Source organism: Paenalicyclobacillus ferrooxydans (assembly GCF_001399675.1).
GTDB lineage: Bacteria > Bacillota > Bacilli > Alicyclobacillales > Alicyclobacillaceae > Alicyclobacillus_B > Alicyclobacillus_B ferrooxydans.
In genome coordinates, this window is record NZ_LJCO01000030.1 from 115344 (window position 1) to 173014 (window position 57671).

Annotated in this window: 56 protein-coding genes, 5 tRNA genes, 1 other RNA gene and 2 pseudogenes (2 of these 64 cut by a window edge); 51 read left to right on the forward strand and 13 right to left on the reverse strand. The window is 52.0% G+C overall.

What is annotated here, in order from left to right; all coding sequences use genetic code 11:
* Nucleotides 1-1875, forward strand: partial view of an ATP-binding protein gene (locus tag AN477_RS06310; RefSeq protein ID WP_157061840.1) — the 3' portion only. The gene continues 252 nt to the left of window position 1, outside the view; the window shows 1875 of its 2127 coding nt (coding positions 253-2127); its start codon lies off the left edge, out of view; the stop codon is at nt 1873-1875.
* On the opposite strand, the gene AN477_RS06315 is transcribed toward AN477_RS06310, so the two are convergent.
* Nucleotides 1869-2351 (reverse strand): glutathione peroxidase, encoded by a 483-nt coding sequence (locus AN477_RS06315; protein WP_054968321.1) that lies wholly within the window; start codon nt 2349-2351, stop codon nt 1869-1871. The two genes, AN477_RS06310 and AN477_RS06315, sit on opposite strands and share 7 nt — an antisense overlap.
* Before the next feature lie 100 nt (nt 2352-2451).
* Between AN477_RS06315 and AN477_RS25835 the strand changes: the two genes are divergently transcribed.
* From AN477_RS25835 to AN477_RS06335, 5 genes are read left to right on the forward strand one after another with little or no spacing between them, the layout of a single operon-like run.
* On the forward strand, nt 2452-2607 hold the full coding sequence (locus tag AN477_RS25835; RefSeq protein WP_157061845.1) for a sigma factor-like helix-turn-helix DNA-binding protein: 156 nt from the start codon (nt 2452-2454) through the stop codon (nt 2605-2607).
* Nucleotides 2585-2815 (forward strand): hypothetical protein, encoded by a 231-nt coding sequence (locus AN477_RS06320; protein ID WP_054968322.1) that lies wholly within the window; start codon nt 2585-2587, stop codon nt 2813-2815. The genes AN477_RS25835 and AN477_RS06320 overlap by 23 nt, the downstream gene beginning before the upstream one ends.
* A gap of 5 nt (nt 2816-2820) precedes the next feature.
* Nucleotides 2821-4086 (forward strand): metallophosphoesterase family protein, encoded by a 1266-nt coding sequence (locus AN477_RS06325; RefSeq protein ID WP_054968323.1) that lies wholly within the window; start codon nt 2821-2823, stop codon nt 4084-4086.
* A complete protein-coding gene (locus tag AN477_RS06330; RefSeq protein ID WP_054968324.1) occupies nt 4083-7880 on the forward strand; it encodes an AAA family ATPase in 3798 nt (1265 codons plus the stop codon). The genes AN477_RS06325 and AN477_RS06330 overlap by 4 nt, the downstream gene beginning before the upstream one ends.
* Nucleotides 7877-9148, forward strand: a complete 1272-nt coding sequence (locus AN477_RS06335) for an acetyl-CoA hydrolase/transferase family protein (protein WP_054968325.1) — start codon at nt 7877-7879, stop codon at nt 9146-9148. Before AN477_RS06330 ends, AN477_RS06335 begins: the two co-directional genes overlap by 4 nt.
* Nucleotides 9149-9338: 190 nt before the next feature.
* Here the strand turns inward: AN477_RS06335 and AN477_RS06340 are convergent, their stop codons facing one another.
* Together AN477_RS06340 and AN477_RS06345 are read right to left on the reverse strand one after the other, a co-directional pair.
* Entirely contained in the window at nt 9339-9764 is a 426-nt protein-coding gene (locus AN477_RS06340; RefSeq protein ID WP_054968326.1) for an SCP2 sterol-binding domain-containing protein, read from the reverse strand.
* 37 nt (nt 9765-9801) lie between these two features.
* Nucleotides 9802-10968 (reverse strand): iron-containing alcohol dehydrogenase, encoded by a 1167-nt coding sequence (locus AN477_RS06345; protein WP_054968327.1) that lies wholly within the window; start codon nt 10966-10968, stop codon nt 9802-9804.
* Nucleotides 10969-11246: 278 nt separating this feature from the next.
* On the opposite strand from AN477_RS06345, the gene AN477_RS06350 reads away from it, so the two are divergent.
* The 6 genes from AN477_RS06350 to AN477_RS06375 all read left to right on the forward strand — a co-directional run bounded on the left by AN477_RS06350 (nt 11247) and on the right by AN477_RS06375 (nt 16843).
* Nucleotides 11247-12434 carry an alpha/beta hydrolase family protein gene (locus AN477_RS06350; RefSeq protein ID WP_054968328.1) on the forward strand — a complete coding sequence of 396 codons (1188 nt, stop codon included), beginning with the start codon at nt 11247-11249 and terminating at the stop codon, nt 12432-12434.
* A 28-nt stretch (nt 12435-12462) separates the two neighbouring features.
* The gene (locus AN477_RS06355) at nt 12463-13251 is read left to right on the forward strand and encodes a 3-hydroxybutyrate dehydrogenase (RefSeq protein ID WP_054968329.1); all 789 of its coding nucleotides are present in this window, start codon (nt 12463-12465) and stop codon (nt 13249-13251) included.
* Between the two features lie 211 nt (nt 13252-13462).
* Nucleotides 13463-14500 carry a type IV pilus twitching motility protein PilT gene (locus AN477_RS06360; RefSeq protein WP_054968330.1) on the forward strand — a complete coding sequence of 346 codons (1038 nt, stop codon included), beginning with the start codon at nt 13463-13465 and terminating at the stop codon, nt 14498-14500.
* Nucleotides 14501-14691: 191 nt separating this feature from the next.
* Nucleotides 14692-15117, forward strand: a complete 426-nt coding sequence (locus AN477_RS06365; RefSeq protein WP_054968331.1) for a hypothetical protein — start codon at nt 14692-14694, stop codon at nt 15115-15117.
* The gene (locus AN477_RS06370; protein ID WP_083486018.1) at nt 15114-16106 is read left to right on the forward strand and encodes an FAD:protein FMN transferase; all 993 of its coding nucleotides are present in this window, start codon (nt 15114-15116) and stop codon (nt 16104-16106) included. Before AN477_RS06365 ends, AN477_RS06370 begins: the two co-directional genes overlap by 4 nt.
* On the forward strand, nt 16070-16843 hold the full coding sequence (locus AN477_RS06375; protein WP_054968333.1) for a ferric reductase-like transmembrane domain-containing protein: 774 nt from the start codon (nt 16070-16072) through the stop codon (nt 16841-16843). The genes AN477_RS06370 and AN477_RS06375 overlap by 37 nt, the downstream gene beginning before the upstream one ends.
* A 6-nt stretch (nt 16844-16849) precedes the next feature.
* Here the strand turns inward: AN477_RS06375 and AN477_RS06380 are convergent, their stop codons facing one another.
* Both AN477_RS06380 and AN477_RS06385 read right to left on the reverse strand, forming a co-directional pair.
* Nucleotides 16850-17605 carry a polysaccharide deacetylase family protein gene (locus tag AN477_RS06380; RefSeq protein WP_169787853.1) on the reverse strand — a complete coding sequence of 252 codons (756 nt, stop codon included), beginning with the start codon at nt 17603-17605 and terminating at the stop codon, nt 16850-16852.
* Between the two features lie 191 nt (nt 17606-17796).
* Nucleotides 17797-18123: a thioredoxin family protein gene (locus AN477_RS06385; protein WP_054968334.1), complete on the reverse strand. Its 327-nt coding sequence runs from the start codon at nt 18121-18123 to the stop codon at nt 17797-17799.
* Nucleotides 18124-18327: 204 nt separating this feature from the next.
* On the opposite strand from AN477_RS06385, the gene AN477_RS06390 reads away from it, so the two are divergent.
* Nucleotides 18328-19020 (forward strand): glycerophosphodiester phosphodiesterase, encoded by a 693-nt coding sequence (locus AN477_RS06390; protein ID WP_083486020.1) that lies wholly within the window; start codon nt 18328-18330, stop codon nt 19018-19020.
* A 73-nt stretch (nt 19021-19093) separates the two neighbouring features.
* On the opposite strand, the gene AN477_RS06395 is transcribed toward AN477_RS06390, so the two are convergent.
* Complete coding sequence (locus AN477_RS06395) at nt 19094-20299, reverse strand: class I SAM-dependent rRNA methyltransferase (protein WP_054968335.1); 1206 nt, start codon at nt 20297-20299, stop codon at nt 19094-19096.
* A gap of 211 nt (nt 20300-20510) precedes the next feature.
* Between AN477_RS06395 and AN477_RS06400 the strand changes: the two genes are divergently transcribed.
* The 4 genes and pseudogenes from AN477_RS06400 (at nt 20511) to fdhF (ending at nt 23688) form a co-directional block, all read left to right on the forward strand.
* A complete protein-coding gene (locus AN477_RS06400) occupies nt 20511-20981 on the forward strand; it encodes a DUF2231 domain-containing protein (protein WP_245631739.1) in 471 nt (156 codons plus the stop codon).
* A gap of 87 nt (nt 20982-21068) precedes the next feature.
* Nucleotides 21069-21431, forward strand: a complete 363-nt coding sequence (locus AN477_RS06405) for a cupin domain-containing protein (RefSeq protein ID WP_054968336.1) — start codon at nt 21069-21071, stop codon at nt 21429-21431.
* 184 nt (nt 21432-21615) lie between these two features.
* Nucleotides 21616-21792, forward strand: a pseudogene (locus tag AN477_RS25755) (hypothetical protein); the annotation flags it as partial.
* 6 nt (nt 21793-21798) lie between these two features.
* The gene (gene fdhF / locus AN477_RS25760; RefSeq protein WP_342668547.1) at nt 21799-23688 is read left to right on the forward strand and encodes a formate dehydrogenase subunit alpha; all 1890 of its coding nucleotides are present in this window, start codon (nt 21799-21801) and stop codon (nt 23686-23688) included.
* 17 nt (nt 23689-23705) lie between these two features.
* Here the strand turns inward: fdhF and AN477_RS06420 are convergent, their stop codons facing one another.
* Nucleotides 23706-25157, reverse strand: coding sequence for a D-alanyl-D-alanine carboxypeptidase family protein (locus AN477_RS06420; RefSeq protein ID WP_054968339.1), 1452 nt, complete (start codon nt 25155-25157; stop codon nt 23706-23708).
* A gap of 250 nt (nt 25158-25407) precedes the next feature.
* Between AN477_RS06420 and AN477_RS06425 the strand changes: the two genes are divergently transcribed.
* A complete protein-coding gene (locus tag AN477_RS06425) occupies nt 25408-26364 on the forward strand; it encodes an NAD(P)/FAD-dependent oxidoreductase (protein ID WP_054968340.1) in 957 nt (318 codons plus the stop codon).
* A gap of 2 nt (nt 26365-26366) precedes the next feature.
* Here AN477_RS06425 and AN477_RS06430 read toward each other — a convergent pair whose 3' ends face one another.
* Nucleotides 26367-27551 (reverse strand): MalY/PatB family protein, encoded by a 1185-nt coding sequence (locus AN477_RS06430; RefSeq protein ID WP_054968341.1) that lies wholly within the window; start codon nt 27549-27551, stop codon nt 26367-26369.
* Between the two features lie 309 nt (nt 27552-27860).
* On the opposite strand from AN477_RS06430, the gene AN477_RS06435 reads away from it, so the two are divergent.
* The 9 genes from AN477_RS06435 to AN477_RS06475 all read left to right on the forward strand — a co-directional run bounded on the left by AN477_RS06435 (nt 27861) and on the right by AN477_RS06475 (nt 32917).
* Entirely contained in the window at nt 27861-28052 is a 192-nt protein-coding gene (locus AN477_RS06435) for a hypothetical protein (RefSeq protein WP_054968342.1), read from the forward strand.
* 13 nt (nt 28053-28065) lie between these two features.
* Entirely contained in the window at nt 28066-28395 is a 330-nt protein-coding gene (locus AN477_RS06440; protein WP_054968343.1) for a hypothetical protein, read from the forward strand.
* 118 nt (nt 28396-28513) lie between these two features.
* Nucleotides 28514-28589: transfer RNA gene (locus tag AN477_RS06445), tRNA-Met, on the forward strand.
* Between the two features lie 3 nt (nt 28590-28592).
* Nucleotides 28593-28669, forward strand: a tRNA-Asp gene (locus tag AN477_RS06450).
* A 58-nt stretch (nt 28670-28727) separates the two neighbouring features.
* Nucleotides 28728-28803, forward strand: a tRNA-Lys gene (locus tag AN477_RS06455).
* A 4-nt stretch (nt 28804-28807) separates the two neighbouring features.
* Nucleotides 28808-28883: transfer RNA gene (locus tag AN477_RS06460), tRNA-Met, on the forward strand.
* Between the two features lie 210 nt (nt 28884-29093).
* Nucleotides 29094-29375, forward strand: coding sequence for a hypothetical protein (locus AN477_RS06465; protein ID WP_054968344.1), 282 nt, complete (start codon nt 29094-29096; stop codon nt 29373-29375).
* Nucleotides 29376-29537: 162 nt separating this feature from the next.
* The gene (gene panD / locus AN477_RS06470; RefSeq protein WP_054968345.1) at nt 29538-29909 is read left to right on the forward strand and encodes an aspartate 1-decarboxylase; all 372 of its coding nucleotides are present in this window, start codon (nt 29538-29540) and stop codon (nt 29907-29909) included.
* A 179-nt stretch (nt 29910-30088) separates the two neighbouring features.
* Nucleotides 30089-32917, forward strand: a complete 2829-nt coding sequence (locus tag AN477_RS06475; protein WP_169787854.1) for a UPF0182 family protein — start codon at nt 30089-30091, stop codon at nt 32915-32917.
* Between the two features lie 101 nt (nt 32918-33018).
* Here the strand turns inward: AN477_RS06475 and asnB are convergent, their stop codons facing one another.
* Nucleotides 33019-34866 (reverse strand): asparagine synthase (glutamine-hydrolyzing), encoded by a 1848-nt coding sequence (asnB, locus tag AN477_RS06480; protein ID WP_054968347.1) that lies wholly within the window; start codon nt 34864-34866, stop codon nt 33019-33021.
* A gap of 251 nt (nt 34867-35117) precedes the next feature.
* On the opposite strand from asnB, the gene AN477_RS06485 reads away from it, so the two are divergent.
* The 9 genes from AN477_RS06485 to AN477_RS06520 all read left to right on the forward strand — a co-directional run bounded on the left by AN477_RS06485 (nt 35118) and on the right by AN477_RS06520 (nt 40780).
* Nucleotides 35118-35558, forward strand: coding sequence for a nucleoside deaminase (locus AN477_RS06485; RefSeq protein ID WP_054968348.1), 441 nt, complete (start codon nt 35118-35120; stop codon nt 35556-35558).
* A gap of 4 nt (nt 35559-35562) precedes the next feature.
* Nucleotides 35563-35652, forward strand: a tRNA-Ser gene (locus tag AN477_RS06490).
* A gap of 27 nt (nt 35653-35679) precedes the next feature.
* An RNA gene (ffs, locus tag AN477_RS23680) (signal recognition particle sRNA small type) lies at nt 35680-35779 on the forward strand.
* A gap of 273 nt (nt 35780-36052) precedes the next feature.
* A complete protein-coding gene (locus tag AN477_RS06495) occupies nt 36053-37153 on the forward strand; it encodes a two-component system sensor histidine kinase NtrB (RefSeq protein WP_054968349.1) in 1101 nt (366 codons plus the stop codon).
* A gap of 66 nt (nt 37154-37219) precedes the next feature.
* Complete coding sequence (gene dnaX, locus AN477_RS06500; RefSeq protein WP_054968350.1) at nt 37220-39019, forward strand: DNA polymerase III subunit gamma/tau; 1800 nt, start codon at nt 37220-37222, stop codon at nt 39017-39019.
* Between the two features lie 15 nt (nt 39020-39034).
* Entirely contained in the window at nt 39035-39331 is a 297-nt protein-coding gene (locus tag AN477_RS06505; protein WP_054968405.1) for a YbaB/EbfC family nucleoid-associated protein, read from the forward strand.
* Between the two features lie 3 nt (nt 39332-39334).
* The gene (gene recR, locus AN477_RS06510) at nt 39335-39937 is read left to right on the forward strand and encodes a recombination mediator RecR (protein WP_054968351.1); all 603 of its coding nucleotides are present in this window, start codon (nt 39335-39337) and stop codon (nt 39935-39937) included.
* 82 nt (nt 39938-40019) lie between these two features.
* Complete coding sequence (locus AN477_RS06515; RefSeq protein WP_054968352.1) at nt 40020-40388, forward strand: DUF2508 family protein; 369 nt, start codon at nt 40020-40022, stop codon at nt 40386-40388.
* 122 nt (nt 40389-40510) lie between these two features.
* Nucleotides 40511-40780, forward strand: a complete 270-nt coding sequence (locus AN477_RS06520; protein WP_054968353.1) for a pro-sigmaK processing inhibitor BofA family protein — start codon at nt 40511-40513, stop codon at nt 40778-40780.
* A 10-nt stretch (nt 40781-40790) separates the two neighbouring features.
* On the opposite strand, the gene AN477_RS06525 is transcribed toward AN477_RS06520, so the two are convergent.
* The gene (locus AN477_RS06525; protein WP_054968354.1) at nt 40791-42419 is read right to left on the reverse strand and encodes a putative polysaccharide biosynthesis protein; all 1629 of its coding nucleotides are present in this window, start codon (nt 42417-42419) and stop codon (nt 40791-40793) included.
* A gap of 155 nt (nt 42420-42574) precedes the next feature.
* Between AN477_RS06525 and AN477_RS06530 the strand changes: the two genes are divergently transcribed.
* Together AN477_RS06530 and AN477_RS23685 are read left to right on the forward strand one after the other, a co-directional pair.
* Nucleotides 42575-43180 carry a manganese efflux pump gene (locus AN477_RS06530; RefSeq protein WP_054968355.1) on the forward strand — a complete coding sequence of 202 codons (606 nt, stop codon included), beginning with the start codon at nt 42575-42577 and terminating at the stop codon, nt 43178-43180.
* A gap of 143 nt (nt 43181-43323) precedes the next feature.
* Complete coding sequence (locus AN477_RS23685; protein ID WP_245631743.1) at nt 43324-43479, forward strand: sigma factor G inhibitor Gin; 156 nt, start codon at nt 43324-43326, stop codon at nt 43477-43479.
* Nucleotides 43480-43532: 53 nt separating this feature from the next.
* On the opposite strand, the gene AN477_RS06535 is transcribed toward AN477_RS23685, so the two are convergent.
* Nucleotides 43533-44969 carry an NAD-dependent malic enzyme gene (locus tag AN477_RS06535; RefSeq protein WP_054968356.1) on the reverse strand — a complete coding sequence of 479 codons (1437 nt, stop codon included), beginning with the start codon at nt 44967-44969 and terminating at the stop codon, nt 43533-43535.
* A gap of 99 nt (nt 44970-45068) precedes the next feature.
* Here AN477_RS06535 and AN477_RS06540 point away from each other — a divergent pair, with 99 nt between their 5' ends.
* The 7 genes and pseudogenes from AN477_RS06540 (at nt 45069) to rsmI (ending at nt 50557) form a co-directional block, all read left to right on the forward strand.
* On the forward strand, nt 45069-46538 hold the full coding sequence (locus AN477_RS06540; protein ID WP_054968357.1) for an aminotransferase class I/II-fold pyridoxal phosphate-dependent enzyme: 1470 nt from the start codon (nt 45069-45071) through the stop codon (nt 46536-46538).
* Nucleotides 46539-46579: 41 nt separating this feature from the next.
* Entirely contained in the window at nt 46580-47221 is a 642-nt protein-coding gene (gene tmk, locus AN477_RS06545) for a dTMP kinase (RefSeq protein ID WP_054968358.1), read from the forward strand.
* Between the two features lie 32 nt (nt 47222-47253).
* On the forward strand, nt 47254-47583 hold the full coding sequence (locus AN477_RS06550) for a cyclic-di-AMP receptor (RefSeq protein WP_054968406.1): 330 nt from the start codon (nt 47254-47256) through the stop codon (nt 47581-47583).
* 4 nt (nt 47584-47587) lie between these two features.
* Nucleotides 47588-48535, forward strand: a complete 948-nt coding sequence (locus AN477_RS06555) for a DNA polymerase III subunit delta' C-terminal domain-containing protein (RefSeq protein WP_054968359.1) — start codon at nt 47588-47590, stop codon at nt 48533-48535.
* Nucleotides 48528-49166: pseudogene (locus AN477_RS06560) on the forward strand (PSP1 domain-containing protein); the annotation flags it as partial. The gene AN477_RS06555 and the pseudogene AN477_RS06560, both read left to right, overlap by 8 nt.
* A gap of 48 nt (nt 49167-49214) precedes the next feature.
* Nucleotides 49215-49517 carry an initiation-control protein YabA gene (locus tag AN477_RS06565; protein ID WP_054968361.1) on the forward strand — a complete coding sequence of 101 codons (303 nt, stop codon included), beginning with the start codon at nt 49215-49217 and terminating at the stop codon, nt 49515-49517.
* A 155-nt stretch (nt 49518-49672) separates the two neighbouring features.
* Complete coding sequence (gene rsmI, locus AN477_RS06570) at nt 49673-50557, forward strand: 16S rRNA (cytidine(1402)-2'-O)-methyltransferase (protein ID WP_245631744.1); 885 nt, start codon at nt 49673-49675, stop codon at nt 50555-50557.
* 67 nt (nt 50558-50624) lie between these two features.
* Here the strand turns inward: rsmI and AN477_RS06575 are convergent, their stop codons facing one another.
* The gene (locus AN477_RS06575) at nt 50625-50864 is read right to left on the reverse strand and encodes an AbrB/MazE/SpoVT family DNA-binding domain-containing protein (RefSeq protein WP_054968362.1); all 240 of its coding nucleotides are present in this window, start codon (nt 50862-50864) and stop codon (nt 50625-50627) included.
* 633 nt (nt 50865-51497) lie between these two features.
* Here AN477_RS06575 and metG point away from each other — a divergent pair.
* The 5 genes from metG to AN477_RS06600 all read left to right on the forward strand — a co-directional run bounded on the left by metG (nt 51498) and on the right by AN477_RS06600 (nt 56541).
* The gene (gene metG / locus AN477_RS06580; RefSeq protein WP_054968408.1) at nt 51498-53537 is read left to right on the forward strand and encodes a methionine--tRNA ligase; all 2040 of its coding nucleotides are present in this window, start codon (nt 51498-51500) and stop codon (nt 53535-53537) included.
* Nucleotides 53538-53554: 17 nt separating this feature from the next.
* Nucleotides 53555-54331, forward strand: coding sequence for a TatD family hydrolase (locus tag AN477_RS06585; RefSeq protein WP_054968363.1), 777 nt, complete (start codon nt 53555-53557; stop codon nt 54329-54331).
* Nucleotides 54328-55053, forward strand: a complete 726-nt coding sequence (locus AN477_RS06590) for a ribonuclease M5 (protein WP_083486026.1) — start codon at nt 54328-54330, stop codon at nt 55051-55053. The genes AN477_RS06585 and AN477_RS06590 overlap by 4 nt, the downstream gene beginning before the upstream one ends.
* Entirely contained in the window at nt 55004-55939 is a 936-nt protein-coding gene (gene rsmA / locus AN477_RS06595; RefSeq protein ID WP_083486027.1) for a 16S rRNA (adenine(1518)-N(6)/adenine(1519)-N(6))-dimethyltransferase RsmA, read from the forward strand. The genes AN477_RS06590 and rsmA overlap by 50 nt, the downstream gene beginning before the upstream one ends.
* 113 nt (nt 55940-56052) lie before the next feature.
* Nucleotides 56053-56541, forward strand: coding sequence for a ribonuclease H-like YkuK family protein (locus AN477_RS06600; protein WP_054968365.1), 489 nt, complete (start codon nt 56053-56055; stop codon nt 56539-56541).
* Here the strand turns inward: AN477_RS06600 and AN477_RS06605 are convergent.
* Nucleotides 56523-57389: a glycosyltransferase family protein gene (locus tag AN477_RS06605; RefSeq protein ID WP_054968366.1), complete on the reverse strand. Its 867-nt coding sequence runs from the start codon at nt 57387-57389 to the stop codon at nt 56523-56525. The genes AN477_RS06600 and AN477_RS06605 overlap by 19 nt on opposite strands.
* Nucleotides 57390-57602: 213 nt before the next feature.
* Here AN477_RS06605 and yabG point away from each other — a divergent pair, with 213 nt between their 5' ends.
* Nucleotides 57603-57671 carry the 5' end (the start) of a sporulation peptidase YabG gene (gene yabG / locus AN477_RS06610; RefSeq protein ID WP_211265968.1) on the forward strand. Its footprint extends 774 nt past the window's final position, so the window shows 69 of its 843 coding nt (coding positions 1-69); it begins with the start codon at nt 57603-57605; the stop codon falls past the right edge of the window.

A 57671-nucleotide genomic window follows, 5' to 3' on the forward strand; every position in this document is an offset into this window, starting at 1 on the left:
GCAGTTTTCTTGTTAGGACAAATACTCCTTGGGAGTGTGCTGGGCGGCAACGAAAATCTCACGTTGTCCATGCTGATTTATACAGGCCTCGCCATTTTAATGTCAGGCTGGTTTCGACGCCAGCAACCACGAAGGAGGATGCTGGCAGCCATTTTGTTTTCCGTGGTCTTAGTTACAATCAGGCTGCTCATCGCTCCGTATCACAGCATAGCTCGACCGGTAACAGTGGGTTATACAGGCTTTTACAATGGTTGGGCCGACCTCGAAAACATTGGGGTACACGCTATGTGGCTGTTTCTCTGTGTGGTTGCGGTGGAGTCGGTTCTGAAGGAGGCACGGAAACGCCGCAAGTTGGAACGCCTCAATTCAATTTTTGCACAGGCACAAGAGATCGGAAAAATGGGGTCGTGGGAATGGATTCTTCAAAGCGGGCGTTTCATCCCATCAAAGCAATTGAAACAGCTGTTTTGGCCGATTTCGTTTGACGACCTGACATTGGAAAAGTTTCTTTACACATACGTTCATGAGGATGACCGGGCCGCTCTGCGACTGTGGGCAGAAAACCTTCGGAAAGGTCCATCTCCGAACGGCCTGAATTATCGGGTCTGCCTCCCGGACGGCTCGGAACGGGTGATGCATGTCCGGGGCTTGGCGCTTCCATATCAGTCGGGTTCTGCGTTGAGATACGTAGGCACAACCCAGGACGTCACAGAGATACGGAATATGGAACGCCGCATGAATGAGGGCATACAGCGTGCGAAATCCATTGTTGAACGAAATGCGATGGGTATCTGTGAGTTTGACTTGGATGGAGTGTTTCTCGATGTGAACCCAGCTTTCGAGTTGTTGTCTGGCTATCGCAAAGAAGAATTGATTGGCACGCCAGGCTTGGTCATTCGTGATGAAGGGCAAGCACTGGTTGTCCATAAAGCACTTGAGGCTGCACGCCTCGGGCACATACTTCCATCCATGGAGGTTGTTCTGGTGGACAAGCATGGGGCCAAAATCCCCGTCACCACAACGAACGTCCCCATCGTTGTCGATGGTAGGCCAGTTGGCTTTTACGTGATGGTTCGAGATTTGCGTGAAGAGATTGCAGCAGAAGAGTTGGTTCGCCAATCGGAGAAGCTCGCTGTGGCAGGCCAACTGGCTGCAAGTGTTGCACACGAAATCCGCAACCCGCTGACAGCCATCAAGGGCTTTATGCAGTTAATGCCTAAGGTCGATGTGACAACCCTGATTCGTTATAAGGAGATCATTGACGCAGAATTGGCCAATATCGAACGAATTTCTTCTGAGTTATTGATGCTTGCAAAACCTCAGGCGGATGCCTGGGGCGTCTACGACTTGAACCGCATCCTAGAAAGTACAGTGGTCTTAATGGAGCCGCAGGCACTTATGCAGAGTGTTGTTCTAACGCTTGAATCAGAACCAATAGAGGGCCTTGTTTACTGTATTGAAGGCCAACTGAAACAGGTGTGTACCAACATGGTCAAGAATGCGCTAGAGGCAACACCTGACGGTGGGTCTATCTCACTTCGATTGGAGCGCAAGGCCACGGAATACGCGATTTATATCCGTGACACAGGGAAAGGCATTCCAAAAGACGTCATTCCTCGTCTCGGAGAACCATTCTACACGACCAAGGATAAGGGGACGGGGTTGGGACTCATGGTGTGTCACAGGATTGTCGACCGACATCATGGACGTATTCAATACGATTCGTCACCGGAGGGAACGCTGGTCAGCATTTTCTTGCCAAAGTTGGACTCCGCTGCATGCGACCCATCTGCGGCACCAGAGCAAAACGGGTCGCTAGCGGAAGGCATGGAAAGCCAAGGGATATCAGTTGGCAGAGTGGCACTTTATCACTGAGGAAGCAAGGCTTCTACACGCTCCCGAATGGCTTCTGGTGCAGTACTCGGCGCAAACCGCTCGATAACCTCACCATTTTTATTAACAAGGAACTTTGTAAAATTCCACTTTATTGCCTCAGTGCCAAGGACGCCTCTTGCTGACTGCGTAAGGTATTTGTACAGAGGGTGTGCATTCGGACCGTTGACATCAATCTTGGCGAATACAGGAAACGTGACTTGATAGTTGGTTTGACAGAACTGTTGAATCTCTTCGTTGGTCCCAGGTTCTTGGTGGGCGAATTGGTTACACGGAAAGCCAAGGACAGAGAACCCTTGTTGGTGGTACGCCTCATGCAGCTCTTGCAACCCTTTGTACTGCGGGGTAAAGCCGCACTTGCTTGCCGTGTTCACAATGAGCAGAACCTGCCCGCGGTACGCCTCAAGCGATTGTTCCTCACCAGATGCTGTTGGTACGTTAAACTCGTAAACGCTCACTGGATGCTCTCCTTTCGATTTCAGCCGTAGATGAAGTCACCTTGTTGTACCATCAGTTTCTCGAAAACCAACTGAAAGGTCAAATAAATTTTGGCGTGATCTGCTTCACACATCTCCCACCGAGATTGCAGAGGAGCTCGGTATCTCAAGAAGTGCCGTTGATAATCGGTTATGGCGCGGGCGTCGATGGCTGCGGGAACGACTGCTTGACCTGGAGAAGGGAGGCGGCACCTTTGGAAGTGGAACAACGCGATGAGGACCTGGAACGTGCACTTGCGGGGTTGAACGAGGACTTGCAGGCGGAACTGTTCCAACTAGTTTCAGATAGAACGGCTATGGAACGCCCGGTTTCGGGAACTCTTTGTAGAATCTGGATAACCATACGATCAGTACCGGCAGGTGAAACTCACCTTGTTCGCGAAGTCTTGAGAAACAACATTCGTGAACGAAGAGTCATGAGGTGAGAATCGTGTTTAAATTCATTCACGCTGCCGATCTGCATCTGGACAGCCCCCTTCGCGGTCTGTCAGCGCTGGCTGACGCTCCCACAGAGGAGATTCGAACGGCAACACGCAAGGCACTGCAGAACCTCGTCGACCTCTGCATCGCCGAGCGGGTTGCCTTTGTATTAATTGCTGGTGACGTTTATGACGGGGACTGGGAAGATTACACGACTGGCCTCTTTTTTACGAAGAGCATGGCGCGTTTGCGCGAACACGGGATCCGCGTCTTTCTCATTCGCGGCAATCACGACGCACAAAGTCAGATCTCGAGGCGCCTCACCCTCCCGGACAATGTCAAAGAGTTCCGTACGGATATGCCAGAGACCGTCATTCTGGACGATCTCGCTGTCGCAATTCACGGGCAGGGCTTTGCCACGCGGGCGGTGACGGAGAACTTAGCTGCGGGGTATCCGCCTGCAGAGCCGTGGATGTTTAATATTGGCCTGTTGCACACGGCGGCTGAAGGGCAGGAAGGTCACGAACCATATGCACCTTGTCGAGTGGATGAACTGGTGCAAAAGGGCTACCAATACTGGGCACTCGGACACATCCATAAACGGCAGCTATTGCACGAAGACCCCTACATTCTGTTCCCGGGCAACATTCAGGGACGGCACATCCGGGAAGAGGGAGAGAAAGGTTGCACGGTTGTGACAGTCGACGGGCTGGCCGTCAGTCTGGAGCATCGCAACCTCGACGTCCTGCGTTGGTATACCTGCACTGTGGACCTCTCTGAAGTGTCGAACTCGGATGACTTTGCAGTTGCAGTTCAAAGCGCTGTCGGCGAAATCGCCGATGCCAACCTGGACTGCCGCCTGGCACTCAGGGTCATCTGTGAAGGGGAAACGGAGATCCACGGTGAGATTTTGGAAGACCCCGAGCGGTACATTCATGAAATTCAGAATGCGGCAGCGGTTGTGGGCGGCGAACGCGTATGGATCGAAAAGGTCAAGTTTGACACCTCCCATCAGAAGACGGGACACGGCACTCTTGCTGCAGATCCACACGGTCTTGGCAGTCTGCTCTTGCGTACGCTCGAATCCGCCAAGCAAGACGACGTCTTTATCGCCGACTTCCTTCGCCATACAAAGGTCCTGCAAGGAAATCTTCGCGATTACCTGCAGACGGCTGATGCGACAAAAGTAGAGTCCGCAGCCGACCTCGATACACTTCTTGGCGATGCAGAAGACCTGTTGCTCACGATCTTGGCTAAGGGAGGGATTCGTCAATGAGGATCCGCAGACTAGGCATTCAAAATGTCCTGCACTTTGACGAGTTTGAACTCGACTTCGGAAGAGCACAAGCAGGTCTACATATTGTCTATGGCCCGAATGAAGCCGGTAAGAGCACCATTCTGCGTGTTTTGGTGGACCTGTTGTTTGGCGGCAAGATTGATGACGCATTTAAGGACAGTTACGGCAGTAAATCCAGGATTGCCGGCGTCCTCGAAGCGGGACATGATGGCTCTGCAGACGAGGTGGCAGCCGGAGACGCATCAACCGCGTGGGATGCAGGCAGCGAAGAGGCAGGAGGACCTAGGACGGGGACGAGTACAGCGGCGGGTGAATCACGAGGTACCGGTGGGACCTCTGGTTCAGCACTGCCGGTGTCACCTCGTGAGCTTGCCATCGTGCGAAAAAAGCGTTACAGCAACCTCGTCCTCAGCGATGATGCACAAGGAGACATCCCAGAAGAGGTCGTCCTCTCGCTCCTTGGCGGACTGGATAAAGAGCGGTATACGCTTCTCTTTGGCTTCAATCACGACCGACTGCGAATCGGTGGAGACAGTCTTCTCGAATCTGGCGGTCATGCAGGGATATCCCTGTTTGAGGCAGGCGGCGGTATTCAGTTTCTGCAGAACGTGTTCACTGAGCTGTCATCCCGGACGGATGCTCTGCTCGATACAGGCTTCCGATCGAACTCTAAGAAAGCCCTCAATGCTGCATGGCGTGCCTACAAGGACCTGAAAGACGGGGCACGTCGAAACAGCCTTCGGGGTGAAGACTGGCACCGTTTGAAAAACGAGATCGCCGTCAAAGAGGTCCTGCTCGAAAGCCTGCAAAGAGAGCTAAAAGAGTTTGAGACGCGTGGCAATCAGTTACGACGCATTTCGCGTACCCGTCATTTTGTTGCGAACCTGAACGATGCCAAACTGCGACTCGACGCCATGATGGATGCAGTCGAACTCACACCGGAGATGGATGGACGGATTCAGAGCGATGTTGCAGGGCTCGAACAAGCGGACAAACAGATTCATGAAAAAACGCAGGATCTGAAGACTGCCACAGAGTCGCTGGAGTCCATTGATGTGGACTCGGCGTTGCTCGATGCCTCCGGGGCGATTAACAGCCTCAATCGAAGGATTGAGCAGTATCTTGAGGCCGCTAAAACAGTGCCCCGGTTACAGCAACAAATTGAAGCGGAAGAGTCGAAGGCTCGGGAGATGGCCCGCGATCTGGCCCCATCCGTAGACTTTGGCGATGTGGACAAGCTATGGATTCCTGCGAAAGATGACCTCGAGATTCGTCAACTTGCCATCTTGTGGACAGAACTTGCTCGCGAACTGAAGCAAGCCAGTGATAACGTTGTGAAATTGGATCAGGACATCAGGCACCGCGAGGAGGAACTGGGGAAACTCGCGCAAAGCCCTGATTTGAGTCCGTTGCGCCAAGTTCTTGACGAAGTACAGCGCTCTGGTGACCTCGAATCGACTTTGGTTCAACTTGAGCGAGATATGAAGGGGAAACGAGAAGCTGCAACACGGCAACTGCAGAGTCAGAGCATCTGGAACGGACAACTTGAGGGTTTAGCTCGCATGCCTGTTCCGCTCGGAGAAACCGTAGCTCAATTCGCAGACAAATTTTTGGCTTCGGAACAACAGATTGCCGACTCCCGGCGTGAGATAAACAAGCGGTACGCGGAACTGGAAAACATCAATGACCAGATTGCCGTACTTGAACTTTCAGGACGCGTTCCGGTCGAAGCCGATCTTGTTGCAGCTCGACTGCACAGGGATAACGGCTGGCGGCTTATTCGCACGTCGTGGTTGGGGGAAACAGATGATGACGCCAGAGGGAAGTCGTCCCTCGCCGATGCAGTGCAATCCTACGCAGCCGGAAAGGCCTTGCCCGAGGCCTTTGAGGATGCCGTCAGTGAAGCAGACAGTGTCGCTGATTGGATGCGGCGCGAATCAGACAGGTCTGCCCGCTTATCACAGTTTCAACTGCAGAGGGAACGAACAGAAAATGTGCTGTCACGGCTCAACAGTGAACTCGAAAAATTGACGCAGGAACACGAATCTTTACAGTCTGCATGGGTGAACGAGTGGAGCACCAGTGGCGTTACGCCGAAGTCTCCTGTTGAGATGAAGGGTTGGTTGGCGGATTACTATCGGCCGCTCATTAAAGAGATTGGCGAGATTCAGGGTTTGGAACGCCGTATCGGCGAACTCACCGTGTTGCGGGACTCTTTGATGGCGCAACTTGGAGATGCGCTCAAAGCCACTCGCCAGATGCCTGTTATGGTATCTCTGGCGGAAACGGGACAGGCATCTCAGGCGGAGCCCAAAGGCACTCCTGAAGAAGCCCACGGCGCATCTCGAACGTTCGATTCTTTGCGCTCCCTGATATCGGCCGCAACTCGGTGGATCGGCAAGGTCGACAGTGAGGAGAAGCTGCGTGAAGCACTCCTTGTGCAATATAAAGAACTCAGAGCGAATCGAGATAAAGAGGCTGCGTTAGGGCGGCTGAAGAAAGAAGACTTCGCCGGAGCCAAGGAACGGTGGACACAGTTCACTGCTGCGTACCCTTTTCTGCCGGAGAACCTGCAGGTGGTTACAGGATACTTGGACAAGCTGCGTGAATTGTTTGGACTGACTCGGGAGATTGGCAGACTCGAAGACGCCATGGCGAGTGCAAATGCCGTCTGTACGTCTTTTGAGCAAGACACTACCTCCTTGGCACAGCGGATTGGACGAGATATCGAAGACGGCATCTCATACAGTGGATTTGTTGAAAATCTCACGGCAGCGATGACGGAGGCTGGCCAAGAGGACCGGGAACGCCGCTTGTTGTTGCAACAGGTCAGCAAACTACATGGAGAACTCGAACGACGAAAGTCAGACAAAGCAGCTCTTGAAGCGGTCGTTGCTGGGTACAAGGAGAAATACCATTGCCTGGATCATGAGGCTCTGCGGGTTCTTGTTATGAGGTCGGAGGAGAAGAAAAAGCTACGTGCAGAGATTGACCAGATTGAGAGCAGTTTACGCAGAGTTGGCGATGGTATGGGTGCCGCCGAACTGGTCGCGGAAGTTGAACATGGTCCTGGCATAGATGCCCTGCCATCTTTGGAGCAAGAGTTGGCTGCATCTCATGAGGCGAAGAAAAAGACCTGCGATCTTGAAACCAGGGCCCTTTGGGAGTTGAACCAGCAATTTTTCGCGATGAACGAAGACAAGTCGGACGCTGCGGACTCCGCTCAACAGGCTGAATTCCAGCTGGCTGAAGTTGACCGTTATTGGAACGAATACTTACGCTTTGAACTCGCTCGGCGCCTGCTTGGACGGGCCATTGAAGAGTTTCGGGAGCAGAATGAGTCGACTGTGATTGAGCGCGCCAGTGAGTTGTTCCGCCATCTGACACTCGGTCATTACACGGAACTTGTCGTTGAATACGACGGATCAGAGCCAGTGTTGGAGGCCATCACCGCGATCGGTGAACGTCGGCGGGTTCATCAGATGAGTGATGGTACACGCGATCAGCTCTACCTTGCCCTGCGACTCGCCTTCGTGGAGCAGCACGTGGACAATGCCAGCCCGGTTCCACTCATTATGGACGACATCCTGGTCCACTTCGACGACGCCCGCACACAGGCGACGCTTGAAGTTCTCAACCAGCTGGCGCAAAAAACGCAGATTCTCTACTTCACGCACCACCAGTCCATTGTGGAAGCAGCTGCGGCTATGGCTGATGCAGGAAGCAGCGTGTTGGTGCACACTTTGGTCGGAAGTGGAGGCTTACCAGCATGAAGCGAGTGAGCATGGAAGAAGCAATGCAATCCATTTCGTCAGGGATGCGGGTATGGGTGCAAGGGATGGCCAATACGCCTCACGGACTGCTGGCTGAGTTTGCAAAGCGGTGCAATAACCTGACGGATGTGTCCCTTTTTCACCTTCATCTGGAAGGCCCAACACCTTGGATAACCGAATCACTCCGACACCGGGTGCGGGACATCTCTCTATTTATTGGGCCAAACGTCAGGCAAGCTGTGAACGATGGACGGGCTTCATATCTTCCATTGTTCCTTTCTGAAGTCCCCTGGTTTATCCGACAGACTGAGTTTCGACCACATGTTGCACTCATTAACGTGAGCGCGCCTGACAGACACGGGTACGTGAGCCTTGGACCGACGATCGAGGCCACACTGGCTGCCATCGAGCAAGCTGACATTGTGATTGCACAGATCAACCCATCGGTTCCGCGGGTCATGGGAGATGCGCTCTTATCGATCGATGCAATTACTTACGGTGTCGATTGGAATGAACCACTCGCTGCTTCAGAACCGCGGGCGTCCGATCCGCTCACAGACTCGATTGGCCGCTATGTCTCGGAACTGATTCCGGACCGAGCGACACTGCAACTCGGCATCGGGAAAATCCCGGACGCCGTACTCAGCCAACTGATTCATCACCGTGACCTTGGCGTGCACAGCGAGATGATTTCTGACGGAGTGCGCATTCTCGCTGAAAAAGGGGTTGTGACAGGTCATTACAAAGTGACCGATCCTGGCCAAATTGTTGCCGCCTTCGCACTGGGACAACAAGCGATGTACGACTTTATGGATGATAATCCGGCTGTATCGATTCGAGCCGTAGACTATACAAATAACACGGCCGTCATTCGCCGCAATCCAAGGATGATGTCGGTCAATTCAGCTGTGGAAGTGGATTTGACCGGGCAGGTCGTCGCGGAGTGTATCGGATCGCAAATGTTATCCGGCGTTGGCGGCCAAATGGACTTTGTTCGCGGAGCGAGTCTGGCACCGGATGGGAAATCAATTATTGCCCTGCCGTCACAGACGAGGTCTGGTAAGTCGAGGATTGTCTCCGTCTTAACGCCGGGTGCATCCGTGACCACGACGCGAAACCACGTACAGTATGTAGTGACGGAGTATGGCGTGGCAGAGCTGCATGGGCGTACTTTAGAAGAGCGGGCTCGACAGCTCATCTCGGTGGCGCACCCAGACAACCGGGAAGAATTGACCCAGGCCGCCAAGCGCATGCTGCCGGGGTTCTAGGATTCTAGCGTGGTTCTGTTTCAGCGAGCCCTTGCGGATATCGATGGGGATACATGCGTCCTCTGGCACACAATGAGGGAGCTGGATATACTCGCAGCTCCCTCATTCCTCGGTATGTTCCTTCACTCTACCTTCGCAACATGGGTCTGCTCACGGGAGTCGACTGACCCCCTCAGTTCATCCGGCTCCGCTAGACTTGAAGTAAGTCAGATCTGCCGATCTGCTCGAGGTAGGCCTGGTATTTTGCATACGCAGGGGTGATGGCTGGAAGGAGCTTCATAATCTTTGGAATCGGCCCCTTTGCAACCATTTGACGGCGAGAGAGTGCCATCAAAAGATTCAGTTTGCCAAGCCAAAACTGATTCGCCACGTCTGCCTTCATGGACAGCGAGACATCTGGTTGTTTATCTGTCTCGCCTTCGATCACGGTAAAGTATTGTCCATCTGCGATATTAGTCGTATCGATGGTGATTTGAGAGTCTGGATCAGTATACGTGAACTGAATCACCAGTTTCGATTTTTGAATTTCGGGTCCCATTTGGTCATCTGTTGCTGCTTCGCGAAAGAATGTGCCGAGGACGTTGTACACATCTTCTGAACTCGAAAACTTTGCCATGTTTGCGCCTCCAGTCTTTTGCGGATGAATCAGAGAATCATTCGAAGACGTTTTGCACCATCTGGGCCAGTTCATCCACGTCTACATATTTCGGGTTATAAATCATGGTTCCGTCCTCCGATGCACGTTCGACAATCAGTGGCAGCATATCCGCGGTTACTCTGGCACCGGCCAGCGTGAGCGGAAGCCCAGCTGATGTAAGCACGTCTCGACGGAACTCATCGATCGCCTGAATGACAGCCTCCTGACCGTCACCGCCGAACCCACTGAGACGGCCTATCTCTGTGATACGCGTCCCTTCCACTTCCGCATTACATCGCAGCCCCTCCGTCAGCATCAGGGCATTGGCCAAACCGTGAGGGACACCGGCAACGCCGCCGAGCGCGTGTGCAACGGCGTGCACAACACCAACCATACTGTGCTGGAATGCAATGCCAGCCATCGTACTCGCGGTCTGAAGAGAAGCCCGAGCTGACTGTGTTACCTCGCTAGCGGGGTCACCGAGGGCCGTCTGCAGATTCTGACGAATGAGCGTGGCAGCTGTCACGGCCCACGCGTCACTGAACGGATTGTGGAGCACATCGATGTACGCCTCGAGGGCGTGTGTAAGAGCATCCATCGCGGTCATTGCGAGCAACCCGTTTGGTAGAGACGATGTCACGGCGGGATCGAGCAGTGCGATGGTTGGTGCGAGCGATTTGTCCACGAAGGTCAACTTTCGGTGATCTGTCCGGTCTGCAATGACAGCCACAGAAGTCACTTCTGAACCAGTCCCGACAGTGGTTGGTATGGCAATCAGAGGCAGCAAGGAAGAAGTAAGGATTTCGGCCCCCTGGTAGTCAAGCAGGTCTCCACCATGTGTAAGTAGAATATTCGCTGCCTTCGCGGTGTCAATGACACTTCCGCCTCCGAGTGCAATGAGCAAATTACAGTTTGCAGCCTGAAACAGATCTGCCACACGTGTCACTGTGTCAACGTCGCTGTCCTGTGGAACCTCAGAGAAGATGCTGACTAACTCGATACCTGCTTCTCCGAGCGACTGGGAAAGCTGCTCGACGAATCCGAGCGATACAATGACCTTATCCGTCACGAGTCCTGCGCGGCTGTGACGAAAGACTTCCAGTTCCGGCCCGCACTGTGTCAGCAGACCACGCTCGCCGCTGACAATGCGAGTTTGAATGTGATGTTGATAGACCTCAAGCACCAGTGTTCACCGCCTATTCTGCGTACTAGGGAATGCGCTTTCACGTATCGCTCTCAAACCACTACAATCTGATTCTATCGGAACGAAATGACGGAGAACAGAGAGACTTTGTCTGTGCTCTGTGAGATTGATTGTGTGGCATAATTATCATGTAAGCACTTTCGCTTAGACTACCGGGTCACGTCAGTTGGGTCTATCGGTCAAATCAGTTACGGTGAAGACAGTGAGTCAGACAGCGGTTCTGATGAAAGTTTTGTTGATAGGGGAGGCGGATACAAGTGGAACCGACCAGTGAATTGCTCCAGGTTGCCGACCTGACGACTGCCACGAATGGTGCTCATCCTGACGCCGAAGCACTCGTGTCCCTTGCTCCAAAAGTGACAAAACAAGTCCCTGGGACGGTGTGGACAGGCAAGGTGGGCAACGCCAATGCTATCGTCCGCATGCCTCATCCAGATCTGTGGAATGGAAAGTTGATGGTTGGCGGGTCACCCGCCGTCCGCTCTGAATACGCCCTCGACCTTCTGTTGTCTGATATTGTCCTGCAGCAGGGGTACGCCTTTGCCGCTTGTGATAAGGCGACTCCGGGATTAGTGTTACGCGACCCTGCACGAAGCATGGAGGAGTGGACCAATTCCTACGGCCAATTGCAAGAGAAGGCGCTCTCCTTGCTGTCGGAAAGCTATCACCGTCTGCCAGAACGCATCTATATCTCCGGCGTCAGTAACGGAGGTTACATTACAAGACGGATGCTTGAACTCCATCCCGACTGGTACGATGGCGGGGTAGAGTGGGAGGGTGTCTTATGGCACCCGGAGACGAGGCATTTGCTCACCCTGCTGCCGGTCTGCGTTGAAGACTATCCTGTATACGCGAACTGGAGAGGCGACAGAACCAACCAAGAACGAAGCCGGGCCTTCGAGCGGCTTCAGGATGCAGGACTACACCCTGATTCTGCGCCTTACTGGGGAACCTATTTTATGACCTACTGGGTTGTTTCTCTGTGGCTGTACGGCAGGAACCTTGATCCCGAGTGGGAACCTTTTGCGCGTGACTGGTCGAACGAATGGCTGCGCGATCCGTCCCCCCTTTGCGGGTACCCTTGGGAGGAACGGCGAGAGATCCTTGCCAAACGGATCGCACCGATTTCGAATACTGGAAAACTGGAGAAACCGCTCTTGTCTGTGGCTGGAAACTGGGACTGTCTGGTCCCCTTCCGTCACAATGCAAAGGCATACGAAGAGATGGTCTTAGAAGCGGGCTCTGGTCAGTGGCACCGTCTATATGAAATTGAAGCTGGCAACCATGTAGACGGACTGCTTCGCGACAACCGGGGTGAACAGCAGCCAGTGCTCCCTTATTACGAGGCTGCGTTGCACCATTTGGAACAATGGGTAGAGGGCGGGAAGCTGCCACCAGAATCAGGGCTCTATCATTCTGTGACACAATTTACACCGAGGATTTGATGACTATAAAGGATTAGGAGTGAGTGGGATGAATAAGCTTTCGCTTGAAGGTAAAGTGGCTGTGGTGACAGGAGCAGCGAGTGGCATTGGGTATGCAGTTGCGGCAGGTATGGCAAGGGCAGGCGCCCGAGTCACATTGTCCGATCTTCGTTCTGACGCCGCGGAAAACGCGGCACAGGTGCTCACCTCAGAAGGGCTAGCAGCAGCTGCATACGCGGCAGATGCGGGCAGTGAGCATGACATCCAGCAGTTGCTGAACAACACACTCGAAACGGAAGGGCGTATTGATATTTTTGTCAATAACGCAGGCATGCAGTATGTGTCGAACATCGAAGACTTTCCGGTTGAAAAGTTTCAGCAGATCGTACAGTTGATGTTGGTTGGGCCTTTTATCAGTACGAAGTACGTCTTCCCTGTGATGAAGCGGCAACAGTTTGGGCGGATTATTAACATCGCATCCATCAACGGACTGATTGGGTTTGCAGGAAAGGCCGCGTACAACTCAGCGAAGCACGGCTTGATTGGCCTCACTAAGGTTGCTGCGCTCGAAGGCGCAACAGACGGGATTACGGTGAATGCGTTATGTCCAGGTTACGTGGATACTCCTCTGGTCAGAAACCAGTTGGGGGACCTCGCGAAAACCAGGGGCATTCCACTGGAAAAGGTCCTTGAGGAAGTCATTTATCCTTTGGTTCCACAACGGAGGTTGCTCGACCCGGAAGAGATTGCTGACTATGCCGTGTTTTTAGCGTCAGACAAAGGACGCTCGATAACCGGTCAGGCAGTCGTCATCGACGGAGGTTACGTGGCACAGTAAGCAAACAATCACCGCCTAAATCATTGCTGAAATTTGGCCCGATTCATCCAGTAGGAAAAAAAGCGATCGGAAGACAGTTGTGTACAGGAGTGTTTCCAGCCACTATCAATACCGAGGACCTCGACTCTCACAGCGAGTGAACACTGTCGAGCCGCCTTCACTGCTTCTATGACAGTGTTTTGAGTAGGTTTGTAGGACGGTGACAGTGAGTATGGAGACGCTGGACCTGCTTTACACAGCCTGTTTGCAAGGAGCATCAGATGTACACCTGACAGCAGGGGCCCCACCGATGTTTCGGATCGATGGCCGTCTTACGCGCGTGAGTGAACATGTACTCACCGAGCGAGATACGGAGCAGGTTCTGCGAACAATCCTGACGGATTCTCAGTTCATGCTCCTAGAACAATCAGGCGATCTCGATACTGCCTATGAGCTCGCCGGGGTCTCGCGTTTTCGTGTGAATGCGTACCGTGAGCGGGGACACTACGGAATCGCGATTCGTATCATTCCGACGGCGGTTCCCCGCTTTGAGGACCTTGGTCTCCCCACGATACTCAGAGACTTTGCAAGGCGACAAAACGGCCTTGTGCTCGTCACCGGATCGACAGGGGATGGCAAGTCTACAACCCTCGCTGCCCTCATCGATGTTATCAACCGCACCGAATCTCGTCATGTCGTGACTCTGGAAGACCCAATTGAATACTTGCATACACATCGCCAATCCATCATCAATCAACGTGAGGTTGGCCACGATACAATTTCGTTTGCACAAGGTCTGCGGGCGGCACTGCGTCAAGATCCCGATGTTATTTTAATCGGTGAACTGCGCGATTTGGAGACGATGCAGATTGCCATTACGGCTGCGGAAACAGGACATCTGGTCTTTGCAACCTTGCACACGAACACTGCAGCACAGACGATTGATCGCATCATTGACGTGTTTCCCGAAGTACAACAGCACAAGATTCGCCAACAACTTGCATCCGTCTTGGTGGGGATTTGCTGTCAGAAGTTGTTGCCCCATCCATCAGGCCGCGGGCGCGTTGTCGCCTGTGAGATACTTTTAAATACGCCTGCAGTAGGTAATTTGATTCGCATGGAGAAGATTCATCAGTTGCAGACCGTGATGCAAACAGGACGCGCTGAGGGCATGCAAACGATGGAGATGCATGTCAAGGAACTCATGATAAGTGGTCAAATTCGCAACGAAGATTATCACCGTTTATACTCCCCGGCAGCCTTTCGATAACCTCGATCAAACAGTCACTTCGTCATAAATTCAGCATGAACGGACCACACAATCTCAACATCGGATTGAAAACTCTTCAATAGTTAATGTCTAGACTGACTCTCATAGAGGAAAAAAGCCTGATTCAGGTGTCGGGACGCACAAAAATGGACTTTGATATAGACCTTGATATAAAGGGGGGGTGGCGTGACGTGGAGGTTAGTGACGAGAATCGTGTCAAAAAGCAGCAGGCGCAGGCGAGACGCAATCAGCGTCGCTTGTGGTGGGTCTCTGCATTGTCCTGGAGCACACTGGCCCTTGCCATCACCGGCTTTATTACAGCTTGGAATCAAGTGAGTCACAGCACGCCGCAAAGTGCCGTGTCTGCTTTCAGTCCGACTGGCAGCGGGTCAGTTGGCAGCGTTACGGGCAACGGCGGGACATCGATCAACGGGTACGGCGAAGGCAGTGGAGATGACGGATTTGGCGGGGGGGGGAGCAACTACGGCGGTGGTTACGGAAGTGGTGCAGGCAGCGGGTTGTTTGGAGGGGCCAGCGGATCGGGTGGAACGAGTGGATTCGGATCTGCTGGTCCGAGTCAGAGTGGCAGCGGCCTGTTTGGAAGTGGTGCATCATGATGGTCAAACAAACAGATCGGCTCGCCAGGGAACAATTTCGAGCAATGGGGACAAACGTTGAAGTCGCACTTGTTACTGAAGCGCATCACCGACAAATCGATGTCACAGACGCCCTTCGAGCGGTGAAAGAGCAGATTCTGACCCTCGAACAAAAACTGTCCAGGTTTCATCCGGACAGCGAGGTGTCCCGAATCAATCAACAACCCGGCCGCTTTGTCCCGGTTTCTGAAGCAGTCATTTGCGTGGTCGAGCTTGCGCTCGAATCCTATCGCGTGAGCAACGGTTTGTTCTGTCCTTGGGTTGGCGGAATTATGGAAGGACTCGGTTACAACGTCTCCTTTGAACAGATCGGCAAAGGCTCCCCGTTGCTGTCGCGAACCGTGAAGACAGCGATACCCCCGTCGAAGTGGGTGTTTTTTTCCAATGAACGTCCGCCGTTGCACGTTCAGCGGTCGTCTGGCCTCGTCTCAGTTGACCCGGGTTTTTGCCTCGATCTGGGCGGCATAGCCAAGGGCTGGATCGTCGAGCAGACCGTCAATGAGTTGGTTTCCAGAGGTTTTCACAACTTCGTAGTGAGTGCTGGAGGTGACATGGTCTGCCGAGGCAGTCACCCGGATGGACCTTGGACTGTTGGGATCGAAAATCCATGGGATGACCGGGAACACCTGTTCACACTTGATGTGGAGAACCTGGCTCTGGCCACAAGCGGTACGTACCGGCGCAGGTGGCACAGTCAAGAGGGGGAAGTACACCACCTGATTGACCCGAGAACAGGCCGGCCCTCCACATCAGATATCGTTTCATGCTCTATGCTTTCGACACGCCTCACTGGCGCGGAAGTCCTGGCTAAAACGGTGTTGCTGCTGGGGCAGGAACAAGGTGAGAGATGGGTCCGCGACTACCCACATCGAGGATTTGTACTCATCACCCGGGACAAGGAGGTAGTGCACGCATGGAACTCGTCCACGAACGCCAAGTCCCTGCCATGACTGTGAGTGCCTTGTTTCTGTTTCTTGTCATCACAGGTTCATACGGTTATACCCATCTGTTTTTTTCGAACCAACCCAGTATCAATCAGTTCTATTGGATGATGGACCGATCCGCTGGGCTTGTCGCCTATGAACTGCTCGCTTTTAGCGTGGTCCTTGGCTTAACCACTGCGAGTTCAATGTGGGACCGCCTGCGTCTGCGCCGCGTTGTCACACAGTTGCACCAGTTTTCCGCCCTTCTTACAGCTTGCTTCGTCGGGCTGCACTTATGGGGATTGCATCTGGATCAGATGATCTCGTTCCCGTGGCCAAAATTGCTCATTCCCCTGGCGTCTGACTACAGACCTTTTCCAACTGCACTCGGTGTGCTTACGTTGTACGGTCTAATTGCACTGATTGCCTCTTCCATGCTTCGGGAGCGAGTTGGCGTAAAGGCATGGCGAACGATTCACTTCGCCTATGTTCCAATGTTCATACTCGTCACATTTCACGGCATGTTGTCTGGTACGGATTCGACCCAGCCGTGGGCCATCTGGTTTTACGCAGTACCTTTTTTCTTGTTTATCGTACTGATGTACGTAAGAGTTGGGAAATACAAAGCAACACTGAACGGAAAGAGCAGACCCAAGCTACACCGGACAGTGGTGCCAAATTCGGTCAGGATCGACAGGATTCAGTCTGAAGATGTACAAACAAACAAAGACCGCGAAGCCGCACGAGACACGGCTTTTCCTTAAACGTTTTTACCGGTCAAAGGCAGGGTACGTTTGTCCCAGTCGGAGAAGTTCCGATACAGTAACCATCTTGTATCCTCGACGCGCAAGCTCGGGAATAATCCCGCTTAGTGCGGCAATCGTCTGGCTCCGGTTACCTCCTTGGTCATGAAACAGCAAAATATCCCCGCTCTTGACTTCTTTCAAGACCCTCGACACGATCCTGTCGGTTCCAGGGTTACTCCAATCTCTTGAGTCGACACTCCACAGTACAATCTTGTAGTTGTTTTTGCTCGACGCGATAAGGATGCTCTTATCAAAGCGCCCTCGAGGAGGTCGAAACAAGTGCGCTGCTTCATGACCTGTGACGGTTACCATTGCAGCCTGTTCTTGCAGAAGCTCGGACTCAACGCGTGAAGCGGGCACGCGTACGAGTAGTTCGTGGGAATAGGAGTGATTAGCCACTTCATCGCCGTCTTTAAGTTCTTCGCGTATCAAATTGGGATAGCGCTGAATGCGCGAGCCTATGACGAAAAAGGTTGCGCTCGCATGATGTTCTCGAAGCAGTTTTAGGATTTGCGGTGTGAACGTGGCACTCGGTCCGTCGTCAAACGTAATTGCAACAGCTTTCTCTGACGTTTGCACATGCCGAATGACGTCCGCCTGCCGCGCGTCTTCACCAACGTCAGCTTTTGCTGCAGAGCAGTTTACGAAGGATATGGATGTACTTGCAATGAGAAGCGCAAAACCAAAACGGAGCGCCATCCACCGGAAACTTGGTCGCATAGCTACACCTGTTCTTTGTGGCGTTCGATTCGTCATTATTGACATCGTCGTAGTAGGATGCCCAACCTTGTATGCTTGCATGTGTATATAACACAAAAAGCTGTCGAGCTTTTCTCGACAGCTTTTTGTGGCATCACGCGGCTCCGCAATCGTGGTGCGACAACCCATTCCATCATTTGGTCAGGAACTGACTAGACTCTGGACTGACGGGTTTCAAGAAACTCCTCCACCTCAGGGCGAGTTTTTGCATACTTGCTGTGAAGGTGGGCAATCTTTTGTCCGTTTTGGAAAACGAGCAGACTCGGAACTCCCATCACTTGATACTCTTCAGTAACCGCTGGAACATCTTCTCCGTTGACATCGTACCAATCGTATTCACTGTGGTTGGCAACAATGTCGTCGATGTACGTGTTCAGGCGTTTGCAGTCTGGGCACCATGTGGTATAGAACTTCACAACCGTCGGTTTTTCCGACGAGATAATTTCACGAAACTGAGCTTCGTTTTCAATCTGGATCAATTCACTCACTCCTTCGGCAACGTATAGACTGTGGCGGTTTTTAATAACCTTTGGCTACTTACTTTACGTGTATAGCTTACCACGAGATATAGCCTCTTGTAACGGTGGGTTACAGCTTATGTAAAGTTTTGATGAAGCCCGATCGATCGAGGGATTTCTCGCGTACAATGGCGCTAAAGCCAAACTCAAGGGAGACAGGTCTCCATGAAGGACATGTTGACGTTGCAAAGAACAGAAGTGTTTGGACATCGTGGGTGGTCTGCACGATACCCGGAGAACACAATGGCTGCATTTATCAGTGCCTTGGAGATTGGTGTCGACGGCATCGAGTTCGATGTGCATCTGACCAAAGATGGTGAGATTGTTGTCATCCACGACGCGAACCTCGAACGTACCACCAACGGACATGGATGCGTTGAGGACTATACACTGACAGAACTGCGTCAACTCGATGCTGGGAGCTGGTTCCACGAATCGTTTCGGGGGCAGGTTATACCGACTCTTGATGAGGTGCTTGAACTTGTCCGTCTGCATATCCGTCCAGTGAAAATGAACATCGAACTGAAGTACGGCCGGACACCCTACGCAGGACTCGGTGAGAATGTATGGCGCAAAGTAACAGCTTGCGGTCTTGCTTCAAACACCATCATTTCATCTTTCAACCACTTTGCCCTGCGCGACTTAAAACGGGACGTTCCACAGGCACAAGTTGCCATCTTATACACGGAGGGCCTCGTCGACCCTTGGCGATATGCCGTGTTCCTAGATGCCGAGGGGCTGCACCCGTTCCATCAATCATTTGATGAAGAAGTTGTGCTGGATGCGCACCGTGCAGGTCGGGCTGTTCGTCCATATACAGTCAACGACGTATCGATTATGAAAAGACTGATCCAATAGAATGTGGATGCCATCATTACGGATCATCCAAATGTCTTGCTCGCCCTCGAAGGCAGGAACAGTCACCAGATCCCTAGCGGGACCTGACCTCGTAGATGGCAAATTTCAAGTAGTGACCTTCGTCGACGCCAGCGATTTCAGGGTGATCTTTTCCGGCGCCTGCCCAGTGAACAAGTCGAAGAACCTTGTGAGCATCCACGGCTGCATCCAGGATGACATCCCGAAACATTTCCGGACGTAAATGGTACGAGCAGCTTGCCGTTACCAAGAAGCCTCCGTCACGTACCAACTTAAGACCTCTGAGGTTGATCTCCTTGTACCCTCGAAGAGCCCCTTCGAGGGCTCTTTTTGACTTCGCAAATGCCGGGGGATCCAGGATCACCACATCATAGCTTCTTTTTGCTGTTTCTTCGTCACGAAGAAAGTCAAAGGCGTTTGCAGCCACAAAGTCGACCCGCTCAGCGACTTCATTCAACGCTGCGTTTGCCTGTGCAACTTGAATGGCAGACTCGGAGATGTCTACTGCAGTTACGTGATGTGCACCGTATTTTGCAGCGTGTACAGTGAACGCGCCGGTATGACAGAAACATTCGAGAACGTCAGCACCCTTGTCACCTCGCCACCCCGTCATTAAGGGAGCGATTGCCGCGCGATTTTCCCGTTGATCAAAAAAGTACCCGGTTTTTTGCCCTTCTGGAATATCGACCAAAAAGCGCATCCCGTTCTCCTCAATTTCGATCCGGTCGGGCACGTCGCCCATCCAGACACCCGTTTCGAGGGGCAGCCCTTCCAGCCGACGAACCGGTACGTCATTGCGTAAAAAGATGCCTCTCGGCGAAAAGACATGAACCAGAGCGGACCGGATTGTATTCTTAAAACGTTCCATACCGAGGGACAGTATCTGTACAGACAGGACATCCCGATACTTGTCCACAATTAACCCAGGGAGAAAATCAGCTTCGCCGTACACAATCCGGCAGGATTCACTTTGGCCGCCCAGGAACCGCTGTCTGTACGCGTACGCTTCTGCAATGCGCTGGATAAAAAATCCCTCATTGACCACCTCATCTCGGTTGTAGCTGAAAACGCGTGCCACCATCTGTGAATCCGGGTTGTACATTCCGAGAGCAAGGAACACTCCTTGGTGATTCACAATCTCGATAGTACCGTCGGGTCCAATGTCCCCTTCAACGCGATTTACTTCGCTTTGGTACACCCAAGGGTGACCTGCCTCGATTCTTCGTTTGCGGTTCCGGTGCAGCACCATCTTGGCTCGCATATGACATCCCTCGCAGCTATTATGTTACGCACCTGACGGTGCGTCCGTCTTGAAAGTGTTCATTTTACAAAAGTTTCTAAAGGGGATCCCGTTTCAAAAGATCTCCATAAGTTATTAACATTCCTCAGCTATAATAACCAACAGTTTAGACAAGTCCAAACGTGCGATAGTATCGCTGATTCAATGTACTGGAGAAAGGAAGATAAAAATGGTGGGATCATCATTGGCGTCTCTGTATCATCTGTTTCCAGCCACGATTCATCCGATGGTCGTCCATTTTACAATTGCCATTGTGTACCTGGCAGGGTTTGCAGGTCTGATCGGAGTAGTTTGGCGAGGGAGAGACGGGTTTTTTCCGAAGTTGTACTTGTTGATGCTGTTTCTTGCCATTCTAGCGACCATCGCAGCTGGGGCAGCGGGCGTCATCAGTGAGTCTTACCTTAAATCTATTCCCCATGGAGTAGCCTCGACACTAGAAACACACAAGTCATATGGGGAACTGACAGGTGTCAGTGTTGTCATTGCCTTTGTACTGCAATCTTGGCGCTGGTGGCGAAAGAAGCCCTTGTGGAGTGTGTCGTTGGTATCTCTCCTGTTTGCCATCGTTGCTGTTGTCTTTGTCAGCATGGCTGGGCATCTCGGCGGTATGATGGTGTACCACCACGGCTTAGGTGTGTCTTAACGACCCATCCTCGCACGGTTGTGCTTGGCGCAGGCTGTCGTCTAGGATAAGGATGACAGATTTGCTCATGAAAGCAGGTGACCAAGAGTGGTAGAGAAAGTGAACCTTGCCGACAAGTTTGCTCTGTTTCAGGACCACTGGCATCCGCGGATTGCGGGCGAAGTCAACGACATGCATGTTAAGTTGACCAAACTAAAAGGCGAATTCCTGTGGCACACGCACGATGCAGAAGACGAAATGTTTTTGGTTGTGAGGGGTGAACTCCTGATTCGATTGCGTGACCAAGAGATTACCGTTCGTGAGGGTGAGTTCATCGTCATTCCGCACGGGGTGGAACACCAGCCTGTTGCACGGGAAGAGGTTGAGGTTGTCCTGTTTGAACCGAAGGACACACTGAACACCGGGAACGTAGAAAATGAACGAACCGTTTCAGATTTGGAGTGGATTTAGCAGCACCAAATGTAAATCACGTTCATCGTTGATTGCGAAAAGACCCCGTGTAGTCTAACCGAGCTACACGGGGTCTTCTTGCGGACTATGACATCTGAAACTTTCGCAAAAAGTGCAGGTCTTTTAGTGTTTGTGACGAGGACTTTAACACACTTTTCAACCCCCCTTGAGAGGAGGAGTTTGCATGCCTGAGCTTGCTGTGAAACCGAAGACTTGGACAGGAAATACAACGTGCAGTTTCTGCGGGACGGGATGCACATTGTCGGTGTCCGTCGCAGACGGTTCCATTGTTGACGTAACCGGTGACAAACAGGGACCTGTAAACAGAGGCGAGTCTTGCGTTAAAGGAATTCAGGCTTGGAAGTACATTCAGTCCGAAAAGCGGCTTAAATACCCATTGATTCGAAGAAATGGTGAACTGCAGAGGGCTTCTTGGGATGAAGCCCTTGACTTGATTACAGAGAAACTCACGTTCATTCGGGAAACATCGGGGCCGAATTCAATTGGCTGCTTGAGTTCGTCCCGAGCAACGAACGAAATGAACTACCTTGCTCAGAAACTGATGCGTCAGGTCATTGGGACCAACAATATTGACAGTTGTAACCGAACTTGACACGCTCCCAGTGTCGTCAGTTTGACGACTGTGTTCGGGAGTGGCGCTGACACAGCTTCATACGAGGATTTCGAAAACACGGACTGCATTATCGCATGGGGCTCAAATGCCCAAGAAGCACACCCCGTAATCTGGAATCATATGCGTCGCGGCGTGAAGAACGGTGCAAAACTTGTGGTGATTGATCCGCGCAAATTACCTATGGCCAAGAGTGCTTTGCACTATCTTCCGGTCAAGACAGGTACCGATATTGTGCTTGCAAACGCCATCGGTAACGTAATCATCAATGAAGGATTGTACAATACTCGATTCGTAAATCGAGTGACTGAAGGGTTCGAGTCATACAAGATGCAGGTTCAAGTGTATACACCGGAATACGCGGAAGAATTGACAGGCGTGAAAGCAGACATAATTCAGGAGGCAGCTCGTCTGTACGCTACTTCACCGCGAGCCGTGATCGCTTGGACGCTCGGTGTAACCGAGCATCCCAACGGAGCAAACAATGTTCATTCAATCGTGAACCTGGCACTGTTGACAGGCCACATTGGCAGGCCTGGAACCGGATTAATGCCGTTGCGGGGGCAAAACAACGTGCAGGGCGGCGGTGACATGGGAGCTCTTCCGAACAAACTCCCAGGATTCTTCGACGTAACCGATGACGTGGCCCGCAGTCGCTTTAATGAGGCTTGGAATTGTACGATCCCACCGCAAAATGGGCTCCATTTGTCAGGCATGTTTGATGCGGCACACATGGGGTTGATGCGGGGGATGTACATCATTGGTGAAAACCCCGTTCAATCGGATGCCAATGCACATGCCGTTGAAGCTGCACTGACTGGTCTGGATTTTCTCGTTGTTCAAGATCTGTTTTTGACTAAGACGGCAGCACTTGCAGACGTGGTTCTTCCGGCGGCGGGGTGGGCAGAGGTTGAAGGTACGTACACGAACAGTGAACGAGGCGTGCAGAGGGTGCGAGCATTTGTGGATCCGCCAGGAGAAGCTAGAGACGATATCGTGATTCTGCAGGATATCGCAAACCGATTGGGTGCTGCGTGGAATTACGGTTGGGCGTCAGATGTGTGGGATGAGCTACGCAGTCTGAGTCCGTCTCATTATGGCATGAGTTACGAACGGCTTGACAGAGAAATTGAGCTGCAGTGGCCATGCTTGTCTCTGGAAGAACCACCCACAAAGCTGTTGCACACCCGTCTGCATCAAGAGGATTTTGGGCCTTTAGTACCGTTTATTCCTGTCGACTATGAACCGCCGCTCGAACCCGTGGATGGGGAATATCCGTTTGTGTTGATCACGGGTCGCCGCTTGGCTTTCTACAACACAGGTGTGATGACGAATGACTACGGAACGAAAGTAAAGGGACAAGAAGAAGTACTGGAAATGAATCCGGAGGATGCATTAGTCCTTCAGCTCCATGACGGAGAAATCGTTCGTGTTACGTCACGGCGGGGTACAGTTTTGGTTCCAGTAAAGTCTACCGATAAGATGCAATCGGGGAATGTGTGGTTGTCATTCCACTTCCCCGATCAAGTCAATACCAACATTCTGACGAACGACGATTATGACAAAAAGTCAGGTGTTGCACCGTACAAATACACGGCAGTAAAGATAGAAAAGACTAAGGCCTGATTTGCCTCTACAGGTTCCTAGCTTTCGGGGCCGTGCACCGCATCGATGCAGATGCGCGCACGGCTTTTTCTTCGTCGCGAAAGCAGGAAGACGATGATGAGGACCATCCCCACTCCTCCTGGAATCAGCCAAAATACGCTGAGGGGGTGGGAGGAATGGACGCGTAATGATGCAATTTGCGCAAAGGAACTTGCCTGCGCAAATAAAGGCAATGTGACGGATGGTTCATCTGCGAGAGAATATGTCAAATTTCCAACGTGGAGCCAAGCGTTCTGCTGCACAGGAACACTTGCAGCTGCCTGTAGGAAGGTGCTGCCCGGTGTCCTCGTAGCACGGCCTGTCACTGCACCCAGGTTCAGGGTGGCGGGGGGCAGCGCCCGAAGGTGCAGCGTCCCCCTGATTGCGGGGGGATGAGCTTTGTCGACAGTCGCAACGACATTTTCAGTCGCATAGAGCGGGACCATTGATCCGTTCGGGGAGCGCAGTTCATCCACTACAGTACCCTTTTGAACCACCATATCAGTTTGATAATGGTCAAATGCAAAATTGAGCAGCTGAGTAGCATCCTGCATAATTGAGTAATTGGTCGGATTGTCCATCAGAACTGCCAAAAATGTGGTGTTCCCTCGCGTAGCTGCGACGACAAGGGTCTCATGCGCGACACTGGTGTATCCGGTTTTGACTCCGATACTTCCAGGATAAGTAAACAGCATGTGATTGATGTTGTAAAGCTGGGATTGCCATGCCTCACCCTTCCAGTGGTATGTTCGTGTTGAGACAATCTTGCGGAACTCTGGAATTTGCATGGCTGCCTTTGTTATCAGCGCCATATCGTACGCTGTACTTACGTGATTCGGGTCAGGAAGCCCGTTTGGGTTATCAAAATGTGTATGAGTTGCACCAAGTGCTTTTGCCTTGGCGTTCATCATCTTGGCAAAACCAGATACACTGCCACCGTAGTCCTCGGCGATTGCCACAGCCGCGTCATTGGCAGAGATCAGCATTAATCCATACAGCATCTGCAGAAGCGGTTCGGATTCCCCCGGAACAAAATACAGTTTGTCAGGGGGTTGATCCGCCGCATTTTTGCTGACCGGGACCATGTCAGTCAGTTTACCATCTTCAAGTGCCAGCATCGCGGTCATGATCTTTGTGATGCTTGCAGGATAGTGTTCGGCCTCCGGATTTTTCGCATAGACGATAGTGCCTGTGTTCATGTCCATGACGACAGCAGCCTGAGACACAATGTTTGGCCAATTTTCCGGTTGAGTTGTCATGGGAATACCGTTGATATAAGACTGGTTTAATACCAGTTGGGTTGGCTCATTTGGAGTTGCATTTTTGACCTGGTTGACAGACGAGGCACTTATACCTGAAGTTGCATCTGCTTCAGCGGCCGGGGAGTAGAGATACCCCATAGAGACGATAGCAATCAGGGAAGCAATTGTGCTTCGCAAAAATGGTTTCACAGCGTAATCTCCTTTGATACATTCCCGTCGATCCGGCACGCTGGCCATGACTACTTATTATAGATCCGCATGCTCTGCATGGATAGGCATTGTCAACATGTAACAATGATAAAATCTGAATGATCTGTTTGCGAGAAAGCGTTGCATAAATGTGTGGCAGTGGTCTGCACATATTGGTAAGTTGATAGGTAACATAGGGCAACAAAGGTTGTGAAGCAAGAAATGGGGATGACGCGTTACGGATACAGATGTGCTGATTATTGGGGGAGGTCCTGCAGGACTGTCTGCTGCTTATGCCTGCCAAACACTTGGAATGCGTCATTTGTTGCTTGAAGGGACAGCTGAGCTTGGGGGACAACTGTCCTGGACGCACAGCACGATTCACGGTTTTTTATTCTCAGATGCGCAGTCACCTGCCGCTGTTCGTCAGCAGTTTGTGGATGCCGTCGTGGATAAAGGCTGCCAGTTTGAGACAAGTGTCAAGGCAAAACAGATTATCGTTGGAGACAATCGTCCAATAACCGTTGTTGTTCGTGGGGAGCACGAACAGCGTGATATCACGTGCCGTAAACTTATTGTTGCTGCAGGAGCAAAAGCAAGGCGGCTTGGCGTTCCCGGTGAGGACTTGCCCCAGGTGTACGGAGCGAGCTTCTCCGTAACGAAGCATTCTGCCTTGTTTCAAGGTAAGGTTGTGGCTGTCATAGGGGGCGGTGACAGGGCTTTGGAAGGAGCGCTCTACGCGGCGAATGCGGGAGCACAGGTCATGCTCATTCATCGAGGAGCTGAGTTTTCGGCAAGGCAGGAATTTCGCACTGCCCTGTTGCGGCAACCTCAAGTGAAAGTCATGCTGAATACAAGTGTGGCGAGCATTTCGAACTCTTCCCGCGGGATGCAACAGGTCACGAGGAATATGATGGGTACAGTAAAGCTTCGCCTCGTTAATCACTGTGAGGGCCAATGTTCTGAAGAGATTGTGGACGCTGTGGTGCTTCGTATTGGAATGGCGCCTGATACCACCCTCTTGGAAGGCGTGGCGAAGATGAACGCAGACCACACGGTTGTCACGAACCGATTCCTACAGACTACGCATTCGGATATCTACGCAATTGGCGACATTGCCACACCAACCTTTGCCACCAGCCTGGCTGTCGCTGTCAGTCACGGTGCATTGGCGGTGCGGCACATCGCGTTGACACTCGGAGATTAGAATTATGAAGTGCCGCGTCTGCTTTGAACGGCTGAAGCTAGACGATGTACCGCCTTTTCCAGTTGCACTCGGGGACAAGCAATGTTCATTCGAACAAACCCGCTTCCACCAAGTCCGAAAGTGTGGCCTTGATTCATCGCAACCCCGGCTGTACGATTCATGAACACAGCGAGATCGTCATCGCTAAGACCGAGTCCCCTGCAATCGAGCCACATCAGATAGGTGCCTTCCAACGGAGCAGCCTTAATTTCAGGTGCGTGTTCTTCAAGATAAGAAGTCACAAAGGATGCGTTTTCTGCTAAATAAGGGAGCAATTCATCAAGCCATTCTGCGCCATCTGAATAGGCCTTATGTAAAGCCAGTGCGCCGAAAATGTTCGGGCTTGACAGATGGTACGTCTGAAGTGCGTGTTTAAACCGGTTTCTCAACACTTCATCCGGAATGATGGCGATGGCACTTTGCAAACCGGCCAAGTTAAAGGTCTTACTCGGCGCAATAAAGGTTGTAGAGTTGTTTGCGACGCCATCGGAAACAGATGCAAATGGAGTATGGTGGAATCCGGGCATTACGAGATCGGAGTGAATCTCATCTGCGATCACGAATAGTCCGTTTTCCGTGCAGATGTCGGCTAACTCCTGTAATTCGCTTTTCGTCCAGACTCTTGAGACAGGATTGTGCGGGCTGCATAAAATGAGCACTTTAGCCTGCTTTGCTTGTTCACGAAGATTGCTCAAGTCCATTCGATATGTACCATCTTCACGCATGAGCAGGGGATTGACCAGGAGTGTGCGGTCGAGGTTCTCGACAATATGCGCAAACGGATGATAAACGGGCGTCTGTATGATGACTGCCTCGCCCTTCTCAGTTAACAGGGTTAACAGAAACGACAAACCGGTCAGAACACCCGGGCTGTGTAACATCCATTCAATCGGAGCTTCCCAATTGTGACGTGCCTTGAGCCAATCCGAAACTGGCTGGTAGTAGTCATCGTCACGAAGTCCGTACCCATAAACACCGTGTTGTGCACGCTGAACAAGTGCATCCACAACGGCTCTTGGAGACTCAAAATCCATATCCGCAACCCACATTGGAATGGCTTCGGAATTGCTGAAAAGCCGTTCGAGTGAACCCCATTTGGTCGAGTCGGTGTTTTTGCGATCCACTTCCCGATTAAAATCATGCGGCATGTTTGCTCCCCCTATCAGAGTTTTCTGGTCGCTATATGTATAAGAATCTCACAAACATGTCTCGTTGTCGAAGCGACGCCCAAGATCCGAATGAGGGGCATCATTTCGGACCGTGTTGACTGCATGCGGGCATACAATTTGCAGGGAACAAGTCAACCTCGCTGGCACTGATTCACGCGAGCATAAATTCTGTTCCGCATCACATACTACAGTCTGCGCTCGGAGGTATTCGACTGACGCACTCCTCTGGTGTGTGTTTCGTCTGCATCTCAGCAGAATCCAAAAACGAGCTGATGGGAGGTCGGTACTGTGGCAGACAAGCGGAACGAGGAACAAATGGTCCTGGGGAACGACGGGGAAGGCGACGAGTACGTTGAGTCGGTAGAAAACAGTATCGACAGAATGCGCGACGAAGGTGGTATTGCCCCAGAGCTCCCGCACAGTGAAAAGCGGGCAGCAGAGATCCAGCGTCAACTCGAGGATGGAACTCTGCACTCCTGAAGGAGGCGATAATTTGGATCGAACCGAACATCATACAACTATGTCTGATTTGGACTTCTCAGTACAAAGCAAGGATATTCCAATTCTCAATACTTACCAGGGGCAATGGGCTTTAACAGGCGAGGGTTCTGTTCCAGAGAATTACTGGGTTGTCACGATTGACGGCAATGGTCACCCCTTGGCCGGACACGGCACACCTCAACAGTTTTTCGACCGTGCTAACGAAATGGGATGGGATTGTGCATACGTGGCACCATACGGTCGGCGAGTCATTGGCAAAGATGATGGCATTGAGTTACACGAATGGATACAAGACCATCGAAAGAAGCATATTAGTCATTGAAGGCCGTTTCGGTGGGGCCGACTTGACTCGGCCCCATGTTTCATGATATCGTCAACATCGTTGCTTTGGCAGATTGTTGGGCAGTTGGAAGCAACTGAGTGGTTGCTTGTCATTACAGCGCGGGGTGGAGCAGTTGGCAGCTCGTCGGGCTCATAACCCGAAGGTCGCAGGTTCAAGTCCTGCCCCCGCAACCAAATGGAGCTGTGGTGTAGAGGCCTAACATGCCTGCCTGTCACGCAGGAGACCGCGGGTTCGAATCCCGTCAGCTCCGCCAGAATCATTTGACTTGATAGATGGAATCGACTATGCTATTATAGAGTGCGTTCTGCAAAGGGTCATTAGCTCAATTGGCAGAGCATCCGACTCTTAATCGGCAGGTTGAAGGTTCGATTCCTTCATGACCCACCAATGACGCGGGGTGGAGCAGTTGGCAGCTCGTCGGGCTCATAACCCGAAGGTCGCAGGTTCAAGTCCTGCCCCCGCAACCAAAGAACAGACACCCGGTTAAAACGGGTGTTTTTTTATTGTCCTGTTGCTGTGTGTCCCTCGACGGCACGTCTCTCCATGGATTGGATGTTTCACCGTAGTTCTTCCACGCATTGGTCTGACGTGGCCAGCAGTCCTTGATTTACCTAAAGGGATAAGAACCACGACAGCGAAATAGTGTGGCCATGGGAACTTATTGATGGGGGAGAACTATGCTATTTCGCGTGGGTAAGGTACATATCAGCAGAGCCATTTTAACGAGCAACATTACAGCGCAAGACATGGTGTCAGCTTTTGCCCTTTACATAAATGGCGACTGGGGTGAGACGACGGCCCGGGAAGAAGTCGAAAACGACCTGGCGATTGCCTGCGGGGACCGTATTGTCGGACGCTATTTTTCAGATACGGGAGAAGAATTTTGCATCAGCACCTACGAGGGTGTTACCGAGATTGTTACCACGAGTGAAGTAAAGAATTATACCCGCGCGAAGTAACGCGGAGAAAACGGCAACCATCACCGGTTGAAAGCGGGCTGAGGTCGCAGTAGGATTGTCTACGGTAGTCAGACATGTCGTGACTGCCTTGCAATTGCAGACACGTACCGTCCAGAGCCATCACTACAGCTCTGGCGACAACTGGAGAGGACGGGATCTGCCGTGTATCGAACGTTGATGAAATCAAAAATTCATCGAGCATCTGTTACAAGAACGAATCTCCACTACAAAGGCAGCATAACGATTGACGCTGAACTCGCCAAACAGGCTGACCTGGTGGAAAATGAGTTAGTCCACGTCGTCAATGTGACGAACGGACAACGTTTTGAGACCTATGTGATTCTTGGCGAAGCGGGTTCCCGGTGTATTGAATTGAATGGAGCAGCAGCGCGGCTCGCGGAGCCGGGAGACCTTGTGATTGTGATTTCCTACGGGATGTTTGATGCACTGGAGACGGAGTCCCATAAACCCGTCATTCTAATGGTCGATGACAACAACAACCCCGTGGATTCACTCAGTGTAGAAAGAAACTAATCGGCAACGTGGACCCTCATCGATGATGACTTATATCGTGACTGATTTACAAGCCAAGTATCGATGGTGACCGCTGTACCAGCCACATTCCTGCAGAATTTGCGATGCAGTCTCCGTGTCCTATATCATCAAAATGTAGACAGCGATCCAAAAACTGCAGGAATGATGGTGATGAGATGGTGACGCGGATAAGGAGAAGGGTCTTCTCTACACCGCTCGTGGTGCTGTTTCTCCTCATATGCGTGGTAATGATTGGGCATGTTTGGCTGGACAGGCTGTACGCCTTGAGGTTCCACACGGCACTTGGTTATCAGAATGTCTACGAAAAAAACATGTGGTTTGAACTCCTAACGCGATATCTTGGTGCACTTGTATACCTTTGTATCGCGTTGTTTTCCGTGCGACGACTGCAGGACATTTTGCCGCGTCCAGCTTACCGAGGCGTTCGAGTGTTAGCAGGAGTGCTCGGTTGGATCATCGGTTTTGTCATGTGGAGTCTACAGCCGACACAATGGTTTCTGCTTTTCCACCATCATGCATTCACATACACAGACCCCCTGTTTCACTTGAATGCTGCCTTTTACGTTTATGATTTGCCGCTTCTGATTGGCATTGTGGGCCGGATTGTAGGCACGCTGATTTTGTTGCTGGTTATCCGGTTGGCTGTTCTGCTTGGCGTTTTCGTACAGCAACAGCTGCACATCACAAAGCCTGGTCTCTCACGGCTTGTCCGACGTCAAGTGCAGGGATTGTTAGTACTTCTCGGTGTGATTCTGGTTTTGTTTACCGTACTCACGTTTCTGAACCGATATGAAACCGTGTTAACGAGCGGAAACGGTTCATTTGTATACGGGCCTGACTTTGTAACAGCGCGGCTTACGCTGCCTATTTTCTCTTGGTTACATATGGGTGCCTTGCTGCTTACAGCCCTCGCGGTGTTCTGGCAGGCTGCACATATGGATGCAGTACTTCCTGAACGGGACGGTTTTGCTCTTCCGTCTTGGCGGAGTGTCCGCCGTCCTGTTTTGGCATTCGGGCTTTATATCGGGTCGCTCATCTTGACTGGCATTGTCGGGGGGCTGGTCAACGGACTGTACGTCCATCCGAATCAAAATACGGTGGAGTTGCCGTACATTGAAGATACAATTCAAGCAACAAGGTACGCGCTTGGAATTGAAAACGTACAGACCGTTCCCATTGCGCCAAAGGACGATTTAAACGCAGCTGATTTGTCTCGGTATCAAGATTCTTTAGACGATGTTCGGGTCAATGATCAAGGGCAGACAACGACAATCTATAATCAACTGCAAAGCTTTAAGAACTACTTTACATTTACAGACGCGGCCGTCGATCGGTATCAAAACAAAGAGGTCTACATTTCCGCAAGACAGATGGATGTGACCAAGCTGCCTGTACAGACATGGGTGAACCAGACACTGGTCTATACACACGGATACGGCATTGCTGCAAGTCCTGTCAATCAGTTTGACAACAACGGTTTACCCGTCCTGTGGGCGGAAAATACACCGCAACAAGTGACACCTCCCATCCCCGCTGTCACACGTCCCGAGATCTACTTCGGTTTAATGGATAACGACGTTATCGCGCCGTCCAAACAACCAGAGTTTGACTATCCTGTCGGGAACTCTGAGCATGAATCCCATTATCAAGGCGGGTACGCGTTGCCCATTCAAGGGAACCGTCTTCTCTTAGCGATTGAGCAAGGGAATCTGAAGTACTACACGAGCGATCAGCTTACAAAGCATTCCGAGTGGTTGTTTGACCGCAACATTTATCAGCGCGTCGAAGACATTGCGCCGTTTTTGCAATATGACCAGGATGCTTATCCCTTTGTTGACAGCAAGGGTCATATCAAGTGGATCTTGGATGCCTACACAGAGACTTCAAACATTCCATACGCGCAGCAGTTCATGAATACCGCCTATATCCGCAATTCGGTGAAGGTGGTAATGGACGCCTACACGGGGCAAACGACCTTTTACGTTGTTGATCCGCACGATCCGATGATTCAGAGCCTGGCACAAGCCTATCCAGGGTTGTTCACATACAAGATTCCGACCGACGTGGCAGCACATTTCCGTTATCCGACGGACCTGTTTCAGGCTCAGTCGGATGCCCTTACACGCTACCATATGACAAATCCATCGTCGTTTTACAACCAGGATGACCTCTGGCAAGTGGCACAGCAGATATACAATCAGAACCAGACGCAAGAACGCCCGCCCGTGTATCAAATGATTCAATTGCCTGGGCAACAGCACCCGCAATTTGTCATTACTGAACTGTTTACACCACAGACAAAGGACAATCTCAATGGCTGGTTCATTGCAGACAACAGTCCAGGTAACTACGGCAAGCTCACATTGTATCAGTTCCCACAGTCATCACTGGTGTTTGGACCGATGCAGGCAGAAAATCAGATTGACGCGAATCCGGCCATCTCAGCGCAGCTCTCTTTGTGGAACCAGCAGGGTTCTCATGTGGTCCGCGGGGATTTACTCCTGATTCCGGTCGGCAACTCCATTCTCTACGTAGAACCGGTGTATTTGGTTGCAAGTCGAACGAATTCGTTGCCCCAGCTTGAGCGAGTTATCGTGGTCTACAATGATCAGGTGTATATTAACGATTCACTCGGCTCGGCCGTGCGCGATGCTGTGATGGGGAACAGTCCAGTGAGTCCTCAGCCAGGTACAACCGGGAGCGGAACGAGTCCCAACCAGGGACAGGCAGGGGCAGGCGCCAGCGGTGCTGGACAGGGCACGCAGACGGGACAGGCCAGTCAAGGCGGGCAAGCGCCTACAAGCCCTGGAACAAATGGATCGCAAAGTATGAATCAGTTGATTATCGAGGCGAACAGCCTGTTTCAACAGTACGAAAAGGATACGGCAGCTGGAAAACTCGATCAGGCGGGTCAGGATTTAAACAACCTGCAAGCTGTGTTGGCAAAACTAAAGGCACGTACTGCAACAAATCAACCGAAGGGCTGAATCTGGAAGGAAGTTCTGATTTTCCAACGTAAAAAGGCCTGCTGTCCGGCATCAACGATTGCCAGACCGCAGGCCTGTTCATGTTTGGGTATTCTGCTGTGTCAAACGAGACGGATTTTCCAAGTTTTCAGCCATTCGTTGACTTCAACCAGGTAATGGAACAGCTGTGCAGTGCCAAGAATTTGGCCAAACCACGGTCGATGTTCCATCGGTTGATAACTCTCCTGAGCGAGTTGCTTGACCGCACCCACGTCAATGAGAGGCAGAATCGGCGAATTGCTGTCAGCTATCATGTCCAAGGCAAGTCTGCGAGTGGCCTCCAAGTACTCTGCATTTGGCGTACCGGGGTATGGACTCTTTTTGCGGTAGAGTGCATCATGCGGGAGTTTATCGCGCAGAACCCGGCGAAGCAGACCTTTGATCTCTCCGTCGCAAGCTTTCATCGCCCAGGGTACGTTATAGACATACTCAACGAGGCGATGGTCAGTGAACGGTACGCGTGCCTCCAGGGAAGCACCCATGCTCATTCGGTCTTTCCGGTCCAGTAACGTCGGGAGGAAGCGCGTAATACTCAGATATCCAATTTCCCGGACCCGAGCTTCCGCGGCATCTTCTCCGGGTAACCGCTCCACTTCTGCCAATGCCTCTTGATAGCGCCTTGAGACGTATTCTTCCGGTCGAATTGTCTCTTTTAAGTCGGATGACATGATACGCATACGCTCCCCGAGGCGCAGTGACCAAGGGAATGTATCAGCATCGAGAGACTCCTGACGGTGAAACCAAGGATACCCGCCGAACACTTCATCGGCCGCTTCTCCAGTCAGAGCTACTGTATGGTTCTCTTTAACCGCTTTGCAAAACAAATACATTGAAACATCAATATCGGCCATCCCAGGTACATCCCGGACCTCAAGGGGGGTCAACAAATCATCGATCATTTGCTGCATCGGTACGACAACTCGGTGGTGAACGGTACCAAGGTGTTCCGATATCTTCATCGCCCAAGGAGCATCAAGACTCTTTTGGAAGCTGTTGGCCGTAAAGTGTTTCTCCATGTCTTCGATTTCTACGGAGTAGGTATGGAGCGGCTCTCTTCCTGTTTGTGCGTAGTATTCTGCTGCAATCGCCGAGACACCGCTTGAATCCAAGCCTCCGGACAGGAAGGTGCACACTGGAACGTCAGATACTAACTGACGACGAACCGCGTCTTCAAAAAGCACGCGCGTGTGTTCGACCGTTTCCTCGAGTGTATGCTCGTGGGGTATGGAGCGCAGTGTCCAGTACACTTCGTCACGCATACCTTCTTTGCTGGCCAGAATCCAGTGCCCGGCTCGCACCTCGTTGACACCCTTAAAGATGCCATGCCCAGGTGTTTTGGCCGGACCGATAGCAAAGACCTCCGCTAACCCTTCAGCATCTACTTCCGGCACGAAGTCGGGATGTGCGAGGATACCCTTTAGCTCGGATGAAAAAAGAATACGAGACCCTTGGCGGGCGTAAAAGAGCGGCTTCACGCCGAGTCGATCTCGAGCCATAAAGAGACGCTGATTCGCCTCATCCCAAACTGCAAAGGCGAAAATCCCGTTGAATTTCTCCAAACACCGGGATCCCCAAGCCATATAGGAGATAAGCACCACCTCAGTGTCGCTGTAAGACTGAAAGGTGTAGCCTTCTTCGAGCAATTCTTTGCGTACATCGTCAGTGTTGTACAGCTCGCCATTATAGACGAGGGTATAGGCGTTTTCCCCGAGGCGCCGCGTCATTGGTTGTGCGCCGCCAGCGGGATCGACGACGACAAGACGGCGGTGTGCGAACGCGGCATTGCGAGACAGAAAAGCCCCGTGGTCATCCGGGCCGCGGCACTCCAGCGCCTTGCCCATCAACTGCACCGTTCTCTGTTCGTGACTCAAGTCGCGTTCCCAGTCAATCCACCCTGCGATTCCGCACATAATCTGGCCCCCTGACAAAATCGATGATTGTGGGCCTATGCCCAGACACTCTGTTCAATCTATGTTGCAAGACAGTATGAGGTGCAGATTGCACCGAGTCTGGTTTGTGAGGATGGCTGGCAACTGGTATGCTGGCAACTGGTACAAGGTACTCCGGTAGATGAAAAAACGCAGCGAACGTTGGTCTCCAAAAATAGACCACGCGACGAACGCCTTGTGAGGGGGCGAGTACAATCCATCCAGAAGACTTCATGCGCGAAGCACTGAAATTAGCCCAACGCGGTGCTGATCTTGGCGAGGTTCCGATTGGGGCTGTGATCGTGAAGGATAACCACATTGTCAGTCAAGCGCATAACTGGCGTGAAACCTGGCGCGATCCGACAGCACACGCAGAACTTGTTGCGATCCGCGAAGCCAGCAGAGTGCTCGGTGGTTGGCGACTGGAAGGGTGTCAGCTGTACGTCACGCTCGAACCTTGCCCAATGTGCGCTGGTGCAATCATGTTGTCACGTCTCGATGCCGTGTACTACGGTGCGGCAGATCCGAAAGGCGGAGCTGTGGAATCAAAGCTTCATACCTTTCAATCCGGATTGTGGAATCATGATCCAAAGTTTCACGGTGGCATTTTGGCGGACGAGTGTGGTATGATACTCAAGGAATTCTTCCGAACGCTGCGAGAGCGTCGTTCGTGAACCTGGAGAGATGTCCGAGTGGCCGAAGGAGCTCGCCTCGAAAGCGAGTAGCCCTGCAAGGGGCTCGTGGGTTCGAATCCCACTCTCTCCGCCATGATACGCGTACTGTGACCAGGAACCAAGTGGGGTCCCATGCGGCGAAAACTTCCGAACCGTGTCAGGTCCTGACGGAAGCAGCACTAAGGGAGACCTTTCGGGCGACGTGGGCAAGCCTTGCTTGGTTCTTGGTCACAGTACGCGTTTGTTTTATCCTGGGTTGGCTTACGTTCTTAGATGCAGCGTCTAAGGAAACATCTTCATAGGTAATATATTTTACGCAAAAATCACTGTTAATTCAGACTTTATTTTAAAAGCGAAACGTTTGTCAAAACAGCAGAGCTTTTGTCGAGGTGCAGGATTTCCCGCTTTTCGGTCAGAACATACCTGAGAACGTTCCCCACCATCAACCGCCAAGAGAAGCAGAACGAAATGAGGGACGACGGGGGGTCATGACCATGGCAGCAAATATAATCCAGGGTGAGCGAACAGGTTGGTTTGCATCCCCAATCTGGTTAAATTCAGGAATTCTCCATCTGAACCAAGACGGGTGGTTAACCGTTTGCAATGAGCTTGCTTTACAGCTTTTAGATATCGATGTCGAACTCGGTGTACCTGTACGACTGGACGACCATCTTTCTGTAGATCGAGAAGAGTATAAACTTCTGCACCATATTGTCACATCTCGTGCTGAAATCAGAAATGAAATCACGACCTGGGCAGAGAACAAGCGGATTCGACACGTTTTAATTGACTCGTATTCGGATGACTCCGTTGACCTTGGACATGGTTGTCGGCGAGGTCATGGAATGTACGTAATGATGAAAGACCTTGGTGATTTTGCGTTGCTCGACCAGCACCTTCAACGGACGGAGAAGCTTGCGGTGATAGGTAAGGTCGCTGCGGGTGTGGCACATGAGATTCGAAATCCCTTGACAACGGTTCGGGGTTTCCTGCAGGTGATGATGAATCGTTTTGAGGAGCGCCAGATGTTGGAGGAGCAGGAATACCTGCAAATGATGGTTGCCGAAGTAGACAAGGTCGAGAGTTTGGTCAAGGAACTCTTGCTTCTGTCTAAGCCTCATCACACAGCCAAACGAAACTGTAAGTTAGGAAAACTTGTGACTGCCCTGCGCCCGTCAATTGAAGTCATGGCGGATACGAAGCAGATCAGTACAGAATTTGTCATTGACGAGACGATACCGAGTGTGGCTGGTGACGAAGGATTGCTGACACATGTCGTAAATCAACTCGTGGAAAATGCGATAGACGCGATGGAACCGAAAGGCCATCTGACTGTACGTGTGTACAGCGAGGATAAGGTTGTCCGCCTGGATGTGCGAGACACAGGGCCCGGGATCCCCTACTATCAGATGGATCAAGTCTTTGACGCGTTTTTTACCACCAAAGAGAAAGGTACAGGACTCGGCTTGCCGATCTGCCAAAAAATTGTGGCCGATCACGGTGGAGACATCCACGTGTCCTCGAAGGGCTTCGGGACTACGTTTTCTGTGTTGCTTCCTGCGCTAGAAGCCAAACGGCCAGAACAATCCGTTTGAGGGAAGCCCCTGCCTGTGATACTTTAAGAGTACGTGTTGTATCGCGGCAGGGAGGAGACTCCATCGGTGTCTTATCAAGCGCTGTACCGGGCTTGGCGCCCGCAAACTTTTTCAGACCTCATTGGACAACCCCATGTACGACAGACCCTCATGAACGCCATTCTTGATGGGCGGGTAGCCCACGCTTATTTGTTCTGCGGCCCGCGCGGGACTGGCAAGACGAGTGCCGCAAAGGTGCTCGCCAAGGCAGTGAATTGTCAGAATCCGCAGGGAGTAGAGCCGTGTAATCAGTGTGAAGCGTGTGTGAGTATCACCACCGGATCGAACGTCGACGTCGAAGAAATTGATGCTGCCTCGAACCGCGGCGTGGACGAGATCCGTCAGCTTCGTGACAAGGTACAGTATGCACCGGCGAGTGTTATGAAGAAAGTGTATATCGTAGACGAGGTCCACATGCTCACGACGGAGGCTTTTAATGCGCTCTTAAAGACGCTCGAAGAACCTCCTTCGCATACTCTTTTTGTATTAGCAACGACTGAGCCGCATAAAATCCCAGCCACTATTATCTCTCGCTGTCAACGATTTGATTTTCGGCGGATTGAGCCCGAGCTGATTATCGAACGCCTTCGAGAGATCTGTGAGACCAAGGATTGGACGGCGGACGAAGAATCACTGTGGCGAATTGCGGAGGCAGCCGACGGGGGACTGCGAGATGCACTCGGACTCCTCGAGCAAACCGCAGCTTACGCGCGTGGTGAAATCACTGCTGAAGCGGCTGCTCATGTCATGGGTGGAGTTCAAACGGAGGAACTGTTGGCTCTGGTTCGAGACATTGTAGAGTCGCGGTTGAAACCGGTCATCGACCGGTTGATTCGCTGGTACAGTTCGGGCAAGGATGCCACGCGAATCCTGTATGAGGTCTTGCAACTGCTTCGGGATTTGTTTATTGTCAAGCTGTCTGGCGAGGTGCCGCCCCGGTTCTCGAAGAACTACCCGCAGGTAGCTGAGTTGTGCAGCGACGACTGGCTTCTTGATGCAATGCAGCGGCTCGGTGAGGTCTACGTCCAACTGCGCTACGTGGATCAACCACGCATTGCACTAGAGACAGCCCTGCTTGGGCTTGTGCCGAGAACTCGCAAAAGTCATCAACCGGAAGTCAACTATCAACCGGAAGTCAGCCATCAGCCGCAAGCAGCGGGCAGTGTGCCGTCTCACTCGGCTGGAACTCATCCCTCCACTGGGATGCAACCTGTCGCGACCGTTTCGCAGCCTGTTCCAACGCTGGAGGCGGTTCCACAGAAGGCAGTTCAGCCGCAGCCGACCAGTCAGCCTGCAACACAGATCAGCAGCCCTGCGACAGACCCCAAGGATGCTTCTGGACAGCGGGCGAAGCCCCGACAACCGTCTGCACGTACGACTGCAGCTCGAAAGACTGAGGTCCTGCGCCAGCTTTATGCAGCAAGTGATGCGACATTTCTTGAGCAGGTAACAAACTCCTGGGAAGAGATATTGACACTGGTGAAGGCTGAACGTATCACGACACATGCTTGGCTCATTAACGGAGACCCTGTTCTTGCCACTGGGGATACCATCGTGCTGGCGTTTTCGAGCCGGATTCACCGTGACGCCGTGATGAAGCAGGATGAACGAAACCTGATTCAACAGGTACAAAGCCGCGTCTTCGGACGTGATGTACAGGTGCTGGCCTTGCTGAAAGCGGATTGGCAGGCGTTTGTGGATACACTTACAGAACAAAGTGAATCCCATGATGATAATTCAAATCCCACGAATGACGGGGATGATTTGGTTCATCGGGCAGTCGGCCTGTTTGGACGTGCTCTCGTCGAGGTGGAAGACAAGGAGTGAGCTTTTGTGAAAAACATGAATCAGTTGATGAAACAAGCGAAAAAAATGCAGGACGACATCATGAAGGCGCAGGAACAACTTGGTCAACGTACGGTGGAAGGGACTGCCGGCGGGGGTGCAGTCAAGATTGTCCTAGATGGACATAAAGCTCTGAAGGAAATTCAACTGGACAAAGAGGTCGTCAATCCGGAAGACGTAGAAATGCTCCAGGACCTCATTCTGGCTGCTTTCCAGGACGCGATGCAGAAGGTTGACGAACTGACAGAAAGTGAACTTGGCAAGTACACCCGCGGTCTGCCTGGTTTGTTCTAATCTATGTGGGGATATCCTGAGCCAATCGGCCGGCTGGTCGAACAGTTTATGAAACTGCCGAGTATCGGCCCGAAGACCGCGACCCGGTTGGCGTTTCACGTGCTGTCCATGTCGTCGGAAGATGTGGAGGGATTTGCCAAGGCCCTGCATGACGTGAAACACAATCTGACGGAGTGCGCGATTTGCTGCAATATTACGGAGAAAACGCCGTGTTCCATCTGCGCAGATGCATCGCGCGACGATAAGGTGTTGTGTGTTGTCCAAGATCCGAAAGATGTCATGGCCATGGAACGCACCCATGAGTTTAACGGAAAGTACCACGTATTGCACGGGGCCATCTCACCCATGGAGGGAGTGGGGCCGAACGATGTGCGGATTCGGGAACTCGTGCAGAGGATTGGCACAAACGAAGAAATCTCCGAAATTATCATTGCTACGAATCCGAATGTCGAGGGTGAAGCGACAGCGATGTATATCTCCCGGCTGCTGAAGCCCTTTCCTGTCCGCGTGACAAGGATTGCCCATGGCCTGCCTGTCGGCGGAGACTTGGAGTATGCAGATGAAGTGACCCTTGCCAAGGCACTCGAAGGCCGCAGACAAATCTGACTTAATCATCATATCAACTGTCATAATCGCCTCTCTTCCTGTCTATGATCTATTAACTTGGACAGGGGAGAGGCGATTTTTAGTGACAGATTCAGACGCGAAACAGGCGAGTCGACACAGTCTGCCGGAGGTTGGCGTCACAACCGAGCAGACGGCGAAAGATATCATGTCCATCGCTCCATTCACGCCCGTGCCTGAGGAGTTTGATGCTCCGCGTATGGAGTTTTCAGAGGATGCATTGGAACAGTTTCTTTATGCACTGAAACGCTCCAAACAGGAGCTCGACATTGCCAGACAACAGTTTGAGAATGCCACCGATCAGCGCCTCATTGATCACGTTGTATTTCGTCTTGGAGCAGCTGAGCGGCATTTCAGCTATATGCTGCAGTTAGCGAGGCAATGGGGCATTTCAGCCAACACCATCCGGTGGGATAGGTCTGACGAAGCGTAGGGGGCTCGAGGTATGGGTGAACTTGAGATGAAACCATGGCCCTGGAGCCCGGCCTACCGAAGTGATGGATGGACCGGGCGCTTGGGTGCAGCTGCCTGAGTGATCTTTAAGGAGATGATAACGTGACACAGGGTCACATCTTGCTCTATGCCCTGCTTGCTGTCGTAGCAGGGATTGCACTGATACGGGTTTTTCGGCATCCAGGGCTCGTCTTTTGGAAACTCGCGAAGAGTGCGGCGATTGGTTGCCTCTTTGTGTTCGCTGTGAATTGGGTTGGACAATATTTCCATTACCATTTGCCATTCAACGCATTTACCGCGCTTACGGCGGGCTTTCTCGGCATTCCTGGAGTAGGCATGCTGATAGCGCTGCACCTATGGCTTTTCCAGTAAATCCGTCGTATCACCGAGCCCGGGCTGGGGCGAACCGAGCGAGCGGACGACCAACGAGCGGGACGCGTTCGAGCTCAGCCCCGCTGACGGCACCAAACAGGATAGACAAGCCGACGTACACAATGCCCCCGAGTCCAATGGCGATGATAATCTGAATACTGGCCACAGCGAAGGCAGAGTGTGTCATGACCGTTGCAAGATGATAGCCCAACCAACTGCCGAGTGCCAATGCGATGCACAAGAATACGGTAGCGAAAATGGACGGACCAGAAAGCTTCCAAACGGAGAACTGTACCCGTCCATATTTCTTGACCGCGAGAACATTCAAGGTCGAAGAAACCATGTATCCAATGGTGGTCGCAATGGCAGCACCGAGGATGTGGAGCGGCGGAATCAAAAGCAGATTGAACACGAGCTTTACCCCAACGCCAATCATCATATTACGGACCGGACGATACATCTTTCCAAGCCCTTGCAACATGAAAGTGGAGATGAGTTCGAGACTGCTGAAGACACTCATGAAGCAGACACTCGAAATAATGACGGCCCCTTCGTGATTGCCCGCCCAGATTTCGTCAATTGGTGTGGCGAGGACCAGCAAAGATGCCGCAACGGGCAGCGTCATGAACATCATTGAGCGGAAGGTTCCGGTAATCCTCGTATAGATTGCAGCTCGGTCACGGAGCGCCTGAGACTCTGCGAGTGCGGGCAGGATGGTGACCCCAATCGCGCCTGCAAAAGCCAGCGGCAATTGGATAAGTTGCATCGCTTGCCGGGAAAGAATCCCGTATGCTTCCGTAGCTGCAGTAAAGGAGGTGCCTGCATACATCAACAGGTTCAGAACGGTCATGGAATCGACGAGTCCGGAAAGCGGAATCACCAGGTTGCCAAGACTGACTGGCATCCCAATCTGATACATTAGCTGAATGGTCTTTTTGGACGACTCGGAAGGTTTCGTACCGCGTGTTTGTCGAAGAAAGTTCCGCCGTAACGGAACCACCGCAAACACAAGCAATAAGAGACCGGCAAGTGCTCCAACGAATGCCCCGAATGTGGCAGCGGCTGCACCAGCAGCGATGCTGCCTCCTCGATGAACGACGATGTATGCTCCAACGACAATCGCAATGACTCTGACCAACTGCTCGAGTGCCTGAGAATATGCAGAGGGCTCCATTTCCTGAAACCCTTGCAAATAACCGCGCAAGGCGCTCATGACCGGAACGACGAGCAGGGCGAACGACAGCGCCCGAATCGACATCGTCATGGCAGCTGCACCTTTCGCAGGTTCTTTGATGGCCACGAGATGACTATAAAACGGTGCACCAACCCACATGACCACAAACAGAATGACACCGAGTATGAACACGATGCGAACTGTCAAACGGTACATCTGCTCCACGTCACCAAAGCGTTTGAGAGCCAACCGCTCAGATATCAGCTTCGCCATCGCTGTTGGAAAGCCTGAGGTGGAGAGTGTGTTGAGGATGATGTAAAAGTTGTAGGCCTGCCCGTAAATGCCAAGCCCTTCTTCGTGAATGATGCGCGTCAGAGGAATAATGTAAATCAACCCGAGCACTTTCGCGAGTGTGACACTTGCCACCATCACGGATGCTCCACGGGTCAGATTACGCTTGCCCAAAGTGAGTTCACCCCTATATAAAAGCAACTGAATTATAGCACAGGGAGTGGTGTTCCGGGGACACTGGTCGATTCACGGTGAGCAAACACTCCGATGAAGAAACAGGGACAGCACTACCTTCATAAGTTGTATGGAACTTACGGAGGTGGGTGCTCATGTGGTCGAGCATAGCCATCGTGTGCGCAATTTCCGTTGCATCCAATCTCGATAATGCGGGAGTAGGAATTGCTTACGGAGTACGCGGTGTAAAGATTTCTGTTACAGCCAATGGGCTCATTGCACTCATCTCGGGTGTCGCAACGCTCCTTGCGGGAGTCGCAGGAAACCTCATCATCCATTACGTTCCTTCGAATGTTGCCACCTACATCGGAGGAGGGGTGATGATGCTGGTCGGATTGTGGGTCCTGACAGAACCACTGCGCAGCCGGTCCAAGCGCAGGCTCGGTGACGACATCGTTTTCACCCGTATCTTGCGCGATCCGATGGTTGCTGACTTTGACCGTTCGAAGCACATTAGTATGGGTGAGGCTGCGATCCTCGGTGTCGCACTCGCACTCAACGCCCTCGCAGGCGGCTTTGATGCAGGTGTGGTACACATTCCGGTATGGCTGACAAGTTTCGGTGTTGCGATTTTCAGTTACCTACTACTCGGTTTCAGTGCTTATGTAGGCAGACGTTATGCCGCGGAGAAACTAGGTAACAAGGCGACAGTCATCGCGGGAATCTTGCTGCTTTTGATTGGGATTCATCAGGTTATGTGAGGTATAGTTTCTACTGAATCGTCCCATACTCTTAGTAGAACTGGCCTAAGTCGGGTGCAGGTTACAGAGATCTTCACCTTGGTGATGGGGCCCACCGTTTAATAGGTTGGTGATAAAACGTGGCAGGGCAGGAAATTTGTATTGTGTGTGGGGTTACAAAATCTCGCGGCCTGCACATTTGTGGTAAGTTTGTCTGTGAAGAGTGCGAACGCCAGATGGTGCGAACAGATGTATCGGATCCGCTCTACAGGCACTACATCGAGTGTATGAAAGAGATTTGGTTAGCTGCAATTTCATAAGCCTGTACATGATCAGTGGTCCGGAGATGTGTACCTCCGGACCACTGATCGTTTTACAGTGAGGCTGATGGTGCCGGGAACGCATGCGGCGATTCGCGGCGAGCAACGCCAGTTGCGTAAGCAGCCTCGGCAACAGCCTTGCTCACAGCTTTCACCACGTCCGCGTTAAACACACTTGGGATAACGTACTGTTCATTCAGTTGATCACGAGGAATGCACTGAGCAATGGCCTTTGCGGCTGCAAGTTTCATTTCCTCGTTAATATCGCGTGCCCGTGCTCGCAAGGCTCCGGCAAAGATGCCGGGGAAGCAGAGGACGTTGTTGATTTGGTTTGGGTAATCCGAACGGCCCGTGGCCAAGATTCGCACGTAGGGCTCAGCTTCTTCCGGTGCGATTTCTGGTGTCGGGTTTGCCATCGCAAAGACGATCGGATCGCGGTTCATCGTTTTCAGGTGTTCCACCTTCAGGACGCCAGGGCCGGAAAGTCCGATGAAAACGTCGGCTCCCTGGATGGCTTGCGCTAAACCGCCGGTTCGCCCTTCAGGGTTAGAGTGTTTTGCGTACCAGTCCCACATCGGGTTCTCGTAGGTTTTGCCGGCCTCAATGATGCCTTGCCGGTCTACACCCACAATGTTGGTTACGCCGGCAGCCTGAAGGATTTTCGTGCTGGCAATGCCTGCAGCTCCAATGCCGGTAACCACCACGTGGAGGTCAGACATTTTCTTGCCGACGATTTCAATCGCGTTCAGAATACCTGCCAAAAGTACGACCGCTGTGCCATGCTGGTCGTCGTGGAAGACCGGAATATCGAGTTCTTTACGAAGCCTTTCCTCGATCTCAAAGCATCGCGGTGACGAGATGTCTTCCAGGTTGATCCCGCCAAAACCGGGTGCGATTGCTTTGACAATCCGAACAATTTCGTCTGGGTCCTTGGTATCTAAACAAATGGGGAATGCATCCACGCCGCCAAATTGTTTAAACAACATCGCCTTGCCTTCCATGACGGGCATTGCTGCCGCTGGGCCAATATCGCCGAGTCCAAGCACGGCGGTTCCATCGGTGACAACAGCTACTGTGTTGCGTTTGATGGTGAGTTGGAAGGCTTTGGCCGGGTCTTCGTGAATCGCTTCACAGACTCGGGCAACGCCTGGGGTGTAGACACGAGACAGATCATCGCGGTTCTTCACAGGTGTTTTGCCATGAACCTCAATTTTGCCACCTAGATGAACAAGGAAGGTGCGGTCTGAAACGTTGATGACTTCAATCCCATGTCGCTTTTCGAGCGAACGGACGACTTCTTCCCGGTGGTCTTCGTTATGCACATTGACGGTGATATCGCGAATGACGCCGTCTTTTCCGACGTGGATAATGTCAACCGCAATGATGTCGCCGCCGGCTTCGCCGATGGCTCGAGTGACTTCACTGAAACCTGCATTATTTCCGATTTTGAGGCGTACAATCAGGCTCAAACCATTTGTCTGGATCGCCACGCTGAAAATCCCCTCCTAGCGGCTAGTTCAGGCTTCATTGTATCATAGAGGTTGTTTTCAGGCAGTTTTTGAAAGCAAGCTAATTTGAGGAAGAAAACGGTGAACCTTGTGGACGCTCATATATCATCTTTGCAGGCTGACGAATGGAACGAGGGTGAGACGCCCGTTGTCAGTCGACTGATTCACATGGCTGCAAAAGATCAGGTATCGTTACATGTACCGGGTCATAAACAAGGTCGACTGTTCCCGTCGTCGTTGTCTGCGTGGATGGGTCGATCATTGCAACTGGATTTGACCGAACTGCCTGGTCTCGACAACTTGCATCAGCCAGAAGGCTGTATCAAGCAGTCTGAACAGCTGGCAGCCTCGCATTACGGTGCAACGGAAACCCTGTACAGTGTCAACGGATCGTCTGCGGCCATCATGGCAGCCGTCATGAGTGTGGCAGCCAACCGGCGAATTCTGGTTGCGGGCAGCTTTCACCAAAGCTTGTGGAAAGGGTTGGTCCTCGCTGACGCAGAGCCGGTGTTGATTCGACCCGAATTTGACGGGGAGTGGATGGAGGTCGTCCCGCCCTCGCCGCTGACCATTGCATCAGCGTTACGGGAACACCCAGACGTTGCCGCCGTGTTTGTTACCTCGCCAACGTACAACGGGCGGATTGCAGACATGCGCGCGATCGCAGAGGTTGTTCATCAGGCATCTGTGCCCTTGATCGTGGACGAAGCGCATGGCGCCCACTTGGGCCTGGCCGATGGCATCCCTCCGCACAGTGTCCATTCGGGTGCTGATGTGGTTATTCAGAGTGTGCACAAGGTCCTGCCTGCGCTGACACAGACAGCATGGATGCACCTGCAAGGTCCTTACATAGACAGAGCTTTGGTTCGCCAGTGTTTGTTGATGCTCCAGACGACGAGTCCTTCTTATTTACTGTTGGCTTCCTTGGATGCCGCACAGGCATGGCTGCGTCATCAGGGTAGGCAAACCGTAGAGTCATCCCTGCAAATTTTAATGGCTTACGCTAAAGTGGCAGCAGAGCCGTGGTTAAACCACGTTGCGGCGCAACAGGTCGGCCGTTCGGAGAAATTTTTTCGCGATCCGTTTCGGATCTGGATCCCGACGGGTTCCTATAAGGTGAGTCGAGCGATTGCTGACGCACTCGAGCAGCAAGGTTTGATGCTCGAGTATGCTGATTCCCTTGGTGTATTGTTGGTCTTGAGTCTCGATATCAAAGAGCGGGATTTAAACCGCTGGCTGTCGGTCGTCCGTTCACAGCCGTTGCCGCCAGTCGACTCTACGCTGTCCATCTGGCATGATGCCAACTCCCCACAACTTTTGGTGTCGCCGCGACAGGCTGCGTTTGCGAGCCATGAACGGATCCCGCTCACACGATCCGTGGGTCGGATTGCAGGACAAACCATTTCTCCTTATCCCCCCGGTACACCGCTTGTCTATCCGGGGCAGATGATGGATGAAAAGACGGTTTCAGGCCTCATGCACTTGTCCGAAACAGGCTGCCAAGTGGTCGGGATAGACAGCACGCGAGGAATTGATGTTCTGCGCCTCTAATGTGCATCGATAGGGATGCAAGGAGATAGGGAGGAAATGCCGTGTTTATCACGTTTGAAGGGCTCGACGGGGCCGGAAAGACTACGCAGATAGCGAGGCTGAGACGACGCCTTGAAGATCTTGGAACCCGCGTTGTCATGACTCGGGAACCCGGCGGTACTCCGATTGGGGATGCACTGAGAGCTATGTTGCTCGATCCCGGTCAGACTTCGCTGTCTCCGCACACAGAGGCATTGCTTTATGCAGCGTCTCGCGCACAACTCCTCGCTGAGGTGATTCGCCCCGCTCTGAACGAGGGTGGCATTGTCATTTGCGATCGATATGTCGATGCCAGCATTGCCTATCAAGGTGCTGGGTTGCAACTCGGTACGGAGGCTGTCGAAAGTGTCAATGCATTTGCGACCGGCGGGCTTCAGCCCGATCTGACTATCCTCATGGACTTGCCTGTCGACGAGAGTCGTCACCGGGTATCGGAGAGCCTGCGTACAACAGGACCAGACCGGATTGAACAACGAGACGCAGAGTACTTTGGACGGGTTCGCAAAGCGTTTCGGGAGATCGCTCAGTATGAGCCGCATCGGGTTGTCGTGATCGATGCAAGGAAGACGCCGGAAGAGCTCGAGCAGGAGATTTGGTACCTCGTCTCGAATCGGTTGAATATAATAAAAGGAATTAGGGGTTAAATTCAAAGGGGTTAGGAGAGGTGATGAACACGATGAAGATGGTCATTGCGATTGTCCAGGATAAGGACAGCCCCAAGTTGCAGCAAAACCTTGTTAATGCAGGTGTGCGCGCAACCAAATTGGCCAGTACCGGTGGATTTCTGCATGCGGGCAATACAACCTTTTTGATCGGAACAAACTCTGACAGGGTGCACGAAGTCCTCGAGTTGATTCGTACGAGTTGTCGCTCCAGGGAGCAAGTTGTGACTCCGATGTCACCAATGGGCAGTCAAGTGGAGTCTTATGTGCCCTATCCAGTGAGCGTGCAGGTCGGCGGGGCAACTGTATTCGTGCTCGATGTTGAGCAGTTTGAGCAGTTTTGAATCAATGGGCGTTACGACACTGAGGCCCTTTACGGATTGGCCGATTCAGAATCCGGCTTTGCAAGCGCTCTATGAGGAAGTCCGTGACGAGCGTACGCCGCATGCCATTCTCTTTGTAGGGCCCGCGGCAGTAACCAGAGCATTTGCGGAATTTTTCGCTAAATCACTGCTTTGCACGGGTACGGAGGCACCCTGCGGCACATGTCCGTCCTGTCACCAGATGGAGGCAAACAACCATCCTGATTTTTTACAGGTCTTGTCTGATGACGGAGCTTCTGTCAAAGCGGCACAAATCGAGCAGGTTCAAGCTCGGCTAAAGTTGCGTGGGCACGGCCAAAGGCCTGTTGTTTATCTGATTGAGGGTATGGATAAGTTGACTGCAGTTGCAGCCAATCGCCTTTTAAAAACCTTGGAAGAACCCGTTTCTTCCACAATCGCTTTGCTTACCGCCGAGAATGATGGACGGGTATTGCCAACCATCCTTTCTCGAGCGTTTTTATATCGGTTGACTTCCGGCGACAGTGTGTGGGACGATCCGTTGCCGGATTCACTACTGCATTCCGACAGCGAACAAAATCTGTCGTTTGCCGGTGTGTTAAAGCCAGTGATACAATGGACTCAACACTTGTTTCGTGATGGTGATTTCACACTGCGATTCGCCGCAGACCTCATGAAGCAAACGGAGTCTTACAACATAGAGGACGTTCTTCACGTACTGATCGTTTGGCTCCGAGACCTGTTGCATTACCGATTGGAAGAACATGAATCCTTGGTTTGCCGGGAATTTATACAGGATATGCGTGTACAGAGTGAGTCAGTCAGTGAAGGTCAGCTTCTTGAAGTCATCTCGATTGTCATGGAAACAAAGCGACGGGTTGGTTCACATGTTGCTGCCAGGCTGAATGTCGAACAGATGTGCATTCGAATACGGGAGGTTTTTCGAATTGTATAGCGTCGTAGGCGTACGGTTTAAACCGGCCGGTAAGATTTACTATTTCGATCCCGGACAGCTGCCTATTGAACGCAATGACCATGTAATCGTGGAAACTGCGCGAGGCATTGAGTACGGGACAGTGGTACTCGGCAGACGCGAAGTCACGGAAGCAGAAGTCGTGTTACCACTCAAACAGGTGATGCGAATCGCTGACGAGGACGATGCAAGAGTCGTTCAGGACAACGCGGAGCGAGCGAAAGAAGCCACTCTTGTGTTCAAAGAAAAGGTGCGTGTGCACAATCTGGATATGAAACTGGTTGACGCAGAGTACACCTTTGATCGAAACAAGCTCATCTTTTATTTTACGGCAGATGGCCGGGTCGATTTCCGAGAACTTGTAAAAGACTTGGCATCTGTGTTCCGAGTACGAATTGAGCTGCGACAGATTGGCGTGCGTGATGAAGCAAAGATGCTCGGAGGGATTGGACCCTGCGGCAGGTTGCTCTGTTGCAGTACCTGGATGGGAGAGTTTGATCCGGTGTCGATTCGCATGGCAAAGGATCAAAGTCTGTCTCTCAACCCTACAAAGATCTCGGGGTTGTGTGGGCGCCTCATGTGCTGCTTGAAGTTTGAGAATGACATTTATCAGGATGAGGGTGTATCGTTGTAAAAACCTGTTTCAGAATTGGGTGAGTGCATGGACAAGCAGTCGTTATTCGTACAGGTCGCGAATATGGAAGAGCGCATTGGCGAATTGTATGTGGAGTTGGGCACCCTCAAGCAGAAGATCCAGGAACTCATCGAAGAAAATCAACGTCTTGAGCAGGAAACTGAACGCTTGCGGGCAGCCGCAAAAGACCTGCCGCTTGCCCAAGGAAGCGAAGGTCTTGATAACCTGAATCGGATTTACCAAGAGGGCTTCCACATTTGCAACGTCAAATACGGCAGCCTTCGAACCGAAGGGGAATGCCTGTTTTGCCTGTCCTTCTTACACAAGTGACCTCGACGTTAAAAGTTTGAATTCGATGATTTAAGGTGAAGCTATACTGAGCAGGTTGAGTGTGGGCTGTTCCTGATGCAGATACAGGTTGCGTCAGGAACAGCCTTGATTTGTCAAGGGCAGCTTTGATTTGTAGGGGGGTTTCACTGTTGCGTGTGGTGCGAAGTTTTGAAGACGACGAAGGCCCAAAGCTTTACATCTGCAGTACCCCGATTGGGAACCTTAATGACGTGACACCGCGACTGATGGATACACTCAAGTCCGTGGATGTGGTTGCTGCGGAAGATACAAGGCAAACCAGAAAGTTGCTCAGTCGCTATGACATCCACGTCGGGGAACTGGCAAGCTATCATGAACACAACGCGGTTTCGCGGCGGGACTGGTTACTTGACTTGTGGAGACAGGGAAAACGTGTTGCGCTTGTTTCCGATGCAGGCACACCAATTGTGTCAGATCCAGGTGATGATGCCGTGCAGCTCGCTGTCGAGAACGGTGTACCAGTGATCCCAATCCCTGGCCCGAGTGCAGTCCTGACAGCACTTGTTGGCAGTGGGCTCCCGGTTTTGCCGTTTACATTTGTTGGTTTTCTGCCTCGCGATACCAAGGAGGCACGACATGCGCTTGCCCAGTTCGGGCGCCTGCCCTGGACGTTTGTGTTTTACGAAGCACCGCATCGTTTAAGAAAGACGATGGACCTCGTGGCTTCAATGTGGCCCGACAGACAGATGGTTCTTGCCAAGGAACTGACCAAACGACACGAGACCTTCCTGTTTGGCACCGCAGCAGAGTTGGCTGCGTTTCTGTTGGAGGACCCGCCGCGTGGGGAGTATGTAGTCGTTGTGGGACCTGACAAGTCCTTTGACGGTACTGTGAATGGTCTCGACCTGTTCCCCGACGAACGTACTGTAATGTCGTTGGAGGAAGCTGTTCTTGAAGTTCAAAGACTCAAGACTGAGGGCATATCGCATAAGGAAGCCGTCAAACGGATTTCAGAGGAACAAGGTATTCGGCGCAAAGACCTTTACGATGCAACGCTATGAAAAAGACACCGTGGATGGTTCACGGTGTCTACCCATTCAATCGTCAGTTTTAATTGACGCGCTAGACTCAGGAACTCATTTCTGCGATGCAGGACGGGCAGATGTTCTTGCCTTTGAAGTGGATGATTTCATCCGCATTGCCACAGAAGATACAAGCAGGTTCATACTTTTTGAGAATAATGCGATCTCCGTCAACATAGATCTCGAGAGCATCTTTCTCACCAATGCCTAGGGTACGGCGCAGCTCAATCGGAATCACAACACGACCCAATTCATCAACCTTGCGAACAATACCTGTGGACTTCACTGTAAACACCCCTTGAAAATATTTTCCTTTTTTTGTAATTCCGGAAATGCAAATCCGGAATTTTTGATTCGTGCGCTGGTTGTGCAGGGAGCGACTTTCAACGCAAGCAAAAACTTGAATTTCTTTTAATATAACCGATCGCTTACCAATTGCAAATAGAAACAGACTTAAATTCACAAATCTTACAAACGTTAAAATTTGATTAGATCACGGACGTCGTCAAAATAACATCAACCAAATTCGCTGTGAATCCGGCTTTATGTTGACACCGCAATTCCGGATTGCTATATTGTTCGGAAGAACTATCCATATTATGTCCTTGAAGGAAAGGTACTCGGAGACTCCTTATCCAGCGAATCGGGATTGGTGCAAGCCGATGAAGGGTGACCGGGGAGTATGGTTCCGGAGACACGCGTTCTGAGCCGCAGTCGTGGTTAGGTACGCGCGGGAGTTCCCGTTATTGGACACCTGATGTGAGAAGGCTTTTGTGCCTACACCATCATATCAGGGCCAAAGTTGCGTGTTCAGCAGGCCGTATGCTGTGCTGGCGCGTCAAATTGGGTGGTATCGCGACCATAGCTCGCCCCAATACCGGGGTGAGCTTTTCTGTTTGGTCACATATTGAAGGAGGGAATCGCTGTGAGTCAGCAAACGTTTTACATCACCACACCCATCTATTATCCGAACGACTTTCTGCACATCGGGCACTCGTACACCACTGTCGCCGCTGACGCCATGGCGAGATACAAGCGCCTGCGCGGATATGACGTGATGTACCTGACCGGCACAGATGAGCACGGGCTGAAGATTCAGCAAAGGGCTGAACAGGCTGGGAAAGACGTGCATGACTTTCTCGACGAGATCATCAGCTGGATTCGCGATCTGTGGAATCGCCTCGACATCTCTTATGACGACTTCATTCGTACAACAGAGGAACGTCACACCAAGGTGGTTGAGGCCCTTTTCGAGCGTCTGATTGACCAAGGGGACATCTATCTCTCTGATTACGAGGGGTGGTATTGTACTCCTTGTGAATCGTTCTGGTCAGAGCGTGAACTGCAAGATGGGAAATGTCCGGACTGCGGACGCGAAGTGCAGTTCGTTCGCGAGGAAAGCTACTTCTTCCGGATGAGCAAGTACGTTGACCGACTGCTTGAGTACTACGAACAACACCCGGACTTCATCCAACCGGAGTCGCGCAAAAATGAAATGATCAACAACTTCATCAAGCCCGGCCTGAAGGACCTGTGTGTTTCCCGAACATCGTTTGACTGGGGTATCCACGTCCAGCGCGACCCCAAACATGTAGTCTACGTTTGGCTCGATGCCTTGACGAATTACATCACAGCGATTGGTTACGGATCCGATGACCCTGCGTTAAAGGCTAAGTTTGAGAAGTACTGGCCGGCTGATGTTCATTTTGTCGGTAAAGAGATTGTTCGTTTCCATGTCATCTACTGGCCGATTATCCTGATGGCTCTGGGCCTTCCCTTGCCGAAGAAGGTTTACGGTCACGGGTTCTTGATGATGAAGGATGGAAAGATGAGTAAGTCAAAGGGCAACGTGATCGACCCGAAATTGTTGATTGACCGCTATGGCAGCGATGCGATTCGGTATTTTCTGCTGCGTGAAATTCCATTTGGCCAAGACGGTGTGTTTACGCCAGAATCGCTCGTTCAACGATTAAACTTTGACCTTGCCAATGACCTCGGTAACCTCATCCACAGGACAGCCGCGATGATGAATCGATTTGTCGACGGGGCGATACCGGCACCGGGTGTAAAAACAGCGATTGACGAAGAACTGTCCGCCTTGTTTGAGGAAACCGTGCAGAATGTTGCTGATGATATGGAGAGCATGCAGTTTTCTCTGGCGCTATCTGAGGTGTGGAAGGTTGTCCGCCGGGCGAACAAGTACATTGACGAAGTGGCACCTTGGAATTTGGCGAAAAACGGTGACACAGATCGCTTGAATACAGTCATGTACAACCTTGCCGAGACCATCCGCGGTGTTGCAGTGTTGATATCTCCGTTCTTGCCCAGAGCAGCTGTAATCATCCGTGACCAGTACGGCTTTACAGATGCAGACGCGTCTTGGGAGAGCGTTGTACACTTTGGCTTTCTGAAGCCGGGCAACACTGTAAAATCAGGTACACCCCTCTTCCCAAGACTGGAAGTCGAGGCAGAACTGGCAGAACTCGATGAACTCGCATCCGGTGCACTCGCACGTGCGGCTTCCAAACAGGCGGAGAGTTCGCTGAAGGCCGAAGGTGACCAAGCGGCGAAACAGACCGCCGCGACCGCGTCGCAAGAAACGAAGGAACGCGCTGATGATGAGGCAACCGGCAAACCCCAGATTGGTATTGATGTATTTGGCCAAGTCGAACTTCGCGTCGGCCAGATTGAAGTGGCAGAACCAGTTCCGAAGGCTGACAAGTTACTCCGCCTGGAAGTCAACCTCGGCAGTGAGACCCGGCAGATTGTGTCCGGTATCGCAAAGCATTTCCAACCTGCAGAACTGGTGGGGCAAAAGGTGATTGTCGTGACAAACCTGAAACCCGTAAAGCTTCGCGGCGTCGAGTCAAACGGCATGATTCTGGCAGCCTCTGAGGGTGATGTTTTGAAGTTGGCGACAGTACCTGCGGAGATTCCGAACGGATCGATTGTTAAGTAAGGGAGGTGAACGGTCCGGTGTTATTTGATACCCACTGTCACCTGAATGACGCGCAGTTTAAAGATGACATCGAAGAGGTCTTCGAGCGGGCACGTGAAGCCGGGGTCACCCACATTGTGGTACCCGGCGTGGACGTGCCATCATCGGAGCGCGCCATTCGCTTAGCTGAGCGATTTGCGGGCGTCTACGCCGCGGTTGGGATTCATCCAGAATCCCTCGCAGACTTGTCGGACAGTGCGCTTGATGAAATTCGCACATTGACATCCCATCCAAAGGTTGTGGCCATAGGCGAAATTGGACTTGATTATTACTGGGATGTAGCACCGAGGCCGTACCAGCAAGAAGTGTTTGCCGCGCAGATCAATCTGGCAAACGAAACCGGACTACCCATCATTATTCACAACCGGGACGCGACAGAAGATACAGTGCGTATGGTTGAGGAAGCTCCGGCTGCGGTCACTGGTGTCATGCACTGTTTTACAGGAAGTTATGAGACCGCGATGCAGTGTATTCGGCAGGGGTTTTACATCTCGTTTGGCGGCCCGGTAACATTTAAGAATGCAGTCAATGTTCAAAAGACAGCCACGCAAATCCCTGAAAAATCGCTGTTTGTGGAAACTGACTCTCCCTATCTGTCTCCGCACCCTCTTCGAGGTATGCGCAATGAGCCTGCCCGAGTGCGCCTCGTGGCGGAGAAGCTCGCTGAGTTACGGGGACAATCGGTTGAAGAGCTGGCAGCCATTACGATGAAGAATGCACTCTCAATGTTTCAGCGGATCGGGGCAAACGCATGACTCGGATTAGAATCCGGGAAATTATCGTCGTTGAAGGGCTGCATGATAAGCAGGCCGTAGAACGGGTTGCAGATGCAGACATCTGGGTACTCGGAGGTGACCGCATCGCGCGTCACCTGATTTCCGAGTTACAACGTGCCGCACGGAAGCGCGGGGTGATTATTTTCACCGATCCCGATGGGCCTGGAGAACGCATCCGACGCCGCATGGAACCGCATCTGCCCGGCTGCAAGCATGCATTTGTTCCGAAAGCACTCGCCACATCACATCGGGCAGTCGGTGTCGAGCACGCTTCAGATGAGGCAATTTTGCAAGCACTTGAACATGCACGACCGACGGTTTTAACTGCAGCGGACCTAAATGTACCCGGGATGAACACCGCACGTAACAATGCAGCTGGCAACGGCACTGGGGAACCCACAGTGCCGTTTACACTCCTTGACTTGATCGAGGCTGGTCTAATTCATCACCCTGAAGCCGCGGCGAGACGTCAGCGTGTGGGCGAGGTGCTAGGCATCGGGTATGGAAATGCCAAAGCATTCTTAAGAAAACTGAATGTCCTCGGAGTTGACCGGGTGGAATTTGAACAAGCTCTGAAACAACTGGAAATTTGGCAGCCATCCGAGGGCCTGCCAGGTTCCAGCGTAAACTTGGATGATGCCGCAGATTCGAATGCCGAGTCTGCAGACCGGCCGGATAAGGAGGGGGCAGAACGTGAGTGACCAGATTGACCTTGCACGCTTATCGAGCCTGCGAGAGCTCCTTCAGACACACGGTTTTCAGTTTAAAAAGCAACTGGGCCAGAACTTTCTCGTTGACGCGAGAGTGCTTGAACGGATCGTTGACGCAGCAGATTTGATTCCTGGTGATGGTGTATTTGAAATCGGTCCTGGAGCCGGGGTCGTAACGCAGGTTTTAGCACAGCAAGCGACGCAGGTTGTTGCCGTCGAAAAGGATCGGGCTTTGGCACCTGTGCTTGATACATCGCTCGCTGGACTAAACAACGTCAAAGTGGTTTATGCGGATGTCCTTGATGTAAATCTGAACGAAGTCTGGAATGAGTTTTCGAACTGCGCCAGGGTCTCTGTAGTGGCCAACCTCCCTTATTATGTGACAACACCGATTCTGTTTCATCTGCTTGAATCAGGTGTTCCGCTGCATAACGTCGTCGTTATGGTGCAAAAAGAGGTGGCAGACCGCCTAGTCTCAGGTCCTGGCACAAAAGACTACGGAGCGCTCAGCGTTGCGGTACAATATTATGCAGAAGTAGATAAGGTGTTGCGGGTTCACCCAGGTGCGTTTATCCCGCCACCGAACGTGGAGTCCGAGGTCGTTCGGCTGCGCGTGCGCAAGCAACCTGCAGTTATCGTGCCGGACCAGACGCTGTTTTTCCGAGTTGTCAGGGCCGGCTTTGCGATGCGCCGGAAGACCCTCCTGAACAACCTATCCCACAGCTTTGGTTTTACTAAACCCGATTGCGAACATCTTTTACTGTGCACCGGGATTGAACCAAGGCGCCGCGGCGAAACACTTTCGCTCGATGAGTTTGCTCGATTGACGTCAGCGATTTATGAAAAACTCCACAGCAACAAAGAATATACGCCATAGTACCGTCCAACTCGAACCAATCCAAGCCTGAATTCACGATGCATCGATAGACGAACTGTTGTCGGCACAAGTTTTGCATATACTAACAGCGTACCGAGAAGGGAGTCCTGTCCATGACCTGGACGTTCTATAGTCCTTCAAAAGGGCTGTTGACATTGGACGAGGTCGTCGAAGACGTACTCTGTGAGGTTGAAGGATCTGAGGACAACGAGTTTCGCATCATGGTTGGTACTGACTCACAGCCAAAGCCGGCCAGTCACTCCGTGACATTTGTGACCGCAATCATTGTTCACCATGTGGGCAAAGGCGGACGGTACTATGTCCACCGTGAACAACATCACCATACCTACGCGTTACGGCAGCGAATGATGACGGAGGCCGCGTACTCGTTGCAGATTGGCGGGTTGCTTTCAGAAAAATTGAATACGTCAGAGAAGACGTGGTCGATTGAGGTCCACTTGGATATCGGCGAGCAAGGAGCAACCAAGCAGGTCGTACGTGAGATTGTTTCCTGGATCACCTCCAGTGGCTACGAGGCAAAAATTAAGCCGGATGCGTACGGGGCATCGAAAGTGGCCGATCGTTACACAAAGCACGGTTGAATGGATGCTGACCACTGTCTGAGGAACTCGATGTCTCTATCGGCGTGATAGCCGATTCGAAGTCTGCCGTTCCACTCACGGGTCTGTCGTTGGCCTGTCAACGCCGCGACACCTTCAACGGCGTCTCCAATCAGGGTGTCTTGCATCAATTCCTGATGCCCTCGCGACCTTGTTGGATTGCCCAGCCAACGAGCATCGAAATCAATCACGCCGAGGGAGATCCCGGAATCTTGTGGCGACTGAGACACCAGCACGCACTGTGCCATCCATAAACCTGGGTGGCAGAGGAGTAAGGGTGAGATGGTTGCGCAAATACGGCGGCTAATCCACAGAGGTGCCCTTGACGGACAGGCTCCCTTAAGCGATGGAGCAATGCTCTTCAAAGCCTCGTTCCAAATGGTTATGTCTGATTGCAGTTGTCTTCGGGAGATCACACCGCTTGTTTCGCCTACGTCATCTATCCTCCGAGTCCCTTCACCCGGCCAAGCCACGTCAAGGCCGCGTACACTGGCCGTTCTGATGTAGCGGGCCAAATTGTTGCCAAATGAGCCCTCCCAGTCCCCATCGACAATCACACATGAGTCCCACAGGTCTGTCGGACGTAAGCGCAGCGCGTAAAGCACACCAAGTGCTCTCGGCACATCAGGTCCCAGTGGATCTGCGAGGTCACATACCCACGCATGGAGACTAAGTGTATTGATTGTGTCTCGAGCCGCGTTGGCAGTTTTGTCGATGCTGCCATTGACGACCACTACAGACTGTTGAATCCCCGCTTTGTGAACCTGACGAAGGACATTTGCGATAGAACGCTCGCAGTTGCGAGCGGGAATCACGGCTATCGTACGCACTCTTTACACACCTTTCTTTCCTCATATGAGGCTTTCAGCATTTCCTTTTCACGCACGCATGTCTTTTCAGATTCACATACTCGCATGAGTGCCACCTTTTGCGCACTCCCGCATCCGCTGAAAGCCTCCGTCACGCAGCCTAACGCAAGGACATATGCTGTGGGGTGAAGGCTTCACCCGGGGAGGGATTCAAACTTGTGGAAGCAAGGTGACATGGTGACGCGCAGCTCTTATGGGAGTGACGTCTGCTTCGTCATCATCGAAATAGATGAAGACTCTGAA

Excerpts from the sequence above, each read along its gene's own strand:
- AN477_RS06390 (WP_083486020.1), top strand. The coding sequence starts at position 18,328 with ATGAAGGACATGTTGACGTTGCAAAGAACAGAAGTGTTTGGACATCGT.
- AN477_RS06395 (WP_054968335.1), bottom strand. The coding sequence starts at position 20,299 with ATGCGAGCCAAGATGGTGCTGCACCGGAACCGCAAACGAAGAATCGAG.
- asnB (WP_054968347.1), bottom strand. The coding sequence starts at position 34,866 with ATGTGCGGAATCGCAGGGTGGATTGACTGGGAACGCGACTTGAGTCAC.
- AN477_RS06465 (WP_054968344.1), top strand. The coding sequence starts at position 29,094 with ATGCTATTTCGCGTGGGTAAGGTACATATCAGCAGAGCCATTTTAACG.
- AN477_RS06355 (WP_054968329.1), top strand. The coding sequence starts at position 12,463 with ATGAATAAGCTTTCGCTTGAAGGTAAAGTGGCTGTGGTGACAGGAGCA.
- AN477_RS06340 (WP_054968326.1), bottom strand. The coding sequence starts at position 9,764 with ATGGCAAAGTTTTCGAGTTCAGAAGATGTGTACAACGTCCTCGGCACA.
- AN477_RS06565 (WP_054968361.1), top strand. The coding sequence starts at position 49,215 with ATGGACAAGCAGTCGTTATTCGTACAGGTCGCGAATATGGAAGAGCGC.
- AN477_RS06375 (WP_054968333.1), top strand. The coding sequence starts at position 16,070 with ATGGAACTCGTCCACGAACGCCAAGTCCCTGCCATGACTGTGAGTGCC.
- AN477_RS06330 (WP_054968324.1), top strand. The coding sequence starts at position 4,083 with ATGAGGATCCGCAGACTAGGCATTCAAAATGTCCTGCACTTTGACGAG.
- AN477_RS06530 (WP_054968355.1), top strand. The coding sequence starts at position 42,575 with ATGTGGTCGAGCATAGCCATCGTGTGCGCAATTTCCGTTGCATCCAAT.
- AN477_RS06335 (WP_054968325.1), top strand. The coding sequence starts at position 7,877 with ATGAAGCGAGTGAGCATGGAAGAAGCAATGCAATCCATTTCGTCAGGG.
- AN477_RS06380 (WP_169787853.1), bottom strand. The coding sequence starts at position 17,605 with ATGCGACCAAGTTTCCGGTGGATGGCGCTCCGTTTTGGTTTTGCGCTT.
- AN477_RS06550 (WP_054968406.1), top strand. The coding sequence starts at position 47,254 with ATGAAGATGGTCATTGCGATTGTCCAGGATAAGGACAGCCCCAAGTTG.
- recR (WP_054968351.1), top strand. The coding sequence starts at position 39,335 with ATGTGGGGATATCCTGAGCCAATCGGCCGGCTGGTCGAACAGTTTATG.
- AN477_RS06600 (WP_054968365.1), top strand. The coding sequence starts at position 56,053 with ATGACCTGGACGTTCTATAGTCCTTCAAAAGGGCTGTTGACATTGGAC.
- AN477_RS06495 (WP_054968349.1), top strand. The coding sequence starts at position 36,053 with ATGGCAGCAAATATAATCCAGGGTGAGCGAACAGGTTGGTTTGCATCC.
- AN477_RS06360 (WP_054968330.1), top strand. The coding sequence starts at position 13,463 with ATGGAGACGCTGGACCTGCTTTACACAGCCTGTTTGCAAGGAGCATCA.
- AN477_RS06505 (WP_054968405.1), top strand. The coding sequence starts at position 39,035 with ATGAATCAGTTGATGAAACAAGCGAAAAAAATGCAGGACGACATCATG.
- AN477_RS06485 (WP_054968348.1), top strand. The coding sequence starts at position 35,118 with ATGCGCGAAGCACTGAAATTAGCCCAACGCGGTGCTGATCTTGGCGAG.
- AN477_RS06555 (WP_054968359.1), top strand. The coding sequence starts at position 47,588 with ATGGGCGTTACGACACTGAGGCCCTTTACGGATTGGCCGATTCAGAAT.
- AN477_RS06590 (WP_083486026.1), top strand. The coding sequence starts at position 54,328 with ATGACTCGGATTAGAATCCGGGAAATTATCGTCGTTGAAGGGCTGCAT.
- rsmA (WP_083486027.1), top strand. The coding sequence starts at position 55,004 with ATGCCGAGTCTGCAGACCGGCCGGATAAGGAGGGGGCAGAACGTGAGT.
- AN477_RS06370 (WP_083486018.1), top strand. The coding sequence starts at position 15,114 with ATGATGGTCAAACAAACAGATCGGCTCGCCAGGGAACAATTTCGAGCA.
- AN477_RS06430 (WP_054968341.1), bottom strand. The coding sequence starts at position 27,551 with ATGCCGCATGATTTTAATCGGGAAGTGGATCGCAAAAACACCGACTCG.